Genomic DNA, 57,671 nt, shown 5'->3' on the forward strand with positions numbered 1-57,671 from the left:
GCTGCGTTGCACGGTGACCCGGGCAGCTGCGCGGTGAATGCAAGGGGCCGAGCAGCACAGCGGCTCGGGGCAGCACGCGCAGCGTGCCTCAACGACTGACTTGGCACGCCCTGTCTGAGCGCATCGAACGAAGTGAGAGAAGCGAGTTGCTTGCCGCCCCGAGTTGCGAGCAGCGCAGGGGAGTCGGCCTGCAAGGCCGGCCCCCTTGCCTGAGCCGTGCGGCTGCCCGGGTTGCCGTGCAACGCTCTCCCGACGTGGCTTCGCGAGTGGCTGCAACGTGCCGAGAACAGTCGCGCACTTCACGACAACAAAAAGGCCCGCCGAAGCGGGCCTTCCTGTACCTACGTACTCAGCGCAATCAGCTGCGGCTCATCGTCGCCCGCAATGCCTCGCTCAGGCTGCTCAAGCTCTCAGCCAGGTGAGCACGACTCTCAACCGACAAGCCGCCCTTGGCCGAAGCTGCACGCAGCTCGCCCTGCAGTTGCGTGGCATGCAGGCGCATCAGGCTCAGCGCGTCCGGCGGCAGCGTGGCCGAGCCGCGCGTCAGCAGCGCTTGCACGCGCTTCAGATGCTCGCGTTGCAGGTTGCGGCGCATGCGGTCGATCTCGGCGCCGCTCTTCAGTTCCGACCAGATCGAGTTCTGCAGCGTCAGGTAGACCTCGCTCAGCGAGATCAGGCCGCGGCGCTTGGCTTCGGGCAGGTAGCTGGGCATGTCCAGCAGGCGCGTGGCCGTGTTGGTGGCCAGCAGGCGGTCCATCGCGCCGGTCTGGATGCGGGCCACGGCAGCCGGAATGTTCAGCGGCACGCCACGATCACCCTCGTTGTAGTCCAGGGTCAGCGAGGACAGGAACTCGGGGCGGAACTTGAACGAATCGACACTGAACAAGCCGGTCGACAGGAACTGCAGGGCCTCGCGCTGCTTGGCCGGATCCACCGGCGTGAAGCTGGCCCGGCCGGTTGAGCCCGGCAGGTCGCGCACGGCATGCATGCCGCCGACGTACTTGCCCACCAGCTCGGCTGCACGGCCCAGCTGCGAGAAGCCGGCCATCAGCGAACGGCGCTGGCGCAGCGGATCATCACCCGCCTGCGGCTTGCGGTCCTGCACGCGGGCCCACAGCTCTTGCGAGAGCTTGAAGCGCTTCTTGTAGTAAGCCAGCGGATCGTCGCCCAGGTCAAAGCGGTTGGCCATCGGGTCCATGCCGTCGTAAGCGCCGAAACCACCGGCGTCCTGGTCGTCGGCATAGGCCAGTTGCGGCTCGGTGCTGCGCGCTGCGATCTTGGCCAGCTCGGCCGCCTCTTGCGCCTTGGCTATGGGCTTGTAGGCGTACTCGATGGCCCAGTAGTCGTAGGGGCCCAGCGTGTGCGGGTTGTAGGCGGCCTGTGCCTCGCCCTTCAAGGCCAGGTTGACGGCGTTGTAGTCCATCACCGAACCCGAGATCGGGTTCGCGTCGGTCCAGGCCTTGTCCTTCAATTGCGCCTGCGTGACCGTGGTCGAGGCCTTGAAGTTGTGCTTCAGGCCCAGGGTGTGACCGACCTCGTGCATGATCGTGTCCTTGATGACCGACTGCACATAGGCTTCGGCCTCAGGGCTGTCCGGCGCGATGTCGCCACGGGCTTCCAGCACGTCCAGCGCGAAGCTCATGTCGGCAGCCGCTTCATGCGCATAGTTGCAGAACGCAGCTTCATCGTGGCTGTGACCGATGCGGGCCAAGGGTGCATCAGCGCTCTTGCCGATGTCTTCGGCAATCAGGCGGCGCGAGCCGCGCGAGAACACATCGCTCATGCCGATGTCGGCATCGAGGATTTCGCCGGTGCGCGGGTCGGTGTTGCTGGGGCCGATGGCAAAGCCGACGTCGGCGCCGACGAACCAGCGAATCGAGGCGTGCCCCGCATCCATATTGTCCCAATCGGCGTCGTCAGGCTGCTGCTTGGCGAGCACGGCATTCTTGAAGCCGATCTTCTCGAAGGCCTTGTTCCATTCCGTGATGCCGGCCTCGACCGAGGCGCGGTACTTGGCCGGAATGTTCTTGTCCATCCAGTAGACGATGGGCTTGACCGGCTCGGACAAGGCCGCCGCCGGGTCCTTCTTCTCCAGGCGCCAGCGGTGGATGTAGTGCACGCGGTTGGCGGCCTTCATGTCGCCGCCGAGGTCGGTGAAGCTCTCCGAGAAATGCCCCAGGCGCGGGTCGGCCGCGCGGGTGCTCATCAGTTGCTCGGGCAGGGCCGCGAAGCTGTAGACGAAGCTGACGAACATGCTGCGCGGATCGGGCGTGGCGCGCGGCGGTGTGGGCGCCGGGACTGGCGACGGCATCAAGGGCGGTGCGGGGATGCGTGCAGTGGCGAAGTGCATGCGCGCCGTCAGCGTGGTCAGCTCCTTCTCGGCACGAGTGGAGTCGAACGAGGAATTGGCGCGGTCCAGCGCGAACGGCAGCCGGTAGGCCATCTCGAGGTTGGTCGAGTAGCCGGCGATGTCGGCAAACAGGAAGCCGGCATCGATCAGCACCGACTTGCGCGTCGGATGCTCGGCGCTGGCCACGGCTGCCGAAGCGATCAGGCTGGGCGAGAAAGCCTGCTCGATGGCGCGGGCCGAGCCCTGGTCGGAGACGGCGCGGAACTTGGTGTTCGGTGCGATCAGCTGGATCTGGTTGCCCACCCGGCGGAACTCGATCATCCAGTCGCCGGCCATCTGGCTGGCGTAGAGGCCACGCTCGCCCACGGCATTGGCAACATTGACGGTGAACAGCACCGGTTTGCCGAGCATGGCCTTGGGCACTTCGAGCCAGACCTTCTCGTCCTTGCGCCAGATCGGGAACAGGCCGTCCTGCTGCTTGGCTTCCTTGATCACGTCAGCGAAGGGCTTCGGTGCCGTCGGATCAGCTGGCGGGCGCGGCATCGCGGCAGCGGGCGCGGCACCCGAAGCGGCCGGTGCGGCGGCAGTGGCCACAGCCGGCGCCACAGCGGGCGTTGCGGCTGCGGTCGGTGCAGTGGTCGGCGCCGTGGTGGCACAGGCGCTCAGCAGGGCCACGGCTGCAGCGACGGCAGACAGGCTCAGGGGCGAGGCAGACGAAAGCTTCATTCGATCAATCCTTCGGTTCAAGACTGGAAATCCGGCGGGCATGCAAGGCCCGGGCGAAAACCCGCAACTCTCGCTGCGCCGCCGCCTGCCGTCAATCGAGGACAACGTGGCCCGCACCCGGAAATCCTTGCTTCGTCGCATAGACTCGACCGCCATGCGCGCCACCCACCTGCTCTACCTGCACGGCTTTCGCTCTTCCCCGGCTTCGGCCAAGGCGCTGCGCATGGCGGCCTGGGTGGCCGAGCACCGTCCTGAGCTCAAGTTCGCCTGCCCGCAGCTGCCACCCTCGCCCCGCGAAGCCATGGCACTGGCAGCGGAGCTGACCGGGCATTGGCCCGCCGAGTCCATGGCCGTGATGGGCAGCTCGCTCGGCGGCTTCTATGCCACGGCGGTGGCCCAGGCGCGTGGCTGCCGTGCGGTGCTCCTGAATCCGGCGGTGGACCCCGCCCGCGACCTGGCTGCCTACATTGGTGAGCAGACCTGCTGGCAGAACCCCGACGAGCGCTTCTTCTTCCGGCCGGAATTCGTCGCTGAACTGCGCGCACTGGCAGTAGGCGAGCTGGCCCATCCCGAGCGCCTGATGGCCGTGATCGCCAAGGGCGACGAGGTGCTGGACTGGCGCGAGATGCACGCCCGCTATTCAGATTGCCGCATCAAGCTGCTGGAAGGCAGCGACCATGGGCTGGCAGACTTCGACGACTACCTCCACGAACTGACGGAGTTTCTTCAGCTATGAGACTCAAGAACAAGGTCTGCATCATCACCGGCGCGGCGCAAGGCATAGGCCTGGCGACCGCCTTGAAATTCGCCCAGGAAGGCGCGACGGTTGTCGTTTGCGACCTGAAGCCCGAGGGCGTGGAAGCGGCCGTGATGGCCTGCCAGAAGCTGGGCGCCACCGCCCGCGGCCACACGGTCGACGTGACCGACCGCGTGTCGGTTGATTTGATGGTGGCCGCCGTGCTGGAGGACTTCGGCCGCATCGACGTGCTGGTCAACAACGCCGGCATCACCAAGGACGCAAGGCTGCAGAAGATGACGCTGGCCCAGTTCGACGCGGTGATCGACGTCAATCTGCGCGGCGTCTTCCATTGCGCCCAGGCCGTGGCCGACACCATGGTGGCACAAGGCGCAGGCGTGATCCTGAACGCCAGCTCGGTCGTCGGCATCTACGGCAATTTCGGCCAGACCAACTATGCCGCCGCCAAGTTCGGCGTGATCGGCTTCACCAAGACCTGGAGCCGCGAACTCGGGCCCAAGGGCGTGCGAGTCAATGCGGTGGCGCCGGGCTTCATCGAGACGCCCATCCTCGGCACGATTCCGCAGAAGGTCATCGATGAGATGCAGGCCCATGTGCCGCTGCGCCGCCTGGGCAAGCCTGAAGAGATCGCCAATGTCTACGCGTTCCTGGCCAGCGACGAGGCCAGCTACGTCAATGGCGCGGTGCTGGAGGTGTCGGGCGGGATGACGGTCTGAGCGCCGTCGGCGCCGGGCAGACCTCCTCATAAGTCGTTGCCTCACCGGGGCGAAACACGGTCAGCGGCCTCGCCTGCTCCTTGAAACCGGTGGAGGCAAGGCTGCGGCCGGCCGTTCGTCCAACCCAGTCAATGCCCGCGATCTCCAGCGTCGTCGCGAACAGGTCGCGATGGCTGACCGGCTTCTCGGCATTGCTCCTCAGTGCTGCCACGATTTCGCCTCGCTGCTCGCGGTAGGCAGGGTTGGCCCAGACGATCAGGGGCACTTCCAGGTCTGGGCAACTCGCCTTCTGCCGTCCGTGCATGAACAGCTTGCCGCCCTCTTCGAAGAGGCTCTCGCCATGGTCGGAGGTGTAGATCAGCACGGCCGGCGCCGGAAGCAAGCCGAGTGTTTCGATCACCCGGCTGAGGAAAAGGTCCAGGGCCACGATGGTGTTGTCGTAGGAGTTGATCGTCGCCTCGCGGTGCTCATACCCGGGCTGCCCTGACACGCCGACATCGGTCAGCGTCGGACGGAAGCGGCGCGCATCAGCGGCATAGCGATCTTCATACGGAAAGTGGCTGCCCATCATATGCAGCACGACGAAGCGCCGCTCGCCACCCTGGCGAACAAAGGATTGGAAGGGCAGCAGCAGGCTCGCGTCCTTGCGGAAATGGAGTTCGGCGGCACTGGTCGAATGGTCCAGCACATCAGCGCCGCGACCGAGTTGGGATACCTCCTGGTTCGACAACCAGGCTGTCGTGAAGCCCGCCTCACGGAAAGTCTGCACCAGCGAGGCCCGGCCAGCCGGGCCATCCCAGCCCACGATCCGCGGGACCGCCCCTGCCGTCCATTGGGCAGTGGACACTGCATCGCTGAACGAGATCAGTTCATGCCGAAGCTGGTCCAGGCGCGGCGTGGTCTCTCTCGCATAGCCGTTGAGGCTCAGGTGATCGCGCCGGACGCTTTCGCCGATCACCAGGACGACGAGCATGGGCCCCGCCCGCTCACTTCGCCCTTGCACCGTGACCGTGGCCCGGTCGCTCTCGTCGCGCTCGATGCTGCGCTGCATAGACAAGGCCAGATTGACCGGGAAGGCAAGGCCCGCCGCCTGGGCGTCGAACAGGGGCGGCAGCTTGACGTGATGGGCCAGGTCCTGACGACCCAGCATACCCACCATGGCATAGAGCAGCACGCCAGCCAGCGTGGCCCGGCGCCAGCGCCAGCGGACGTCGTCACCAAGGCGGATGAGCAGGAGCAGATACAGGGCGAGGCAGACTGGTACCCAGAGCAGCTTCCATCCAAACGAACTCACCATGATCCAGGAATCGCGCAGGCTGCTATGCAGCGCAGCCGACACCAACACATCGCCCGGCACGCTGCGGTAGTAGGCGCAGAGGTAGACGTAGACGGGGATCATGGGCACGACCGGCAGCCACAGCAGGAAGTAGGCGCGCAGCCGCTGCATCAGGCACAGCGGCGCCATCAGTACGACCAGGCTCAAGAGCAGCGCGGCCAGCGACTCGCCAGCGTCCAGCCCCTGCGCAAGCAAGGGAGTCAGCAGGCCAGGAGACCAAAGTAGAAGGCCCAGCAGCAAGACCTTGAGTCGATCAGTGGACCGCATCGATCGTTTGAGAGAGAGGGAAGTGGTGATGGGCGCCCGCATGATAGCCAGTGGCTAGGCAGCCGGCACAAGCCCTGACCCGGCGCTGCCCGAACCGGGCACGCGCATCGGCGACAATGCCCGCCATATGTTCGCCCTGTTCGATGAAGCCGGAAAATTCCTCGCCGGCCGCGTGATGTCCGAAGCCGACAGCTCCATGCAAGTGGAGCTGGACTCGGGCAAGCGCGTCAAAGTAAAGGCAGCCAATGTGCTGCTCAAGTTCGACAAGCCCGCCCCCGCCGAGCTGATCGCCGAGGGTCAGCGCCTGGCCCAGGAGATCGACCTGGACCTGGCCTGGGAATTCGCGCCCGAGACCGAGTTCGGCTTTGCCGAGCTGGCACGCGACTATTTCGATGCCAAGGCTGGTATCGCGCACCAGGCGGCCGCCCTCTTCCGCCTGTTTGAGGCGCCGCACTACTTCCGCCGCGCCGGCAAGGGCCAGTTCAAGAAGGCCCCGGAAGAGATCGTCAAGGCCGCCTTGCTCGGCATCGAGCGCAAGAAACAGCAGGCCTTGCAGATCGAGGCCTGGGCTACCGAGCTCGCGGCCGGCAACTGCCCGGCGGCCATCAAGGATCAGATCTACAAGATTCTCTTCAAGCCCGACAAGAACGGCCCCGAGTACAAGGCCGTGGTCGAGGCCACCAAGCTGGCGCACAAGGCACCGTTGGACCTGCTGAAAGACGCGGGTGCGATCACCAGCGCCTACCAGTTCCACTGGAAGCGCTTCCTGTTCGACAACTTCCCCAAGGGCACCGGCTTCCCGGCGCTCACTGCGCCCGAGATCAAGGACGAGCTACCGCTGGCCCCGGTCGCCGCCTTCTCGGTCGACGATTCGGCCACAACCGAGATCGACGATGCGCTGTCGGTGCAGGGCCTGGGCACCGGTACCGTGATCTTCGGCGTGCACATCGCCGCGCCTGGCCTGGCAATCCAGCCGGACTCAGCTGTCGACAAGGTGGCGCGAGACCGCTACTCCACCGTCTACATGCCCGGCTGGAAGCTGACCATGCTGCCGGACGAGGTGGTGCAGGTCTACACGCTGACCGAAGGGCGCGACTGCCCGGCCGTGTCGCTCTACGTCACGATGGACGAGGCCACGCTCGCGGTGAAGGCCAGCGAGACCAAGCTCGAGCGCGTGCCGATCAAGAGCAATCTGCGCCACGACAAGCTGGACGACGTGATCACCGAGGCCACGCTCAGCGGCGCCGAGCCGGCCACGTATGAATTCGCGCCGGAGCTGGCCTTTGCCTTCCGGCTTGCCAAGCATCTGAAGGCAGAGCGCGAAGTCGTGCGCGGCAAGCCCGAAACCTTCAACCGGCCGGACTACAACTTCCGCCTGAGCTCGGGCGGTGAGCGTGAGCCTGATGGCACGGAAGAAGTCAGCATCAGCACGCGCGCCCGCGGCACGGCGCTGGACCTGATCGTGGCCGAGGCCATGATCCTCGCGAACTCGACCTGGGGCGGCTGGCTCAACGAACTGGGCCTGCCCGGCATCTACCGCAGCCAGGCCAGCCTCGCGCCCGGCATCAAGGTGCGCATGGGTACCAAGGCCCTGCCGCACGCCGGCATGGGCGTGGCACAGTACACCTGGGCCACGTCGCCGCTGCGCCGCTATGTAGACCTGGTCAACCAGTGGCAGATCATTGCCTGCGCCAGGCATGGCCGCACCGCCGCCTTGGTGGCGCCATTCAAGCCCAAGGATGCGCAGCTCTTCTCCATCATTTCGGGCTTCGATGCAGCGTACAGCGCCTACAACGGCTTCCAGTCGGCCATCGAGCGCTACTGGACGCTGCGCCACCTTGCGCAGGCCGGCATCACCGAATTGTCAGCCGCCGTGATGAAGGACGGCCTGGTGCGCGCCGACGATCTGCCCCTCGTCTTCAAGGCCCTGGGCTGCGAGCCGCTGCCGCGCGGCACGCACGTCAAGGTGCGCATCACCGGCGTCGATGAGATGACGCTGGACGTGCATGCCAACCTGGTCGAGCGTCTGGATGAAGCACCTGCCGCCGCCAGCGCCGAGGAAGCAGAAGCCGAGGACGACGAGGTCGAAGCCAGCGGCCCGCTGACGCTGGCCATCGATGTCAACGCCGACGAGGCACCCGCCGAGGGCAGCACCGCCTGACGATGACGGCCAAGAAGAAGCTCTCGACCCTGCATCTCGCCTTGCTGGTGTCCCTGGGGGCCCACGCGGGTCTGCTGACGCTGCGCATCGTCGATCCCGAGAGCTTCAACCGCATCTTCCAGGACACGCCGCTCGAGGTGGTGCTGGTCAACACCAAGGCCAACGAGGCCTCGGAGAAGCCGCAGGTGCTGGCGCAGGCCAATCTGGCAGGCGGCGGCAATACCGATGTCGGCCGAGCCACATCGCCGCTGCCGCCGTCCAAGGTCCTGGAGATTGGCGAGGCCAGCGAAGTGCAGCATGCACGCATCGATACGCTGCGCCATCAGCAGGAGCAGTTGCTGGCCCAGCTGCGCCGCGACATTGCCCTGCTGCCCGCGCCCGACCCGCAGCGCGACAAGGGCTCCCAGGAAGCGCGCGAGCAGGCCGAGCGCCGCCGCCAGCTGGTGCAGATCCTGGCCACGATAGAGAAGCGGGTGAATGAAGAGAACGCGCGCCCGCGCAAGCGCTACATCAGCCCGGCCACCCGCGAGGTGGTGTACGCCCAGTATTACGACGCGCTGCGCCGCCGGATCGAAGACCGCGGTACGCGCGACTTCCCTGAGTTCCGCGGCCAAAAGCTGTATGGCGAGCTGACCATGAACATCCACGTGGACCAGCGGGGCCGCGTGATCGAGACCGACATCGTGGCCTCCTCAGGCAATGCCAATCTGGACCGTCGGGCCGAGGCCATCGTCAGCGCGGCCGCGCCCTTCGGCAATTTCACCAATGCGATGCGGCGTGGCGCCGAAGTGCTGGTGATCACCTCGCGCTTCAAGTTCACCCGCGACGATGGTCTCGAGACCTCACTCAGCGGGCGCTGACAGGAATTGATTGCAATGGATCGCTATGCCGTCGCCGGCAATCCGGTTGAACACAGCCAGTCGCCGTGGATTCATGCGGCCTTCGCCGAGCAGACCGGCCAGCAGCTGGACTATGGGCGCCTGCTCTGCCCGCTCGACGGCTTCACCGCCACGCTGAAGCAGTTCGCCAATGAAGGCGGCCGTGGCTGCAGCGTGACCGTGCCATTCAAGTTCGAGGCTTTCGAACTGGCAGCGCGGCGCAGCGAACGCGCCCTGCTCGCCGGCGCTGCCAACACCCTGCGCTTCGATGACGAGGGCTGGTTCGCCGACAACACCGATGGCGTCGGCCTTCTGCGCGATATCGAGCGCAATGCCGGCCGGCCGCTGGCCGGTCAGCGAATCCTGCTGATTGGCGCCGGCGGCGCTTCGGCCGGCGTGCTGGGGCCGCTGCTGGCTGCGCGCCCCGCTGAGCTGGTGCTGGCCAATCGCAGCGTGGACAAGGCGCACGCCCTGGTGGCATCGCATGCCGCATGGGCTGCTCAATATGAAGTGAACTTGCGCGCCGCGGCGCTCGATGCTTGCGGCCGAGGCTTCGACGTCGTCGTCAACGCCACCGCTGCCAGCCTGGCTGGTGCTGGCATACCGGTGCCTGCCGAAGTACTGGCGCCTGGCGCGCTGGCGCTGGACATGATGTACGGCCCCAAGGCCCAGCCCTTCCTGGACTGGGCCGCCGCCCATGGCGCCGAGGGTCGCGACGGCCTGGGCATGCTGGTCGAGCAGGCCGGCGAGGCCTTCCAAGTCTGGCGGGGCGTCAGGCCGCAAACCGCCACGGTGCTGGCGGCGCTGCGCGCGCGGCTCGGGGTCTGATCATGCTCAAGCAACTCTGGCGACTGCTGGCGCTCGTGCTGTTGGGCGTGATCGCGCTGCAGCTCTACTTTGCCGGCCGTATCGCCTTGATGAACCTGCTTGCGCCGCAGTCCACGAGCTTCCAGCGTTCGGAGATGCTGCGCATCACGACCGAGAAGCATCAGCTGCTGTGGAGCCAGGACTGGGTCGATAGAGATCAGATCTCGGCCAATCTGCGCCGCGCGGTGATCGCCAGCGAGGACGCCGGCTTTGCCGACCATGGCGGCGTCGATTGGGATGCGCTGGAAAAGGCCTGGGACAAGAACCAGCGCGAGCAGGCCAAGGTCGACAAGCGCCTGGCCCGTAACCCGGCCGCCCCCACCAAACCGGTGGCCAAGGTAGTGGGCGGCTCGACGATCACCCAGCAACTGGCCAAGAACCTGTTCCTGAGCAGCGAGCGCAACCTGGCACGCAAGGGTCAGGAGTTCCTGATCACCTTCATGCTGGAGGGCCTCTTGAGCAAGCGGCGCATCCTCGAGATCTATCTGAACAATGTGGAATGGGGCGAAGGCGTGTTTGGCGCCCAGGCCGCCGCGCGCCACTATTTCCATGTCGATGCCAGGATTCTTGGCGCCAACCAGGCAGCCCGGCTGGCCGTGATGCTGCCGGCGCCCAAGCGCTTCGAGAAACGGCCCGCCTCGCCCTATGTGCTTGCGCGCGCCGGGACGGTGGAAGCAAGAATGAGTGCGGTCGAACTGCCATGAGTGACATCAAGCAAGAGATTGCCGCCACCGCCGCGCGGATGGTTGTTGAAGAAGGCCTGGAGTACGGCCCGGCCAAGCAGCGCGCCGTCAAGCAGCTCGGCCTGAACCGCCGCACCGAGCTGCCAGACAACGACGAGCTGGAAGACCAGGTGCGCGAGTACCTGGCCCTGTTCTGTGCCGACACCCAGCCGACCGAGCTGGCCGCCTTGCGCGCGCTGGCCGCCCAGTGGATGGAGCGGCTGGCCGAGTTCCGGCCCCACCTCGGCGGCGCCGTCTGGCGTGGCACGGCCACCCGGCTTTCCAATATCCACCTGCAGCTGTTCTGCGACGACAGCAAGTCCACCGAGATCGCGCTGATCAACCAGGGTCTGGACTATGAGGTTGGCAGCAGCACGGCGCATGGCCGCGAGGTGGACGTGCTGGCGCTGTCGGTGAACTGTCGGGAGCTGAACGAGCAGGTGCTGGTTCTGCTGACCATCTTGGACTTTGACGATTTGCGCGGCGCCCTGAAGCCCGACACCCGCGGCCGCAGCGAGCGCGGCGACCTGGCCGCCTTGCGCCAGCTGATTGAAAAGGAAACAGCCCAGCCATGACGAACAGCACCCCTGACAAGCAAAAGCGCCGCCTGCTGGTGGGCGGCGTGGCCGTGGCAGCGGCTGCAGCCGGCCTCACGCTGGCCCTGCGCCGGCAAGCCAGGGAGGAATCCAGGCAGGCAGCCGCCACGGAGTCGCTCGGCGGCCTGTGGGCTGCCGCGTTCGACAAGCCTGCCGGCGGCCAACTGCAGATGGCCGGCCTGCGAGGCCAGCCCTTGCTCGTCAATTTCTGGGCGACCTGGTGCCCGCCCTGCGTCAAGGAGTTGCCCGAGCTGAACGAATTCCAGCGCGAGTTTGCGGCCCGGGGCTGGAGGGTCGTCGGCCTGGCCATCGACAAGGCGGACGCGGTTCAGGCCTTTCTGAAGAAGGTGCCGGTCGAATTCGACCTGGGCCTGGCCGGATTGACCGGCACGGATCTGGCGCGCAAACTCGGCAACCCGCAAGGCGGCCTGCCCTTCACCGTGGCTTTCAACGCCCAGGGCCAGGCCTTCTGGAACAAGCTCGGCCCCACCAGCCTGCCCGAGTTGCGCCAGTTGGCGAACTCAATCGCCTGAAGTGGTCAAGCGATATATTTCTGGCTAGTTGGCTGGATTGGGGCCTAAAAAGCGTAAAGTCCAGCCTTTCTCGCTTCTAGTGTCTGCGCTCTAATGGGCCAGGACGCGCCACTGATGCAAATTCTGCTACTTCACGGACCCAATCTCAATCTCCTTGGCAGCAGGGAGCCTCAGATCTATGGTTCGCGAACTTTGGCTGAAATCAATGCTGATCTCGTAGAGATGGCAGAGAAAGCTGGGGCCAAGCTTGAATGCTTCCAGAGCAACCACGAAGGTGAGCTGGTGGATCGCATTCAGGCGGCGAGCCGGGAGGGATGCCAGTTCGTCATCATCAATCCGGCCGCCTATACCCATACCAGCGTGGCGATCCGCGACGCGCTGGCGGGTGTCGGTCTGCCTTTTGTTGAAGTGCATCTGTCCAATATCCACAAGCGCGAGCCCTTCCGGCAGCACAGCTATTTCTCGGACCTGGCCGACGGAGTGATCTGCGGCTTAGGCCCGACGGGCTACCGGCTGGCCTTGCAGTACGCGCTTGAGAAGCTCGCCCGCCCGAGCTAGGCCACAAGCCGAAACGGGTGCGCCCGGCACTGGAAAACCAAGATACAACCTATTCCGTTGGAGAAGACCTCATGGATCTGCGCAAGCTGAAGACCCTGATCGACCTGGTGTCCGAGTCGAATATTTCCGAGCTCGAAATCACCGAAGCCGATGGCAAGGTGCGCATCGTGAAACAGGACGGCTCGGCGATGGTGCCGATGGCTCAGGTCATGCAGGCCCCGATGGCCGCACCTGCCGTGGCGCCCCCGCCCGCCGCACCGGCTGCCCCCGTGGCTGCCGCGCCGGCTGCCGAAACCGGCCACACGGTCAAGTCCCCCATGGTCGGCACCTTCTACCGCTCCAGCAGCCCCAATGCCAAGGCCTTTGTCGAAGTCGGCCAGTCCATCAAGGAAGGCGAACCGATCTGCATCATCGAAGCCATGAAGATCATGAACGAGATCGAGGCCGACAAGACCGGCACGGTCACCAAGATCCTGGTCGAGAACGGCCAGCCGGTGGAGTTCGGCCAAGCGCTGTTCATCATCGAGTAAGCGCAACGGACGCTCGATCATGTTCAAGAAAATTCTCATCGCCAACCGAGGCGAAATCGCGCTGCGGATTCAGCGCGCCTGCCGCGAGCTGGGCGTCAAGTCTGTCGTCGTCTATTCCGAGGCCGACCGCGATGCCAAGTATGTGAAGCTGGCCGACGAGGCCGTCTGCATCGGCCCTGCACCTTCCGCGCAGAGCTATCTCAGCATGCCGGCCATCATCGCCACGGCCGAGGTCACCGACGCTGAAGCCATTCACCCCGGCTACGGATTCCTGAGCGAGAACGCTGACTTTGCCGAGCGCGTCGAGCGCAGCGGCTTCACCTTCATCGGCCCCACATCGGAAAACATCCGCATGATGGGCGACAAGGTCTCGGCCAAGCAGGCCATGATCCGCGCCGGCGTTCCCTGCGTGCCAGGCTCGGAAGGCGCCCTGCCGGAAGACCCGAAGGAGATCATCAAAATCGCCCGCGCTGTCGGCTACCCCGTCATCATCAAGGCGGCAGGCGGCGGCGGCGGCCGCGGCATGCGCGTGGTCCACACCGAAGCAGCCCTGGTCAATGCGGTGCAGATGACCCGCGCCGAAGCGGGTGCGGCTTTCGGCAATCCACAGGTCTATATGGAGAAGTTCCTGGAGAACCCACGCCACGTGGAAATCCAGATCCTCGCCGACAGCCACAAGAACGCCGTCTGGCTCGGCGAGCGCGACTGCTCGATGCAGCGCCGCCACCAGAAGATCATCGAGGAGGCACCAGCACCCGGCATTCCGCGCCGCTCGATCGAGAAGGTGGGCGACCGCTGCGCCGCCGCCTGCAAGAAGATGAGCTACCGCGGCGCCGGCACGTTCGAGTTCCTGTACGAGAACGGCGAGTTCTATTTCATCGAGATGAACACGCGCGTGCAGGTCGAGCATCCGGTCACCGAAATGGTCACAGGCATCGACATCGTGCAGCAGCAAATCAAGATTGCAGCCGGCGAGAAGCTGCCATTTACGCAGCGCAATATCGAGATGCGCGGCCATGCGATCGAGTGCCGCATCAATGCGGAAGACCCGGTCAAGTTCGTGCCCTCGCCCGGCCGCATCACGACCTGGCACGCCCCCGGCGGCCCGGGCGTGCGCGTGGACTCGCATGCCTACACGAACTACTTCGTGCCGCCCAACTACGACTCGATGATCGGCAAGATCATCTGCCACGGCGACACCCGCGAGCAGGCCATGGCCCGCATGCGCATCGCCCTGTCGGAAACGGTGGTCGAGGGCATCCAGACCAACATCCCGCTGCACCGTGAACTGATGGCCGACGCCAAGTTCATGGAAGGCGGCACCAGCATCCACTATCTGGAAAGCTGGATGAGCGAACACAAGCGTTGACCATGAGTGACCCGACCCTGCACGAACTGGTGCTGATCTGCGGCGAAGATGATGTCGAGACCGTCAGCGATGCGCTGATGGAACTCGACGCGCTGGCCGTCTCGGTAGAAGACGCAGACGCGGACACTGATGCCGAGAAGGCCCTCTTTGGCGAACCCGGCATGCCGGCCCCAAAGGGCGGCTGGCAGCGCTCCGCCGTGCGCGCGCTGTTTCCCAGCGAAGCCGACGCCACCGAGTGCGCCACCTTGATACTGGCGCAGGACTGGGCCACGAACGTGCATGTGCAGACGGTCCAGCAAGTCCCCGAGCAGGACTGGGTGCGCCTGACGCAGTCGCAGTTCGCGCCGGTCGAGATCACGCCCGAGTTCTGGATCGTGCCGTCCTGGCATGAAGCCCCGGCCCAGGCAAAAAAGGTGATGCGACTGGACCCGGGCCTGGCCTTCGGCACCGGCACGCATCCGACCACGCGCATGTGCCTGCGCTGGATTGCCAAGCATGCGGACCTGGCCCCGGGCTGGGATCGCGTGCTCGACTATGGCTGCGGCTCCGGCATCCTCGCCATCGGCGCGGCCCTGCATGGAGCGCGCGCCATCGACGCGGTAGACATCGATCCGGCCGCGGTGATCTCTACCGAAGCCAATGCCAGCGCCAACAAGGTGCCATCCATCATCAAGGCAGCCCTGCCCGACGCAGCCCAGGGTGAGTACCCGCTGGTGCTGGCCAATATCCTGGCCACGCCGCTGCGACTGCTTGCGCCGCTGCTTTGCGCCCATGTGGCGGCGGGCGGCCATCTGGTGCTGGCTGGCATCCTGGAGCGTCAGGCCGATGAGCTGAAGGAAGCTTACGCGCCATGGTTGAAGCTTGAAGTCAGCGACAGCGAAGAAGGCTGGATCCTGATGACTGCGCATCGCGCCGCCTGATGCACCGCCTGGCTGTCGAGGGTCGCCCTGGGGTCTGGTCTTGCCAGGCCCATGGCATGATTCGCCCATGAGCCTGGCCACCCGCTGCACCGCCTGCGGCACCATCTTCCGCGTGGTGCAGGACCAGTTGCGCGTGTCTGACGGCTGGGTGCGCTGCGGCCGCTGTGCCGAGGTCTTCGACGCCCGCGAGCAGCTCTTCGACATGGACCGCGAGCCGCCGCCCGCATGGCCAGCCCAGGGTGCGGCAGCCGTGCCTGAAGAAGCGGTGGCGATCGAGCCTGAGCCTTTTGACATGACGGCGCAGGCGCCGGAGCCGGAGCCCGGCATCGAGGAAGGTATCGAGTCCTGGGAAGAAGAGCCCGAAGCACTGCCGCCTGCCGCGCCACCTCCCGAGCCGCCAGCTCATCAGATCGATCCCCACTTCGACGAGCCTGGCGATGCACTGCCGTCGGCAGCGTCGCATGAGCGTGTCGATCCCGGATTCAGCGCTGTCGATGACCAGCCCGATGTCGTGCTGACGCCGCGGCTGGCCGAACTTGCCGCCGACCCAGCCGATGCACCGAGCCCGGCATCAATTGCAGACAAGGGTGCTGAGAAGAAGGCAGCAACGCCCGAGTTCGTCCGCCGCGCACAGGCTCAGCAGCGCTGGCAACGGCCCGGCGTGCGCGTGGCATTGGGCCTGGCTTGCGTGTTGCTCCTGGCGTTGCTGGCCGCCCAGTTTGCCTGGCAGTTCCGCGACGCACTGGCCGCGCAATACCCAGCCGCCGCGCCAAGCCTGCGCACCGCCTGCGAGACCCTGGGCTGCCAGATCCAGCCCTGGCGCCACATCGAGGCGATCTCGGTGGAGCAGACTGCACTGAGCCAGGCTGGCTCGGGCAACAACTACAAGCTGTCGCTGACGCTGCGCAACAAGTCGTCGCATGAGCTCGCCTTGCCCTGGGTCGACCTGAGCCTCACGGATGCGAGTGGTCAGCTGGTGGCGCGTCGCATGCTGTCGCCGGCCGACTTCAACTTGAAGACAGATCGATTGAGCGCCAATGCCGAGCAGCCCTTGCAATTGGTTTTTGGCAGCGGCACCCAGCGCGTGACCGGCTACACGGTCGAGATCTTCCACCCCTGATCTGCCAAGACGCGCAATCCGCGCCTCTTCCAACAAACCCAAGACCTGCGTTCGATCTGCAGGCGAAAAAAAACCCGGCCGGAGCCGGGTTTTGATCGCCTAGTGGCGCTTCACTCAGGGCTTGTTGCCCGTCGGGAAGGGCCATGCAGCTTGCGGGCTCAGTGCCGTCTTGGCAGCGGGCGCGGGTGCAGCAGCGGCAGGCTTGGCAGCCGGGGCGGCCTTCTTTGCAGGAGGCTTGGCGGCAGGCTTGGCAGCAGCAGGCTTCGCAGCGGCAGGCTTGGCAGCGGCCTTGGGGGCAGCAGCCTTCTTGGGAGCAGCGGCCTTCTTGGCAGCAGGCTTCTTGGCAGCAGCGGCCTTCTTGGGAGCAGCAGCCTTCTTGGCCGGTGCAGCCTTCTTGGCAGCGGGCTTCTTGGCAGCAGCAGCCTTCTTGGGAGCTGCGGCCTTCTTTGCCGGAGCAGCCTTCTTAGGAGCAGCAGCCTTCTTTGCCGGAGCAGCCTTCTTGGGAGCTGCGGCCTTCTTTGCCGGAGCAGCCTTCTTAGGAGCAGCAGCCTTCTTTGCCGGTGCAGCCTTCTTAGGAGCAGCAGCCTTCTTTGCCGGTGCAGCCTTCTTGGGAGCAGCAGCCTTCTTGGCCGGAGCGGCCTTCTTGGGAGCAGCGGCCTTCTTTGCCGGTGCAGCCTTCTTGGCCGGAGCGGCCTTCTTCGCGGGAGCGGCCTTCTTGGCCGGCGCCTTCTTTGCAGTTGCCATTACAGTTCTCCTTGATCAAGGTAAGAAGCACTGCCCAACTCACGGCGACGCCGCTCGTTGAACAGTTATTCACCACCCGAAGTCGCCCAGGAGGAGCGCCCCGGTGCGGTGAATTGGTTTGCGCTTTTGCCCGCCTTGGCTTCATCAAGTGGCCAAGGTCGCTGCTCAAGCGCCAATCTTTCAAACTCTCTCGCGTTGAACGGTCAGGCAACAGCACACGCCTTGCCAAACCCGCTCACTCAATCCCAGCTGAGCGCGCCACCCGATTGGTATTCGATGACACGCGTCTCGAAGAAGTTGCGTTCCTTCTTCAGGTCAATCATTTCGCTCATCCAGGGGAACGGGTTTTCCTCGTTCGGGAAGAGCTCCTCGAGGCCGATCTGCACCGCGCGACGATTCGCGATGAAGCGCAGATAACCCTTGAACATCGAAGCATTGAGGCCCAGCACGCCACGCGGCATGGTGTCCTCGGCATAGCGGTACTCGAGCTCGACGGCTTGCAGGAACAGGGCCTTGATCTCGGCCTTGAACTCTGCCGTCCAGAGCATCGGGTTCTCAAGCTTGATCTGGTTGATCAGGTCGATACCGAAATTGCAGTGCATCGACTCGTCACGCAGGATGTACTGGTACTGCTCTGCCGCACCCGTCATCTTGTTCTGGCGACCCATGGCCAGGATCTGCGTGAAGCCGACGTAGAAGAACAAACCTTCCATCAGGCAGGCGAAGACGATCAAGCTCTTCAAGAGCGTCTGGTCGTTCGCCGTAGTGCCGGTGACGAAGTTCGGGTTCATGATCGCTTCGATGAAGGGGATCAGGAACTCGTCCTTGTCGCGGATCGACTTGACTTCGTTGTAGGCGTTGAATATCTCGCTCTCATCGAGGCCGAGGGACTCGACGATGTATTGATATGCGTGCGTGTGAATCGCTTCTTCGAAGGCCTGGCGCAGCAGGAACTGGCGGGCCTCGGGTGCCGTGATGTGGCGGTAGGTGCCCAGCACGATGTTGTTGGCGGCCAGCGAATCGGCGGTCACGAAGAAGCCGAGATTGCGCTTGATGATGCGGCGCTCGTCTTCGGTCAGACCGTTCGGGTCCTTCCACAAGGCGATGTCGCGCGACATGTTCACTTCCTGCGGCATCCAGTGGTTGGCGCAGGTGGCAAGGTACTTTTCCCAGGCCCACTTGTACTTGAACGGCACCAGCTGATTGACGTCGGTCTGGCCGTTGATGATGCGCTTGTCGGCGGCCTTCACGCGGCGCTCGGTGGCGGCGGGAACGGCTGCGGCAGCGGGGGCGGAATGCGAGGGGGAGACTGAAGCGCTCGCGACCTGAGCAAGACTCGGTGCGATGTTCGGAGTGACTCGTTGAGCGGGCTTCAGTTCTTCTTCCCAATCAAGCATGGTGGGCTTCCTATCGAGGCGAATTATCGGAGTGTTGTGTTCAAACACCAAGGACTTCTTGACAGCAAATGCACTTCGCTGTTGCTCGACTGCATCGACTTTTCTCACGCACAGGGCGCTTCGATGTCGAGGCAATCAAGTGTTCATCGATGCAGTCACGCACAGGTCGCAAAAAATGCCGTCGGCGTTTTGCATCGATGAACACTGGGTTCTCTCGCGATGAGCAGAAAACGTGGCCGCGATCGCGGCCACGTTTGCACACATCGAATTACTGGCAGGCCTCGCAGCCTGGGTCGTCGATCGCGCAGAACTTGATGTCGGTGGCGGGTGTGGTGTCTTCAACAACAACGGTGGTCTCGACAACCACCGGCGCTGCGTAGACAGCACCACCTGAGTTCGACACGGCGTTCAGCTGACCCGACTTCGTGACCGTGCTCTTCTCTGCTGACGAGGCGCTGATCGTGCGCAGGTAGTAGGTCGTCTTCAAGCCGCGCAACCAGGCGAGCTTGTAGGTTTCATCGAGCTTCTTGCCCGATGCGCCGGCCATGTAGATGTTCAGGCTCTGCGCCTGGTCGATCCACTTCTGACGGCGGGCCGCAGCCTCGACCAGCCACTCGGTCTCGACTTCGAAGGCCGTTGCATACAGGCTCTTGAGCTCATCCGGCACGCGGTCGATGCGGCGCAGCGAACCGTCGAAGTGCTTCAGGTCCATCACCATCACGTCGTCCCACAGGCCCAGACGCTTCAGGTCACGCACCAGAGATTCATTGATGACGGTGAACTCACCCGACAGGTTGGACTTGACCGAGAGGTTGCCGAAGCAGGGCTCGATCGATGCATCCACGCCGATGATGTTGGAGATGGTCGCGGTCGGGGCGATGGCCACGCAGTTGCTGTTGCGCATGCCGTGCTGGGCGATGCGGGCGCGCAGCGCATCCCAGTCCATCGTCGAGCTGCGGTCCACTTCCACATAGCCACCACGGGCTTCGGCCAGCAGATCGAGCGAGTCGATCGGCAAGATGCCGCGGTCCCACAGCGAGCCGCGATAGCTCGAGTAGCGGCCGCGCTCTTCGGCGAGCTGGGTCGAAGCCAGGTAGGCGTAGTAGCAGACGGCTTCCATCGAGCGGTCGGCAAACTCGACAGCAGCTTGCGAGGCGTACGGGGTACGCAGCGCATACAGCGCGTCCTGGAAGCCCATGATGCCCAGGCCCACCGGGCGGTGACGCAGGTTCGAATCACGTGCCTTCTTGACGGCGTAGTAATTGATGTCGATGACGTTGTCGAGCATGCGCATCGCCGTGGCGACGGTCTTCTGCAGCTTGGCGTGATCAATTTCCTTGCCGTTCTCGCCGTCCTTCAAGTGCTGCTTCAGGTTCACCGAGCCCAGGTTGCAGACCGCGATTTCGCTGTCGTTGGTGTTCAGCGTGATCTCGGTGCACAGGTTGGACGAGTGCACCACGCCAACGTGCTGCTGCGGCGAGCGCACGTTGCAGGCGTCCTTGAACGTGATCCAGGGATGGCCGGTCTCGAACAGCATCGAGAGCATCTTGCGCCACAGGTCCTTGGCGGGCATGCGCTTGAACAGCTTGATCTCGCCGCGGTCGGCCTTCTGCTCGTAGGCGACATAGGCCGTCTCAAAGGCCTTGCCGAACAAGTCGTGCAGGTCCGGGCAGGTGGACGGACTGAACAGTGTCCAGTCGCCACCGTCCATCACGCGGCGCATGAACAGGTCGGGGATCCAGTTCGCCGTGTTCATGTCGTGCGTGCGGCGGCGGTCGTCGCCGGTGTTCTTGCGCAGTTCCAGGAACTCTTCGATGTCCAGGTGCCACGATTCCAGATAGGCGCAGACGGCGCCCTTGCGCTTGCCGCCCTGGTTCACGGCCACGGCCGTGTCGTTGACCACCTTGAGGAAGGGGACGACGCCTTGCGACTTGCCGTTCGTGCCCTTGATGTGCGAACCGAGGGCCCGCACCGGCGTCCAGTCGTTGCCCAGACCACCGGCGAACTTGGACAGCAACGCGTTCTCTTTCAGCGCCTCATAGATGCCATCCAGGTCGTCGGCCACCGTCGTCAGGTAGCAGCTCGAGAGCTGCGAGCGGCGGGTACCCGAGTTGAACAGCGTCGGCGTGCTGGACATGAAGTCGAAGCTCGACAGCACTTCGTAGAACTCGATGGCGCGCGCTTCGCGGTTGATCTCGTTCAGCGCCAGGCCCATGGCCACGCGCATGAAGAAGGCCTGAGGCATCTCGATCCGCTTGCCTTCTGTGTGCAGGAAGTAGCGGTCGAACAGGGTCTGCAGACCCAGGTAGTCGAACTGGAAGTCGCGATCAGCCTTCAGTGCGGCGCCCAGCTTGGCCAGGTCGTACTGCTGCAGCCTCTCGTCCAGCAGCTCGGCCTGCACACCCTTCTTGATGAATTGCGGGAAGTACTCGGCATAGCGCTGGTGCATCTCGGCCTGGGTGACTTCCTCACCGAGGATTTCCTTGCGGATGGTGTGCATCAGCAGGCGCGCCGTGGCCTGGCTGTAGCTCGGGTCCTTCTCGATCAGCGTGCGGGCGGCCAGGATGGAGGCCTTGTAGACCTCGTCGATCGGCACGCCGTCGTACAGATTGCGCTTGGTCTCAGCCAGGATGGGCTCGGCTTTCACGTCGGCGCCCAGGCCTTCGCAGCTGGAGACGATCAGCGCCTGCAGGCTGGCCAGGTCCAATGGCACGCGCTGGCCGCCATCGATCACATGGATGCTGGCTTCCGCAGCCTTGGGGGCAGCGCCCTCGCCCTGGCGCAGGCGCTCTTGCGCACGACGCTCGCGGTACAGCACGTAGGCGCGGGCCACTTCATGGTGACCACCGCGCATCAGACCCAGCTCGACGTGGTCCTGCACGTCTTCAATATGGAACGTACCGCCACTGGGACGCGAGCGCAGCAGGGCGCGCACCACGTTTTCGGTCAGGCCGTCCACCGTCTCGCGCACGCTGGCCGAAGCCGCGCCACTGGTGCCATGCACTGCCAGGAAGGCCTTCATCAAGGCCACAGCAATCTTGCTGGGCTCGAAGGACACGACCGCACCATTGCGGCGAATGATCTGGTAGGCCAGGTATGCCGACGACTGCGGCGCCGCTGCGCTGTCGGTGGCAGGCACGCGGCTCGCGCCTTCGGCGACGACGGGCTGGGCGAGATGGGTTTGCATGGTGGGTCTACTTCCTTGTCTTTTCGTTCGAATCGGAATGGCAAAGCCGCGGCGGCATGTGCGGCTGCAGCCGTGGCTTTACTTGGGTCTTTGTTTGGGCTCGGTTAGCTCGCTGGCACTCGGCTGGCCATTCACCGATGCCTGAGCCCAGACACCACTGACTGCGAATGCAGCGTGGCCTTGAGGGTCTCCGGGAACAGCTTTTGAGACAGGCATTGCGGTGTGAAACCGAGTCAGGAGAATAGCACGAAAGGACACTATATCTGGGGGTCAACACCCCTTCAAGCACTACCAATAGCGTACGAACACTGTTGACCTAGGGGGGCGAATTGGCTAGCGAAGCAGTCTGGCGCGAGGCTTTCGGGTCAGGTCTTGCCCGCTCTATCGCGGGCTCACTGCGTGCCGGCCGATGGGTGCCGACGGCGGGCCGCATCAATGCTGGCTTGCAGCAAGAAATCGCTCGCCAGGCCGCGCCAATTGGTGCTTTGCACTTGCGCCGGCGACGGTCGGCGGCAGCGCTTCAGGACGGTTCGCGGCGGGCCGACGCGAGCACCGCTGTAACAGTTCGCAAGCCACCACTAGGGATAGTCTGGGGCCCTCGCAAACCCTGCTCTTCAGCTGTCGCTACCACCCTCGCCCACCGTGATGCCCAGGCGTGCCATGCGGTAGCGGATCTGGCGCAAGGACAGGCCCAGTGCCGCGCCAGCCGCCGTGCGGTTGTAGCGATGGCGCTCGAGCGCTCGCACCAGGATGTTGCGCTCGACATCGTCCAGGTGCAGGGCCAGGTCGTGAGGCAGCTCGGCCTCGTCGTCCGACACACGCCCTGGCGATGCCGGCACCAGACTGGCCAGCGGGTCGTCCAGAGCAGCGAACTGTGAATCGTCCAAGGCGGCGTCCGGCAAGTCCAGGTCCTCGGCGTCGATTGATTCACTGCCGGACAGCGCCAGCGCCCGGTGCAGCAGGTTCTCGAGCTCGCGCACATTGCCCGGGAAGGCATAGCGCGCCAGCTGTGCCAGCGCAGCACTGGTGAGGCGCGGTGGCGGCGAGACGCCGGCGTCGTGCGCAATGCGCTGCAGCACTCTCTCGCTGATCGCCGCCAGGTCTTCGATGCGCTCACGCAGTGGCGGCACCCGGATCTGGATCACGTTGAGACGGTAGAACAAATCCTGCCGGAAGCGGCCTGCTGCGACTTCGGCGCCGAGGTCCTTGTGTGTGGCACTGAGGATGCGCACATTCACCGGCGACTCCGCCACCGCACCCACCGGCCTCACCGAGCGCTCCTGGATCGCGCGCAAGAGCTTGCTCTGCATGGCCAGTGGCAGGTCGCCGATTTCGTCCAGGAACAGCGTGCCGCCGTGTGCGGCCTTGAAGAAGCCGTCGCGGTCTTCATTCGCGCCGGTGAATGCGCCCTTGCGATAGCCGAAGAACTCAGCCTCCAGCAATTGCTCGGGAATCGCACCGCAGTTAACGGCGACGAAGGGTGCCGAAGCACGCGCACCGGCATCATGCACCGCATGCGCCACAAGCTCCTTGCCGGTGCCGGACTCACCTTGCAGAAGCACCGGCGCCATGCTGCGGGCCACCTTGCCGATCAGGGAACGCACCTGGCGCATCGCCGATGAATCGCCGGCCAGCCGGTGCAAGGCCGCACTGAGCGCAGCGTCGGTGCTCGATTCAAGCGAGGCGGCGGCCGGCGCTGGCGCCGCGGACGGCCCGGGCGCGGACGCAGACTTGCTGCTGGCTTTTGCCACCGTCGCCGGCGCCTGCTCGACCCGCGGGCTACGGCCCAGCGCCGACGCCACGACCATGCGGAACTGGCGCAGGTCGACTGGCTTGGTCAGGTAGTCGTACGCACCCGCCTTCAAGGCCTCGACTGCGTTCTCGGGCGAGCCAAAGGCGGTGATGACCAGCGTCTTCTCGCGGCGGCCGGCGCGCTCCAGCCAAATGAGCACATCGAGCCCGCTGCCATCGGGCAGCTTCATGTCGGTGATGACGGCGCTGAACTCGCGCCTTTGCAGGCGCTCAAGTGCCGCCTCGACCGTGCCGGCAGTCTCCAGCTCATAGCCTTCGCGCAGCAGCGTCAGCTCGTACAGCGTGAGCAGGTCGGGCTCGTCGTCAATGACCAGCAGGCTTTGATTGGCGCTCATCCGATGGCGTGTGAAGTGCCGGCCGCGGCGCTGCGGCAAAGGCTCAGAATGAATTCATTGCCCGCCTGGGCCGCACCCTCGTGGCGGCGATAGTCGATGCGCGCGCCGTAGCGCTCGCACAGTTCGCGGCAAATATACAGGCCAAGGCCGCTGCCTCGGCTGCGGGTCGAGAAGAAGGGCTCGAACAGATGCCGCTCGACTTCGGGCGTGATCGGCGCACCGAGGTTGAAGACCGACAGCAGGATCTCCTCTGCCTGCCCCGGCAGCACGCGCACATGCAGGGCGCCGGGCTGGCGCGGCGAATGGCGCAGGGCGTTGTCGAGCAGGTTGATCACCACACGACGCAGATGCTCGGGCTCGAACTGCGCCAGCCAGCTGCCAGGCGGAAGGCTCAGGCGCAGAGGGCTGGCGGCGCCCAGCGACAGGTCGTTCGTTCGCGCCCAGTCGGAGCAGATTTCAGGCAGCAGGCGCGCCAGATCAATCGGCACCGCCTGCGGCGGCCGGCCCGGCGCCAGTTCCATCACGTCGTCGACGATGCGCTTCAGGCGCTCCACGTTGGCCGCCACCATGCCGGTCAACTGGCGCTGCTGGGCGTCGTCCGCGTCTTCTGCCATCAGGGCGTTGGCTTGCGCAATGGCCGCGAGCGGGTTGCGGATTTCGTGCGCAATGCCGGCCGAGACGCGCCCCATCGCCGCCAGCTTTTCCTGCCGGCTGCGCGCGAGCACATTGCGGTGGTCTTCGATGAACAGCACACAGAGGTCTTCGCTGGCCTGGCTGTCGCGCGAGCGGGTGAAGCGCATGCGCAGGCGCAAGCCGCGTTGTGCGTCCGGGCTGAAGCGCAGAATGACGTCGCGCCCTTCCTCCGGCCAGCGGCCTTCAATGAAGGCCTGCTCCACCGCGCGCACCAGGGCCTCCCAGGCGGCCACGCCGCGCAACTGGAACGGCGCCGTGCGCACCGCCTGGCGCTCACCGAGCAGTGCGCGCGCCGAAGGGTTGGCGGCCCGAACGCGGCCGCGCCGGTCCACCACCAGCACGCCCTCCTGCATCTCGTCGATCACGAGGCGATTCAACTGCGCCTGCTGACGCGCCAGCTCCATGCTGCCGCGCGCCGCCCGCTCTTCGCGCGCCAGCCGACTGGCCAGCTCGTTGGCCAGCAGCCCGATCACGAAGAGGCCGATTCCGGTCATGCCGGCCTGGGTCAGGCGCAGGTCGAGCTCCAGGCCGAACACATAGGCCCAGGTTGCCGTACCCAGCATCAAGAGCGCGGCCATCGCGGCGGTAGCCAAGGTCAGGAGGCGCGAGGTCAGCACGCCCGCCATCAGCACCGGCAGCACGAACAAGGCGCCGTAGTTGACGCTGGCATTGCGGTCGGTGGCATGAAGAAGACCGAACAGCACGAGGTCGAAGCCGATGCTGGCCAGCCATTGCGGGCTGCTCAATCGAGACAGTGCTTGCACCGAGGCGCTGCGCTGCAGGCGTGGCAAGAGCCAGAGGACGGTGGCCTCCAGCGCATAGAGCCCGCAGACCAGCAAGGTCCAGCGTGGCGTGCTGCCACCAAGGCTGGCGGCGAGCAGCAGCGTGGCGATCAGAGCAAGGCCAAGCGCCATGCGCGCGCCAAGAAAGGCGCGGTAGAGACGCTGGAAGGCGCTGCCTCCGGCGTTGATCAGCCGGCGAGGCTGCGGAACGAAGAACTGCGAATCGCCATTGGACGACGGCACTTGGGGCGCCTCGTCGAAAGCGGCTGCTTCGCTGTCTCCCAGGCCGGGGCCGAACCAGGAGGGCGGCGAATCGTCGCCGCTGCTGTGGTGGGTCGAGGCCGCGGCCATTCAGTCAGTCGCCCGCATTCGCGGCCTCGTAGGCCTGGCGATGGGCGACACTGCAGAACACCCCGCCGCGCCCCGGCAAGGCATCGCCGCGCGGCAGATGCAGGCCGCATTGCGCGCAGGAAACCATGGACTGCGGCTGGGGCGGTGCCGCGGGCGCCGGCGGAGTTGCCGGCGGCGGGTCGCGCCGGGCCCGGCTCTTGGCACCCAGAACCCAGAACACCAGGGCCACCAAACCGACGAAGAAAATGATCTTGAACATGGAACCTCAGACACCGGCCGGGCGCTGCAGCAGCACCTCGATCACAAAGCGCGAACCCGCATAGGCCAGCAGCAGCAGCGCGGCCCCGAAATACAACCAGCGTGTGGCCCGGCGCCCACGCCAGCCCAGCACTTGCCGGCCGGTCAGCAGGCCGGTCAGCACCAGCCAGCCGAGCACCGAGAGCAGCGTCTTGTGGTCCCAGCGCCAATGCGGCGTGAACCACCAACCCAGCAGGATGGCCAGCGACAGAACGGTCACACCCGCGCCCACGAATTGAAAAGTCAGGCGCTCCAGGCGCAGCAGCGGCATGCCCGCGGTGCCCACGGCCGCCACCCTCTTCTTGTCGCGCATCTGGTGCTCGGCCCGGTTCAGCATCGCGGCATGAAGGACAGCGACGCCAAACAACCCGTACGACGCCAGGCCCAGCACCCAATGCAATGGCGCCCAGGGCGACGCCGCTTGCGGGCGGCTCTCGCCCGGGAAGGACCAGGCCAGCAGGCAGGCCAGCACGGCCAGCACGGCCAGCACACGGCGCGCGCCCGGCAGCGGCAGGAAGCGGCTCTCTACAAGATAGACGGCCAGCACCAGCCAGCAGGTCATGGAGAGCGCCGGCGCGAAACCGAAACGGGCGCCGGCCGTCGCACTGCCCAGGCCGGCGATATCGAGCAGGAGGGCCAAGGCATGGGCCATCCAGCCCAGCGGCAGGGCCCAGGGCATGCGCTGTTTGCCCGCCTCGTCGGTCCAGGCAGAAAGCGCGTAGGCCAGCATGGCCGCAAGGCTGCTGCCGGCCAAGGCCAGAGTCGCTGGAGAGGCGGACGATAAAATCATCGCCACAGTGTACTTTTGAGCGACCACCTTCCCGGCTGGCGCTAACCCCCGATGGCCTCCACTTTGACCGACCGCCTGAGCCTGCTCGTGAAAACGATGCGCGGCCAGGCCCGCATCACCGAATCGAATGTGCAGGACATGCTGCGCGAAGTGCGCATGGCCCTGCTCGAGGCCGACGTGGCCCTGCCGGTGGTGCGCGACTTCATCGCCCGCGTGAAAGAGAAGGCGATGGGCCAGGAGGTTGTCGGCTCGCTGAATCCTGGCCAGGTGCTGGTCTCGGTGGTGCACAAGGAACTCGCTGCCACGATGGGGGAAGGCGTCTCGGACATCAACCTCGCCGCCCAGCCGCCCGCCGTGATCCTGATGGCCGGCCTGCAAGGCGCCGGCAAGACCACGACCACGGCCAAGCTGGCCAAGCACCTGATCGAGAAGCGCAAGAAGAAGGTGCTGACGGTTTCGGCCGACGTCTACCGACCGGCCGCCATCGAACAATTGAAGACGGTGACGGCTCAGGCCGGCGCCGAATGGTTCCCGTCTGCGCCGGACCAGAAGCCGCACGACATCGCGCTCGCCGCCATCGACTACGCCAAGCGCCATTACTTTGATGTGCTGCTGGTCGACACTGCCGGCCGCCTGGCCATCGATGAAGCCTTGATGGCCGAGATCCGCGACCTGCACGCCACGCTGAAGCCGGTCGAGACGCTGTTCGTCGTCGACGCAATGCAGGGCCAGGACGCGATCAATACCGCCAAGGCCTTCAAGGAAGCACTGCCGTTGACCGGCATCGTGCTGACCAAGCTGGATGGTGATTCACGCGGCGGTGCGGCGCTGTCGGTGCGCAGCATCACCGGCGCGCCGATCAAGTTTGCCGGCGTGTCCGAGAAGATCGACGGCCTGGAGGTGTTTGACGGCGAGCGCCATGCCGGCCGCGTGCTGGGCATGGGCGACATCGTGGCCCTGGTCGAGGAAGTGACCAAGGGCGTCGACATGGCGGCCGCCGAGAAGCTGGCCGGCAAGCTCAAGTCGGGCGACGGCTTCGACCTCAACGACTTCCTCTCGCAGATCTCGTCGATGAAGAAGATGGGCGGCCTCTCCAGCCTGATAGACAAGCTGCCCACGCAGATGGCCGCCAAGGCTGGCGCCGCCGACATGGACAAGGCCGAGCGCGACATGCGCCGCATGGAAGGCATCCTGAACGCGATGACCGCCAAGGAGCGGGCCAAGCCCGCGCTGCTGCTGGACGGCAAGAGCAAGGCCAGCCGCAAGCGTCGCATCGCCCAAGGCGCCGGCGTGCAGATCCAGGACGTCAACCGCCTCTTGAATCAGTTCGACCAGATGCAGTCGATGATGAAGAAGATGAGCGGCGGCGGCATGATGAAGATGATGAAGCGCATGGGTGGCATGAAGAAGCTCATGGGTGGCGGAATGTGAGCTCCCGGCTCGCGGATACGCGAGCCACCCTCCGAGAGGGCAAAGAAATGGCCGGGTTCGACCCGGCCATTTGCTTTGTGGGCGCCCGCCTTGGGGCGGCCCGGCGCCGGGCGCAGAGCAAATACCGGCGCTTACTCCAGCAGCGCCTGCGCGAACTCACGCGCATCAAAGGTCTGCAGGTCTTCAAGCTTCTCGCCCACGCCGATGAAGTAGACCGGGATGGCACGTTCACGCGCGATGGCAGCGAGCACGCCGCCCTTGGCCGTGCCATCGAGCTTGGTGATGATCAGGCCGGTCAGGCCCAGCGCATCGTCGAAGGACTTGACCTGGTTCAGCGCGTTCTGGCCGGTGTTGCCATCGACGACCAGCAGCACCTCGTGAGGCGCAGATGCTTCGGCCTTGCCGATCACGCGCTTGATCTTCTTCAGCTCTTCCATCAGGTGAAGCTGGGTCGGCAGGCGGCCTGCCGTGTCGGCAATCACCACATCGCAATTGCGCGCGCGGCCAGCAACCACGGCATCAAAGGTCACTGCCGAAGGGTCGCCGCCCTCCTGGCTGACGATCTCGACTTGCGCGCGATCGGCCCAGACGGCCAACTGCTCGCGCGCTGCGGCGCGGAAGGTATCTGCCGCAGCCAGCAGCACCTTGGCGTTCGCCTCGGCGAGATGGCGGGTCAGCTTGCCGATGCTGGTCGTCTTGCCAGCGCCGTTGACGCCCACCACCATCATCACAGTTGGTTGCGAAGCGCCAATCGCCAGCGACTTCTGCAGCGGCTTCAACAACTCGGCCAGTGCATCAATCAAGAGACCACGCACTGCAGCCGGCTCGGTAGCCTTGCCTTCCTTGACACGGCGCTTCAGGTCTTCGAGCAGGAACTCGGTGGCCTTGACGCCGGTGTCGGCCATCAGCAGTGCAGCCTCGAGCTCTTCATAAAGTGCGTCGTCGATCTGAGTGCCGGTGAAGACTTGCGCAATGCTGGAACCGGTCTTGCGCAGGCCTTGGCGCAGCTTGTCGAGCCAACTCTTGCGAGGCGCTGGTACTTCTTCCTTGGATGCGGCCAGTGCCGGGCTCGCACTTTCGACAACAGCGGGTGCCGCAGCATCCGACTGCGGAGGCACTGACACCACCGGCTCCGCCGCAGGCGCACCTTCAGCAGATGAACCGCCGCCAAACTTCTTCTTGAAGAAACTGAACATCGAGATGCGCTTTTTTTGCAGAGGCCGCGAAAGAGGCTTGCATTGTCTTCCAAAACTTGGCTAGAATGGCGGGCTTGAGGCGCTTTAGCTCAGCCGGTTAGAGCGACGGAATCATAATCCGCAGGTCCGGGGTTCGAATCCCTGAAGCGCCACCAAATTATGTCCTTGTGCATCAAGCACTTAGACAAAGAAGCCACCCTAGCGGTGGCTTTTTGCTTTCTGGCTACATCAGCTCATGTAGCCCCCATGTAGCCACTTTGCGGAGCATCAACTGAGTACTCACCGCGTCGCTTGATGCCTCATGTCGCACGTGGCCAAGCCGGAATTTTGTGGAAGCCCCCTCCTGTAACGAGCCAGTGCACAGTTGCCGCGACCGTGGCGCATGGTCGGCTCAAGGCTGGTCAGAGTCATTCGCCGCGCACGGTCCGAGCGACCATTGCGTTCAACATCCGACATCCAACTGGCAGCAGACTGTGCGACCCCTATGCAGCTGAGACAGGGCACTCCGACCGCAGATCTGGATGACCGGTCCGTCCGCTGGCGAACTTGGCACTACCAACCCTTGGAGGCCTTCAATTCGTTCAACGGCCAAGTCGGTAGTCCGTTGCTTGCTGAGGAACGGCGTGCCGGGTGACGGCTGCGACCGCGGCCGCATTGCCTAGGGAGTGGTGAGGAGATCCTCGCTATCCTGGCTCATGTGGGTGAACGGAGAGGACGAGATTGTCGGCAGGCGCAAAGCCAATCGCCAAGAAGGCTCGCAATGCGCTTTAGGCAATTGGACAGATCCAATGCGCATGAGCGCTGCACCGTCGCTATTACAGGTGTGTGAGATTGCCGGCGCCAATCGGAAGCAGTCGCGCTTCAAGCGCATCCTGTAGAGCGGCGGCCTGCGCCTTGGCCTCCTGCCGCACCAGAAAGGCGCTTTGCTCCTTGACAGCATGCTCCACCCTTTGGAGGCGCTGAAGTCGCGACTCCAGCTCAGGCTTCGACTGAGGGCTCGGCAATCGATGGTACTCGCCCAAGAGGTGTCGGTTTTCCATGCGTGCCTCCACTATTCCTTCGTACGGTTCAGGTATCGGAGGTTCAATTCAGGCTCGAAAAAGTGTTTTCTTTTCAACCAGACCAGCCCTTCAGCCTTCGTCACGACCGCGACGTCGATCGGACCCCCGACAGACTCTGAGGGGGATGTGACGCGCTCCCTCAGTGCTTCCAGCACGAGTAATGATTCTGCCAGATGCCCCATCTCGGGGACGCTGAGGCTGTTCAAGACCCTTCGCAATGGGTAAAAGTTCTCGTTGTAGTTCCGTCGCGTGAAGTCGTCGAGGAACTCTTTATTTCGGGTGGTCTTGATGGCCTGTGCTTGAGCTGCAGGTACAACGATGCCCGCAGTGTTCAGGTCGTCAAAGACATGGTCTATCAGCTTGCCGCTACACAAGCGATTGATGTCTGACAGTGTCGAATCAAACCCGTCAGTGAACCGTTCGATCATTGAGGACTGCGCGAATGGCTGGATCCACGCTTCGTTGTCATGAGTGATCGCATAACTGTTCGCTGACTTCCAAAACAGTGTTCCCGCGATGTGGCCAAACACTCGAATGTGCGTGAAACTTGGGAAGATTTCGTCCTTGCCGTAGCCGGCTAAGACAACTCCCGTCGACTGCAAAAAATCTGCCGGCACCTTCATTAGAGCTTCACAGGCCAACGGCGCCAGCACTGCAGCGTTCGCGAATATCCACTTCTCTTCGGCGGCCAATTCGGCAGCAAGATCCACTTGCATCGCGGCGGCAGCCTGTTGGGCCGCGTTCTGGTCGGCTGCAGTCAGCGGAGCCGCAACTACCATTGCCGCCAAATCTGCACTAATCACTGCGCTGGCTGCTGCCCAAGCCGCTTGCCGGTCGGCGGCGATCGCATTTATGTCTGCGAAGACCGGTTCCAGCCGTTCTACCTCGCTTAGTACGTGTACGGCGGCGGCATACAGCCGTTTTGTAAGCAGTGCATCCCGAACCGTCTGTGGGAAGACCGCCGTGTTGGTTTCCAGGAATGCGATCAACGCGGGTTGATAGTCGACTAGCTTTGGGCGTTGGGGGGTTGAGGAGTCGTGCGCCCGAAAAAGTTTGGCCACCAACTCCCAAGGCACCCGATCAACGTCAGCCGAACCATAGATCGTTAAGGCTACGTTGCCATGAGTGCTGACGTCGAAAATCTTATTGGCAGCCTTTGAATATCGTGGGTGAGGCGCTCTGCCAGTAGTCACTGCACTGTCTGCAGCCACGACTACTGCGTCCTTATTGAGCATCAAGACTTCACTTGTCACCTTGGTCCTCCCGCCCTTGTTGCGCACTGAGCTTGTTGCAGAGTTTAGCTGGCTGGTAGGTTGCCTATATCACGTGACAGCCGCTGGCGTTGATCGCAATGCGGCTTTCGCAAACAACAACTCGGCCAGTCAAGTCGGGTTTCGAATGTTGAGTAGGCGGCGGGTCCTGCCATGACGCAACTGGTCTTTGGGTTGGCACTTTGACCCGAGGCGTCGAGGTTTCCGTGGTTGTCAGCAGTGCACGCCCTTCCGGCCATTAGCGTGTTGGATGCACGCGTCCGGTGGATGGCCGCTCAGAAGCTGAATCCGCGCGCCGAAGTGAGAGCGCGCGACGGACCGCAGCCGCTGCGGAACGGGCGTTCGCAGCCGAGGGCATGTTGCCGAACTTGACGCGCGCCATCACCGACTTGCACAACTAGCGCGCTATCCTCGCCGCCGAGCCGTTCTGACATTCGAGGACTCACAGCATGACCATCTCGCCCCCAAGCCGCCATAACAGTGCTGGACGTATTGAGAGCCTTGTTCTTCGTGGAGACGCACTTCCCAACCTATCGGCCACCGATGCCTGGGCAGAAGTTTTTGACGTACCCAAGGAGATCGCGGGTCTGGAACGGCACCATGAAGCAGCGAAGCTTCTATTGGCCTTGGCGCAAGAGATCCGCTTGATGGAACGCCAACTCCAGACTGCCGATGTTCCAGAAGATCTCTACAGGCCATTTGTTGAGCAATTGGCTCATGCTGCCTCGGTAAGCAACCTGAACAACCAATGGCACAACATCAGGGGCAATCACTTCGGAGCAGAGGTTCGATTGTCATTGCGCTGGTTCAAGCACATCCTGCCAGAAGATTCGTTGACTGCGACGGCGGAAGACCTCAGCGAGCTCGAGCGATTGCTAGATGAACTAGAGGACAGGATCTCCGCCGAAGGATTCCCTGCAACGCTGTTCATCTTCATCGGCAAGCAAATATCGGCCATTCGAAGTGCGCTGCGCCAATTTCCAATCGGCGGTCCAGTCGCACTGAGGCAAGCCACGCGGGCGTTTATGGCAGACGTTCATCTGGACGAAGATGAGATTCGAGAGTCGGCCCAGAGAGGCGACCGAGCTGTTGTCGCTGAAGCAAGCTCCACTTTGAAGAAGCTCTGGAACAAAGCAGTTACGCTTGCTGGCGATCTTGAAAAAGTTGGAAAGTCAGGCCAGGCCCTCATTGAATTTGGGACCACCATTGCAAAGATGCTTTCGCCGCCGCAATGACAAGCCTGCCCCAGCAACCCATTCAATGTCGGTTGGCTAACCCAGTGGGTGCTCTGCGCGTGTGCCGCGAAAGCTGTGAGCGACCCAGAGTTGTATTCAGGATCTGTGCGAACTCTGTTGCTGCGATCGACAGGCCACTACCCGCAGCGATCATTAGTGAATCAATGCGCTGAACGACGGCAAGGTGGCGGTCGCCGGAAGTTGGAACCTCCTGTGCCAAGGACGGCTATCGCTGCCAAGCTGCCCTCGCTTCTGACTGGCATCGTTCACCCGGGCGTTAGCGACGCTAGGGCACATCGCCACGAATCGCCCCTGTCGCCGCGTCGCCGAGCTCCTGCTCGCGGCTGGCCAGGCGAGCCTGCACCCTTCGATGCTCGCTTACGTCGAAGACGATGCCAGCCATCTGACGTACCTGGCCATTGGCATCCCATTGAGCCTGTCCGCTGGCTAGTAGCCAGTGTTCCGAGCCGTCCCGACCGCGCATCCGGAACTCAAGCTCCAGAGGCGTGCGATCGCTGAGATGCCTCCGCAAAGCCTCAAGCAGCGCACCTCTGTCCTGCGCGTGCACTTCAGGCAGCCAGAGCCCCGGCTGGCTGCCCATTTCCTCATCGGAGAAACCAAGCAGGTCGAGCAAGGCGGTGGGAGCCTTGAGACCGCTGTCTGGCCGCCACGCCCAGACATGCCCAGTGGAAGCTGCCAACTCGAAGCGGGCCAGGCTCTCACGCAGCGCGAGTTCGGTGCGCTTTCTGAGCGTCATGTCTGCGCTGAGCGTCAGCAATGCGGGCTGACCGTCGAACTCGATTTGCTCAGCATTGATCTGCACATCATGAACGCGACCATCTCGCAGCCGGAATGGGGCCTCGAACTGACGCAGCCTGCCATGCTGCTCGCGCAGGCGCTGCTGTAGGCGTTGATTGTCGGCCTGGCTGATGCCCATTCCTAGCTCCGGCAAGGTACGGCCGAGCAACTGCTCACGCTTCATGCCCAAGGCTTCGACGAAGGCCTGATTGGCGTCCAGCAAATGGCCCTCTGGTTGAGCAAGTACCGCGGCCGGAAGGGGCGCAGCCTGAAACAGGCGTTGAAATCGCTCGCGACTGTGGACCAGTTGGGCCTCCGCGTTCGCGCGGGCGGCATCTCGCTCCAGGATGTCGAAGCCAAGCGCAAGATCGTCTGCCAACTCAGCCAGGAGCCGCATCAGCGGGGGGTCGAACCAGTTTTCCTCTGCTACATGCAACACCAGCACGGCCTCCACGTGCCCATGGCGTTTCAGCGGCACGACAGCCACGCCACGTACGCTATGCAGGCGCGCCATTGCATGCCAGCGGCTGGTACGAGGATCGGTCAGGTAGTCGTTGGCCACGACCGCCTGCCCGGTGCGCACCGCTTCGCCCGTTGGCGTCTGGGCAACCTCAAGGTCCTGCAAGTCCACCATGTTGTCGAGGCCCCCGTACATGTCCAAAACCGGGCCTGCCGATGCGAACATCTGCAGTCGATCCGGGTCGGTGCGAAGCCACACGGAAGCCAGCAAGGCATGACCTGCATCGACGCAGGCCGCGCAGACTTCGCGACAGAGATCGAGCTTGTTGTTGCCTCGTATCAGTGCACGATTGGTCCGCGACAGCGCTTCGTAGAGTCCTTGCAGCCGCTCAGCCCGGCGTTCAGCAATGCGCAGACTGTCGAGCATGCGGTTGAACTCGATGGCCACGCTGCGGAATTCACTGGGGCCGGATTCGCTGGCATGCGAGTCACGCCGGCCATCGGCCACGGCACTGGCACTGCGTTGCAGTTGGTGCAGCGGCGCTGACAGGTAGCGGGCCAGCCACACAGCCAGCAACATTGCCATCCCGAGTGCGCCTGCGGCCCAGTAGAGCGTCAGGCGCAGGCGATCCCGCGAGGGTGCGAATACGTGATCGACCGGCAGCCCCGCCAGCGCCGTCCAACCCGTCTGGCTCACGGAAACCGCACTGTAGATGCGACGGACGCCGTCAGGCCCAGTGAACTCTCCTGCGCCGGTGGGCCGCTTTCGGCGGAACGCCGCCAGGTGCCCTGACAGGTCTTGCCCGATCCAGCGCTCGGCCTGCTGACTGCGAGCGACGACGAGGCCATGTTCGTCCAACAAGGTCAGGTCGCCGCCGGGCGCTGGCTCAAACTCCGCCCAGTGCCTGGACAAGGCCAACAGATCGAGTGAGACGACGAGCCAGGCCTTCGGGTGCCTGGCCTCGTCGCGCAGCACCTGAACCAGACCCAATACGGGCTTGTGCAAGAGCGGGCTGAACTGCGGTGCCGGGATGACGGCCTCGTGCCTGGCAAGTGCCTCGTTCCACCAGGGGCTGCTATCGAGCAAGACCCGCTGACCGGGCGGCAGCTTGACCGCGCTGCAGACGATTCGCTTGTCCAGTCCCAGAACGCCAACGTTGGCCAACACGGGATCGAGCGTCAACTGGCCACGCAGCATGGCGTTGCAGCGTTCACTGTCTAGCGCCCGGACCTCGGGTAGCTCCTCCATGAAGGCCAGCAGGCGGCGCGCACGGGCCAACTCACGTTGAGCGCCTGCAGCGACCTCCATGGCCAGACGCTGCACATGCGCTTCGGCATCCTGGCGGTCGCGGTCCAGGTCGCGCCAGAGCTTGTAGGAGCTGAAGCACAACAGCGGCAGCAGTACCAAGGCACCGAAGCCCAGCAGGCGCGCCGTGAAGGGTATCGACGCACCTGTGGTGGCAACGGGAGGCGGCGGGTTCATGGGTGGCGAATGCGGCTGTTGAGCTTCAGTATCTCCGCTCCTCGGCGTTGGGTGCTCAACGCCAGGGCGGGGCCGCCGCGCTGGCACTGACATGGTCACGCATCGGGCCCCAAGGCAGACCGCAGTACGGACAAATCCTGTGCAGGAGACGCCAGCATCACGACGCGGCTGCCTGGCGCCATGCGACGCCAGTTCGACAGCAGAGCGGCGCCACGTTGCGCCAACAAGTGGGGATCCAGTATCAACAACTCCACGCGGTCTGGTGCCATGGTGAAGACCGAGGCGGAGTCGAGAGGGTCGCCGCCATGGGCTTCATGGCCCGCGCTGCGACATGCAACACGCAAGCGCTCGCGCCGGAAGGGGTCCGCAATCAGCAGCAGTATCCGCATGATCTCGCCCAGCAGGGCCGCTCAGAAGTTGCTCCATTCACCACCGCCGGTGGCGGCAACCGGTCTGGCGGCTGTCACCTGTGTTGTGGCAGCGGCCGGTCGCTGGGCCGGTCGCGGCGCTGCGGCAGGCCTGGGCGCGGGTGCGGCAGGAAGCCCACTCTGCCCGTGGCTGAGCTTGAAGAAGGCCACTGCCTGCACCAGCTGCGTGGCCTGCACTTTCAGACTCTCTGCGGCTGCCGCGCTTTCCTCGACGAGGGCAGCGTTCTGCTGGGTGACCTGGTCCATCTGCGTGACCGCCTCACCGATCTGCGCGACGCCGCTCGACTGCTCGGTGCTCGCCGCGCTGATCTCGCCGACGATGTCGCTGACGCGTCGGATCGACGCCACGATGTCCTGCATCTTCGCGCCGGCTTCGTCTACCAGCTGGGTGCCGGCGCTGACGCGCTCGACGCTGGTGGAGATCAGGCTCTTGATCTCCTTGGCCGCGTCGGCGCTGCGCTTGGCCAGGCTGCGAACCTCGCTGGCCACCACCGCAAAGCCGCGGCCTTGCTCGCCGGCACGTGCCGCCTCTACGGCGGCGTTCAGCGCCAGGATGTTGGTCTGGAATGCAATGCCGTCAATCACGCCGATGATGTCCGAGATCCGCTGCGAGCTCTCATTGATGCCCTTCATCGTCTCGACCACGCGGCCCACCACCTGGCCGCCTTCGACCGCAGTGGTCGAGGCGCTCATCGCGAGCTGATTGGCCTGTTGGGCGTTGTCGGCGTTCTGGCGCACGGTGCTGCCCAGTTGCTCCATTGATGCGGCGGTTTCCTCGAGCGCGCTGGCCTGCTCTTCGGTGCGCTGCGAAAGGTCCTGGTTGCCCTGGGCGATCTGGGCGCTCGCGGTGGCCACGCTCTCCGAGCCCATGCGCACCTCGCTGACCACGCTGTTGAGCTTCTGCTGCATCGTGGCCAGTGCGCGCAACAGCTGCGCGGTCTCGTTCTTTCCCTCGACTCGCATGTCGCGGGAGAGGTCGCCATCGGCCACGGCGCGTGCCACCTCGACCGCATGGTTCACCGGCCCGGTGATGGCGCGGATGATCCACAGTGCCAGCGCGACGGCGGCCAGCAGGGCAATCACAGCGGCAACCAGCAGCACGGTCTTGACTGCACTGAGGTTGCTGTTGGCCCGCTCGCCCGACTGCTTCATCAACTCGGTCTGGAAGTCCATGCCTTGCTCGATGCTGGTCATGTAGGCGGTCTGCAGCGGACTGAGTTGGGTGGTCAGCAAGGTCCGTGCCTCGTCGATCTTGCCGGCATCCACGAGCTCAAGAAACTTGCTCTGCCCGCCGATGTAGGCGTTGCGCGCATCCTGGATCGCCTTCAGGCCGGCACGGCCTTTCTCGGAGCTGATTGATTTGTCGAGCTGATCCAGTGAATCGCCGATGATCTTGCGCGCAGCGTCGATGATGGTGCGCTGCTTCTGCAGTGCGGCCTTGTCTTCGAGCAGCAGCATGTCGCGCATGCCACGGGCGATGTCATTGGTGCGGTCGATCATGGCCGAGAGTGTCAGCACCTTGGGCATGCGGTCCTCTAGCACCAGGTCGAAGTCCTCGTCGACTTGGTCCATGCGCACGAACGCGATCGCGCTGATGAGCGCAATGATGGCGGTCAGCAGGCCGAAACCCAGGGTGAGACGGGTCGATATCTTCATGTCGCTCATGTTCATGGGGACTCCTTCGAAACAGGGGGCGCGAGAGGGTGGGGTTAGGCCTCGAACAGGCCGAGATCGGTGCCTGCCAGCAGGCGGTTGATGTCGAGCAGGATCAGCAGGCGCTCGATGTCGCCCTGCGTGACGTGACCCAGGCCGGTGATGTGGCCGGCATCAACGGATTGGTTGAAGCTCGGGGCGGGCTGGATCTCGCTGCTCTTGAGTTCCTGCACGTCGACGACCGAGTCGACGACGACGCCCACCGTGTGTGAGGCAATGCTCAGCACCACGGTGACCGTCAGGCTGTTGAACTCTGCCGGCACGCCAAACTTGAGACGCAAGTCGATGATGGGAACGATGACGCCGCGCAGATTGAGCACGCCGCGCACGAAGTCCGGCGCGCCGGCGATGCGCGTGGCGGCTTCGTAGCTGCGGATTTCCTGCACTTGCAGGATGTCGATGCCGTATTCCTCCTGGCCGAGCCGGAAGCTCAGGTACTCGCCGCCGCCGGCCTGAGCCGAGCTCTGCAGAGGGGCACTTACAACCATGTCCATGACTTGCCTTCCGTGAGTGACCGCATTCCCGAGGCGGACTGTGGTCACGCGCCTCTGGGCCTGGTCCCCACTCTAGGCAGCCCCTGCTCGCGGGTCTGTAGGGAATTCTTGATGCGCGCCGTGGGGCGACATCTCTGGCGCAGCCCTTGGGCGAGCGCGCCTGCGCCTGCGCTCAGTTGCCGTCGGCGTCGATCAGCTCTGCCCGGATCGCGAAGCGCACCAGGGCCGGCAGATCGGCGACACCGAGCTTGCCCATCAGGCGGCTGCGGTAGGTATCGACCGTCTTGGGCGAGAGATGCAGCTGTTCGCCAATCGTGGCACTGGAAAGTCCCTTGACCACGAGGGTGACGATCTGGCGTTCCCGCGGAGACAGCTCGGCGAGCAGGTCGGGTTCGGTGCCTGCCGTCAGGCCTTGCAGGGCGAGCTCGGCCACCTCGGGGCTGAGATGGCGTCGACCGGTCATCACTGCCGCAATCGCCTCCAGCAGTTCATTGCGAGAGGCCCCCTTCAGCACATAGCCGGCTGCGCCGAGCCGCAAGGCCTCGGCCACATGGCGGGGCTGGGCTGACATGCTGAGCACGATGCAGCGGCAGCGCAGACGGCGGCGCTGCAGTTCCTCCAGCATCTCGAAGCCGGACCGGTTGCCCAGGCTGAGGTCCAGCAGCAGGAGATCGGGCTGCTGCGCACTCACCCCTGCCAGGCCAGCTGTCGGATCTGCCGCCTCCCCAGTCACCGCGTGTCCGGCGGCCTCCAGCAGCGCGCGCAGGCCATCGCGCACGATGGCATGGTCATCGACCAGGTAGATACGGTAGTTCATGCCTGCGTCTCCTCCCAATGCAGCGTGATCACGGTGCCGCCGCCCGGCACAGAACCGACTTCGAACTGCCCGCCTATGGCGATCGAACGCTCGCGCATGCCCACCAGCCCAAGATGGCCAGGGCGTGTCGCGCTGGCATCGCCGCGCAGCCCCACGCCGTCATCGGCGACCTCCAGCCGCAGCCAGCGGGCGCCGCCTTCCAGCCGCACGCAGACCTCGCTGCCGCCTGCATGCAGGAGGGCATTGGCGACTGCCTCGCGGGCTACCATGAAGACCGCATACTCGACATCGCTACTCCAGCGTCGTCCAGCCAGAGCTGGCGCCGATTCCAGCCGCAGACGCACGTGCCCGGCCTGCTGGCGCCGGCTGCGCAGCTCGTTGTCGAGCGCGTCTACCAGCCCTTGTTCGGCCAGCAGCGTGGGACGCAGCTCGACCAGCACCTGGCGGATTTCCCGGATGGCCTGGTTGATCAGCTGGTCGACTCGCGCATGGCGATCCGCTTCCACCTGCGTGGCCAGTTGCGCCTCGCTGACGAAATCGATGCGCATCGCGGTGAGCGTCTGGCCCAGCTGGTCGTGCAGTATTTGAGCGAGGCGGGTGTTGCTGGCCTTTTCCTGCGCGATCAGCTGATGGGTCAGTTCGGTCAGCTCGGTCTGATAGCGCAGCAGCGAGCGTTCGGTGCGCACTCGCTCGGTCACATCGCGCAGGATGGCGGTAAGGACCTGAGTCTTGTTCACTGTGACCTGGGAGATCGATGCTTCGAGTTCCAGTTCACTGCCATCGGCGCGCAGGCCTTGGACGCGTCCGGGACCCATGCTGCGGCTGGACACGCCCGCTGCGGCAAAGCGCGTCATGTCCTGCCGATGGTGCGCCTGGGCTCGCGCCGGGAGCAGGCGGTCCAGGCCCTGGCCCAGCATGGCCTCGGCCTTGTGGCCGAAGATACGTTCGGCGGCCGGGTTGAACAGGCGCACGCGGCCTTCGGCATCGCAGCTGACGATGGCGTCACTGGCGGAGTTGATCACTGCCGCGAGCAAGGCTTCTTGCTCGCGCAGTTGCAGCATGGCCATGCGGCTGTCCGTGACATCGGTCTGCACGCCATCCCAGCACATGCGGTCGCCGACCAGCCAGCGCGGCATGGAAGCCAGATGCATCCAGCGCTCCACGCCGTCGGTGCGCCGCATGCGGACGGTGACATCGAAGCGTTGCAGTCTGGCGGCCGACTCCTGCTCGGCCGCGCGGACCATGATCTGGTCGGCGGGATGGATGCGGCCATAGAGTGCTGCCGGATCCGCCAGCGCGGCGGCAGCGGTCACCCCGGTTACCCGTTCGATCGCAGCACTGACATGGGTGAATCGCGTGCTGCCGTCGCGCTCTCGCACCAGTTGGTAGACCACGGTGTCCGGCAGGTTGTCAGCGACGGCGCGCATGCGCTGCTCGTTGTCGTGGCTGCGCTGTTCGGCCTGCTGGAGTGCCTCGAAGGGCGCGCGCAGGCTGCCGATGTAGGTGGCCCAGTAGAGCAGGGCATAGCCGACCAGCTTGTAGCCGTGGCCGACGATATTCTGCAGGTCCGACGGGCGCACATAGTTGCTGAACGACAGCTCGCCAATGCCGATCACCCAGGCCGAGCAGGCCAGCAGCAGAAAGCGCTGCTCTCCGTCGCTGCGCCAGCGTCGCCACAGCATGCCTGCAATCCCGAGATTGAGCAGGCACAGCGCCCATTCGTAGCCGATCTTGAACGGTGTGACGCCCTGCCCGGGCACGAAGGTGGTCGGGAAGCCGGCCATGCCCGAACTGCCCCAGGTCACCAGGGCCAGGGCCAGCAGCAGGCCGGCCAGCAGCGAGCCGTTGCGCGAGAGCCTGGACATCCATCCCAGGGCGATCATGGCCAGCGTCAGCGCCTCGACCGTGCGGCCCATGAGCCAGAAGAAGATGGCGCGCGAGGTGCTCGTCGACCCCAGCAATGCCGGCATGCCGTCGTAAGTCAGGGCGTGCACCACGTCGCAGATGCCGACCACGACAAAGCCCCCGATCAGCAGCGGCAAGTGCCTGTCGGTCTGGCTGCCGAAGGTGTGCCAGGACACCGTGGCAATCAGCGCGGCGATCACGAAGGCGAACATTTCCAGCAGCAGGTGCAGGCTCAGCATGCTGGTGTGGGCCGGCAGGTGCATGGGCGCCGGTGGCAGGCTCAACAGCAGGCCCTGCGTCAGCAGCGCCGAGACAGCGATGAACAGGCAGAGACGGCCGGTGGCGGTGGTGGGCAGGCGCATGCGGGCTGATGTTAAGCGCCGTGCCGAGCTCGCTGCTGCTCGCTGGGTCGGATTTGCAACTGACCTGCAAGCCGCCGGCCTGCTAGTCACGGTGCTCGGGCCGGTCCCTCAGGCGTGCGATCTGCGACCACCAGCGGTCGCTCAGCTGTCGGGTCGCGGGTCCCATCGTTCTGGCGGCCGCCGCATAGAAGTCCTGCCGTGTCAGCGCTACCGGCATGACCACCAGGGCCCCGGCGTGGCCGTCCGCGAGTGCAAGCTCGATCTCCTCCTGCAAACCGAGCACCACGTCGAAGCGGCCGGAGGCCAGCATGCGCAGCACGCGCGGCACGGTCAGGCCGCTCTGATCCACCGAGAAGCCCAGCGCAGAGGCCGCGCTGACGTTGGCCAGTTGATTGGCACGCACGCCGACCAGCAGCTCTCGGCCAGCGGGGAGGTCGCCGACCATGTGCTGGCCATCCCAGTCCAGCCGCGTCGTGGCGCGCCGGACCCAGACCAGGGCAGTCCGGGCCACCCGCCGCTCGACATCCACCTGGCCCGCGCGCATCGGGAAATCGAGCCGGTCCAGCAGTTCAGGGATGGGCGCGGCGAGCAGCAGGTCGGCCTGACCGGCCTGGGTCATCTGGCGGCAGCGCCCCGGCGGAAAGCGCAGCAGGACGACGGCGATGTCGATCTGCCGGCCCGCCTCGATCATCAGGCGCTCGGCCCGCCCAGGCTTGGCCGGGTCGTGGGTGAGGTAAGGCGGAATCGGCTGGTCACCGATGCAGACGCGCAGCGTCGCCTCTTGTTCGGGCCTGGGCTCGGCTGCCGCTGCGGCCGCATGAAGCAGCAGCGCCAGAAGCCAGGGACCATGTGCGTGCCACCGCATGCCGCTCGCCCTAGAACTCCAGCAGGTCGCGCCCAGCGATCACCGCGCCGCCGAAGTGCTTGCGCACGCCGGCCGTGTAGCGGCTGGCGTCGGTCTCGCCGTCGAGGCCAGGTGAGATGTGGGTCAGCACCACGGTGCGCACGCCGGCCCGGGCGGCCAGCTCGCCGATCTGCTCGGGCGTGATGTGCTGGCGCTCCATGTGCAGGCGCACGGCCTGCAGCGCCGGCGGCGGCAGGCGCGAGCCGGCGGCGAACTCCTGCATTGCGGCCTCCAGTTCGTTGACCTCGCACACCAGCACTTCGGCGCCCTTGGCCAGGCGCAGCAGCGCCTCGCTGGGGCCGGTGTCGCCGCAGAACACGATGGAGCGGTCGGCGGTGTCGAAGCGGTACGAGTACGACTTGTCGCCGCCCTTGGGGGCGCCGCCGGCGCCGTGGTAGTGGCTGTTCTCGACCACGGTGACCACCAGGCGGTCGTCGCGGAAGATCACGCCATCGCCGGCCACGTCATGGCCCTCGAAGCGACCGGCCACCGGCAGCATTGGCACGCCGGCGCTGAAGATGCGCTCCGACACGGCCAGGAAGTCCTGCGCCGCGCGCACCAGCTCCGCCGTGGCCGGCGGGCCGTAGAAGCGCACCGGCGGCGCCTGGCGGTCGCGGCGCTTGTTGTCCTCCAGCCAGGCGAAGGACATCAACGCGCCGATGTCGGCGTTGTGGTCGATGTGGTGGTGGGTGATGAAGACGTTGCGCACATCGGCCGGCACGAAGCCGGCCTGCACCAGCTGGCGCGCCACGCCGTTGCCGGCATCGATCAGGTAGGGCCGGCCGCCGACCACCAGTAGGTTGGCAGGCTGAGAGCGCTCCTTGCGCGGGATCGGGCCGGACCCCGTGCCCAGCAGCACCAGGCGCGTGGGCGTGGCCTGGGCGGCGGGCGCAGCCGTGGGCGCGGCCACCGGCTGTGCGGCGGCCGGGCCGGCCAGCGCGAGCAGGGCGATACAGCAGGCCGCGATCAGCGGGAGCGGGCGGTGCAGGGTCATGGGGTTCCTTGGGGGTTGGAGGCGCCGGCAAAGCGCGAATCGGGCAGCAGGAAGTGCGACAGGGCCGGGATCAGCACCAGCGCACCGACCATGTTCCACAGGAACATGAAGGTCAGCAGGATGCCCATGTCGGCCTGGAACTTGATCGGCGAGAAGGCCCAGGTGATGACGCCGGCGGCCAGCGTCACACCCACCAGGGCCACGACGCGGCCGGTGAACAGCACGGCGTCGCCATAGGCCTCGGCCAGCGTCAGGCCGCGACGCTGGCCGGCCAGCTGCACCGAGAGCAGGTACAGCGCATAGTCCACACCGATGCCCACGCCCAGCGCGATCACCGGCAGCGTGGCCACCTTGACGCCGATGCCCAGCCAGACCATGAGCGCCTCGCACAGGATGGAGGTGAGCACCAGCGGCAGCACCGCCACCACGGTGGCGCGCCAGCTGCGGAAGGTGATCAGGCACAGCGCGATCACGGCCGCGTAGACGTAGAGCAGCATGGTCGTGTTGGCCTGCTTCACCACGCTGTTGGTGGCGGCCTCGATGCCGGCGCCACCGGCTGCGGGCAGCAGCTGCAGTCGCGCGGGGTCGGTCTGATTCGCTGCGATGAAGCGCTCGGTCGTGGCCAGCACCTGGCTCAGGGTCTCGGCCTTGTGGTCGGCCAAATAGGCCACCAGAGGCATCACCGAGCAGTCGGTGTTGAACATGTCCGGGTTGTTCACCGAGGCCTGCTGCGCGCCGTAGTTCAAGACATCCTGGTTGCGGCTGATCGTCAGCCACTTGGGGTTGCCTTCGAAGCTTCCGGCCGTGATCTGGCGCACCACGTCATGCAGGCCCGTGGTCATGCGCACCTGGGGCAACTGCTGGAGCTCCCAGGCGAGGCGGTCGACCGTCTCCAGCGTCTCGTACTTCAGGCAGCCTTCGGCCGGCGTCTTGACGATCACCGCGAACACGTCGCTGGAGAGCGCGTAGTGGCCGGTGATGTAGGCGTTGTCGAGGTTGTAGCGCGAGTCCGGCCGCAGCTCGGGTGCGCCGGGGTCGAGGTCGCCGACCTGCAAGCGCAGGCTGACGACGAAGCCGCCCAGGCCCATGGCCAGTGCCACGATCACGGCCGTGGCCGCCCAGCGGCGGCGCGCGGCGAAATGGTCCAGCCAGACCCACAGGCCGCGCTGGCCCGCCAACTGGCGCTGCTCGGTCTCCAGCGCCCGGCGCGCCGCCCGCGGGCTCACACCTACGAAGCTCAAAAGCACCGGCAGCAGCAGCAGGTTGGTGAACACCAGCACGGCCACGCCGATGCTGGCCGTCATCGCCAGTTCGCGGATCACCGGGATCGGAATCAGCACCAGCACTGCGAAGCCCACCGCATCGGCGAGCAGCGCGGTCACGCCGGCAAGGAACAGCCTGCGGAAGGTGTAGCGCGCGGCCACCAGGCGGTGCGTGCCGCGCGCGATGTCCTGCATGATGCCGTTCATCTTCTGCGCGCCGTGGCTCACGCCGATGGCGAACACCAGGAAGGGCACCAGCATCGAGTACGGGTCAAGCTCGAGCCTGAACACGGCCAGCAGCCCGATCTGCCAGACCACGGCCACCAGCGAGCAGGCCAGCACCAGCAGCGTCGAGCGCAGGCAGCGCGTGTAGCCGTACAGCAGCAGGCCGGCGATCACCAGCGCCACCGCGAAATAGGCCGCCACCTGCACCAGGCCGGCGAGCAGGTCGCCAACGATCTTGGCGAAGCCGATGATGCGCACCTTCAGGCCCTCGGCCTCGTATTTGGCGCGCAGGGCCTCGAGTTCTCGCGACAGCTGCCAGTAGTCCAGCCGCGCGCCGTCGCTCTGCTTGTCCAGCAGCGGCAGCACGATGGCGCTGCTCTTCAGGTCGTTGGCGATCAGGCTGCCGACCAGGTTGGCGCGGCCCACGTTGAGTCGCAGCCGCTCGATGCTCGCTGGCGAGCCGTCGAAGGTGTCGGGCATCACCGGGCCGCCGTTGAAGCCTTCCTCGGTCACCTCGGTCCAGCGCACCGACGGCAGCCAGATGGACTTGACCCAGGCACGGTCCACGCCGGGCGTCAGGAACAGCTCGTCATTGAGCCGCTTGAGCTTGTCGAGGTAGGCCGCGTCGAACACGGTGCCGTTTCCGAGACCCGGGTTCTCGACCACGATGCGCAGCGAGTTGCCCATGCCGCGCAGGTCCTGGCGGTGCATGAGAAAGTTCTGGATGTAGGGGTGATCCGTGGGGATCATCTTCTCGAAGCTGGCGTTGAGCGCCACCTTCGAGCACAGGAAGGCCAGCACCAGCGTGGCCAGCGCGCACAGCAGCAGCACGGTGCGGCGGCTGTTGAACACAGCGCGCTCGAGCCAGTTGCCGGAGTCGCGCGGAAAGTCGGCCAGGTCGCGCACGACCGGCATTTCGGTGGAAGTGGTAGCGATGGCCATTTCAGTTGCTCGGCAGAGGGATGCTGCGCAGGCCGCGGGGACCGCCCAGCACCAGGCGAGCGGACGTGGCGGCGATGGCGGCAACGGGCAGGGTCTCCTTCAGAGGCACGCGATGGAAGCTGGCGCCGCCGTCGCGGCTGCGCGCCAGCGCGCCGCTCTGGTCGGCCAGCCACAGCGTGCCGTCGGCGCTCCGGGCCGCGGTGGTGATGCTGGCCGCCAGACCCGTGCTGACGATGTGCCATTGCCGGCCACCATCGCGGCTCAGCCGTGCATTGCCGCGCATGCCATGAGCCAGCAGGGCATCGCCGGTGTCGAGCAGGCCGAAGAAGCTGCCCTTGTAGCCGGTGTCTAGGGCCACGAAGCGCTGCGCCTTCGCGTCCAGCCGCATCAGCAGGCCGGACTCGCCCGCGATGTAGAGCGTGCCGCCCTGCGGGCGGATCGCATAGAGGTTGAGCAGGCGTGGGTTGTCGGTGCGCTCGAACCAGGGGGTCCAGGTCTTGCCACCGTCGCGGGTCTGGAAGATCAGGTTGTAGGCGCCGACGACGAAGCCCTCGTCGGCGCTCGTGAAGTGCAAGTCCAGGAAGGGCTTGTCGGGGCCGGCCGCGAGATTGCGCTCAGCCTCGCCGAGCAGGGCCTCGCGTGTGGCCGAGGCGGGCAGGGCCTTCAGGTGCTCGAGCAGCAACAGGTTGGCGCGGCGCCCGTCCAGCAGCGGCTGCCAGGTAGCACCACCATCGTTGGAGCCCACCACCACGCCGTCATGGCCTACGGCATAGCCGCGCCGGCCGTCGACGAATTGCACGGCCGTCAGGTCCGACGACAGCGGCACGTTCGCCTGCGTCCAGTGCTGGCCGGCGTCGTCGCTCCAGGCGATATGGCCGCGCTGGCCGGCCGCGACCAGGCGCTCTGGGCCCGCTGCGGCGATGCCGGTGATCAGCCGCTGCTTCAGCAGGGCCGTGGCGCGCGCGGGGCGCTCCAGCGGATCGGCGGCACTGCCAAGGCTGATTGAGAGCATGCAGCAGGCGATGAACTGGTGTGGCTTCATGGGCATGGGGTGGGGCGTGACCCGGACGAGAGAGAGGAGAGAGACAGCAAGAGACCGGGCCACGCCCCGAAACGGGACAGGGTGGGGAGGACGCGCCGGCCCTCCCCGCGAGCGTCAGCGGATGCCCTGACCGGCCAACTGCTCGGCCGACCAGAAGGTGTCCGGCGGCAGCTCGCTAAGGTAGCGGATGCCGCCGTACTCGCCGACCAGGCCGGGCACCGAATAGACGCCGGCGTTGAAGTCATAGAAGCCTTGGGTGTCGACCCACTGGGCCGGTACGTCGTAGCTGAACGAGGAGAACGAGAAGCCGGCGCGGTAGAGCTGGCCACGGGCGTCGTACTCGTCCGAGGCCACGGCCACCCAGCTGTCCTCATCGATGTAGAAGACGCGCTTGCTGTACACATGGCGCTTGCCCGGCTTGAGCGTGGCCTCGACCACCCAGACCCGGTGCTGCTCCCAGCGCACCACGTCGGGGTTGATGTGATTGGGCGTGGCCACCTCGGCGGGCTTGGCCCAGTAGGTCATCTTGTAGTTGCCGTAGGGCACGATCATCTCCTTCTTGCCCACGAGCTTGAAGTCGAAGCGGTCCATCGCGCCGTTGAACACCGAGGCGTCGTCGTAGGTGCTGGCGCCGGCCGTGCCGGGGTTGGGCGTGTCGTAGGCGATGTCGGGTGCCAGGCGCACGCGGCGCTGCCCCGGCAGGTACAGCCAGGCGCGGCGCCCCTGCTTCAGCGGGTTGGCCGAGTCCCACACGATCATGGCCTCGCCCTTGCGGCGCGCCGGGGCGGCGTAGTTGAACTTGAGCAGCCAGAAGGGTTCGGTGTCGTTGATGACGCCGCTGCGCTTCGCGTCGGTGGTCGGCCAGGCGTAGGTGGCTTCGCCGGTGGTGGCCAGCGAGGCGCGGCCCGAGGCGTCGACATTCCAAGTGTCGAACTTGGTGTTGAAGCCCAGGCCCCGGTAGTTCAGCAGGTGGTTCCACATCACCTCGTTGCCGTTCTTGGGGATGGGGAAGGGATAGCCGGCCAGCATGTTCTCGGTGCCCAGACCTTCGGCCGTGAGGCGGGTGCCGGTGGCGTTCTTGCGCGTGTTCTCGGCAATGTGCTTGGGCACATACACCGGCCGGTGCGTGGGGTATACGTCGACCCGCATGGTGGCATGGCGCTTGAGCAGCTCCTTGGTGCCCTCGGTCAGCTTGTCGGCATGCGCGCCCATGTCCTTGCCGGTGATCACCAGGCGCGGCTTCTCGTCGGCATAGGGGTCGACACGCTTGTTGCTGCCAGGCTGGAACTTGGCCGGCGGCATGGTCATGCCGCCTGTCCACTCGGGAATGGTGCCGTCCTTGTTGCCGGCCTTCTCGGCGCCGGTCGGGGTCAGCGTGGTGCCGAGCTGGCGGGCCTCTTCGGGCGAGACGGCTGCGAAGGCCGCGCCGGCCTGCAGCAGGGTGATGGCCAGGGCCATCGTGGTTTTCATCTTGAGCATGGCGGGGTTCCTTAGAAGCTGGCCTTGAGCGTGAGCGAGATCCAGCCGCGGTCGCTGATGGACGCGCTGGAGCCGTTGAAGACCGTGGCGGCGCCATTGGCCGGGTTGGTCGAGTAGTCGCCGTAGTAGCGCAGGTAGGACAGGTTGGCCGTGTAGGCCTGCTGCAGCGTGGCCGCCAGGCCCAGGCTCCAGCTGCCCGCACCACGGTTGCCGCCGAAGGTGGTGGCCGCATTGCCGCCAATGCCCTGGTTCCAGGAGATCGGGGCGCTCAGGTCCACGCCTGGCAGCACCTGGTACCAGGTGGGCGAGAAGTTGATCGCCAGGCCCCAGTAGCGCTTGCTCGGCTTGTCGATGGCCGTGTAGGCGTCGCGGCCCTTGTAGACCGCGGCGTTCTGCGTCACCTCGCTGACCTGCATCCAGGTCAGCTCGGCGGCGATCGAGGCGGTGTCGAACAGCGGTGTGCTCGGCACGACATAGGTGCCGTTGACGAGGCCATGCCAGGTCGTGCCGCGCGCGCCCGGCGCGTCGCCGTTGGCCGGGATCGCGGTGGTGGCAATGGCGCCCGCGGTGCTGGCGGTCAGCGCGGCTGGGAGCACGGTCACCGCATCGCTGACCAGGGGCATGTTGCGTCGCTGCGAGAGTTCCGCGCCCACCGAGACGCCCGCGATGTTCTTCGAGAGGCTGACGGCCAGCATCTGGATGTCCTTGCCGTAGGACGTGCGGTAGAGGCCCGCCTTGCCGTACTTCTGCAGGTCGGCCACCGTGGTGGCCGCGGTGTTGACGAGGCAGGTGGTCGGCGCCAGCGCGGTGCCGCCCAGGGCAGTGCAGGTGGCTGCGGGCACCGTGGCCACGCCCGGCATCAGCATCAGCTGCGGCAGCACGTCGGTGCTGTTGCGGAAGTAGAGGCCTGCGGTTCCGTCCAGCCATGCCGGATTCCACCGCGCCGAAACGCCGTAGTCATGGCGGTTGCCATAGCTCGAGGGCTTGATCGCCTGCGCATTCCACATGCGCAGCGCGGCCGGCGCGCCGGGGATCAGGGCGGCGAACGGGTTGGGGCCGGTGATCAGCGAGTCGCCGCCGAACACAAGCATGTCGGTGCCTGACAGATAACTGCCGGACTCGGGCGAGCGCACAGCCTGCCAGTTGTAGAACCACTGCGCGGCCAGTGACAGGTCCTGCGTCGGCTGCATCTGCAGGCTCAGCGCGCCGCGTGGGCGGATGAACTCCTTGGCCTCGGCGCCCGGTGTGGCCTGCAGCTTCCAGGCGTCCACCGAATTCTGGCCATAGGCAATGCCATGCAGCAGGCCGCCCAGCAGCAGGCCTTCGCCCCAGTAGGCCGTGTGCTGGCCCAGGCGGACGTTCAACGGCATGTCGCCGGCCTTGAGGTTCGCGAACAAGAACCAGTCCAGCATCTCGCCCGAGAAGCCCTTGCCGAAGCGCTGCGTGTAGGTGCTCAGCTGGCCGGCCACCGGCAGCCCGCCCTGCAGGGTGTTGGCACTGGCGGTGCTGGTGTTGTCCAGGCTTCGATAGGCCGCGTCGTACCAGCCGGCGGCGCTCAGGCGCAAGCCGGCCCTGCGCTTCCAGGTCACGTCGAATTCGGACAGCACGTCGATCCGGTTGGTGACGATCGAGCCCTTGGCGAAATTGCGGTCACCGTCGTCGGCATTCGCATTGCCGAGGATGGCCGCATCGGCCTTCTGCAGGCGCTGGCCGAGGTTGTAGCGCAGCGTGTGGTCCCAGTTGATCGTGAGATCGGCATTGCCGGTTTCGATGCTGGCGGCCTGCGCAAGCGTGGCGCCGCAGCACAGGGCCGCAGCCGCGAGGCCGGGCAGGGACCGCCGGAGGCGGCGGTGCGAGGGTGTGGTTTGTCTCTGGCCCATATTCTTTTCCTCGTTGACGAGGTCCTTGTCGATGGTGGCGTTTGCATGCACGACCGCACGCCCATGGGCTGTTGGTACGATCCGGGACAGCATCAAGGTCTGCCTGGATTGCGCCAACGGCCGCACCGGCGGCAACGTGGCGCGAGTCTCGGTTCGTGGCTGGTGCAGCGTCTATCGGAAATCCGCAAAGCCCAACGTCGTGACTCCCATCGCTCCCCAGCCCCCCAGCGCCGTGATCGTTCAGGAATTCACGGACCCGACCGATGCGAACTCGGGCGTGGAGCTGCTGGCCGTCGATGCGGTGCAGCTGCAGCTGAGCCCCTTGCGCGCGCGACGCGTCGTCGTGCAGTTGGGCGGCTCCACCGTGGTCTTCCATGCCAGCAATCTGCGCATGCGCACGCGCACGGCGGTGCACCGCGGCCACCTGGCCTACGTCTGTTTCGGCGAGGACACGCAAGGCTCGGTCAACGGCGTGGCGGTGCGGCCCGATCGGCTGCTGGCGGTGGCGCCCGAGACCGAGGTCGGCTTCGTCGCCGATGCCGGCTGGCAGAGCATCGCGGTGCTGCTGGCGCCCGAGAGCATCGAGACGCACCTGCGCGCGCGTCAACGTATGGACGAGTACCGGCTGCCGCGCCAGGTCGAGACGCTGCAGGCCGATGCGCTCGCGCTGCGCCAGCTGTTCGACTGGGGCATGCGGCTGGTCGAGACGGCCCAGGCCGATCCCGAGCTGTTCAACGGCAGCCAGGATGAACGCGATGCGGCCCATGCCGAGCTGATCGAGCTGCTGCTGACCGCGCTGCGCAGCTCGATCGACAGCGAGCCGGCGCGCACCGAGTTGACTCGCCAGGCTCAGAGCCGTGCGGTCAAGCTGGCGGAGGACCACGCCATGGCAAACATCGGCGAGCGGGTCTATGTGTCGGACCTGTGCAAGGTCGCCCATGTCAGCGAGCGTGCGCTGGAATATGCGTTCAAGCAGGTGATGGGGCTGACCCCGGTGGCCTACCTGGCGCGGCTGCGCCTGCACCGGGTGCGTGATGCCCTGTTGAATGCGCCGCCGGGCAGCGCCACGGTCTCCGAGATCGCGTTGCTGTGGGGCTTCTGGCATTTTGGCGAGTTCGCCAAGGCCTACAAAGACGTGTTCGACGAGCTGCCCTCGGACACGCTGCGCCGCCGCGGTGCCTGATTCCTGACCGCGCTGCGGGGTTCTCCGCAGCTTGCGGAAATCCGATAGACCTCGGCCGGTCCGCGCCGGGACACTGCGTCGCCATACCCATGGGACCCCTCGGTTCCTGCAGCGACAAAGGACGCCCGATGACACGCCTGATCGACCTCACCGCGACCTTGGACCCCGACAACCGGACCAAGCTTCCACCCCACCTCGCGGCTGCGGCCGGCGTGGTGGCGCCGGCGATCGAGTACATGCATCCGGCCGAGGCCAAAGGGCGCGACGAGTTCTGCCGCTACCTCGGTTGCCGCCATGAGGACATGCCTTACGGCGAGGGCTGGGGCGCCGAGATGCTCAGCGACATGTCCTCGCATTGCGGCACCCACGTTGATGCGCCCTTGCACAGCGGCTCCGCCAGCGGCGGCGCGCCGGCGCGCACCATCACTGACATCGGCCTGGAAGAGCTGTTCCGGCCCGGCCTGGTGCTGGACGTGCGCCCGTGGGCCCGGCCGGCGCTGGAGATCACCGTCGAGATGCTGGAGTCGGCCATGCAGGCCGCCGGGCGGCGCGTTCAGCCGGGTGACGCGGTGCTGATCCGCACCGGCCAGGAGCGCTATACGCTGAGCGATCCGGAGTTCTTCCTGCAGCCCGGCATGAGCCGCGCCTCCACGCTTCACCTGACCCAGCTGGGCGCGACCATCCTCGGCACCGATGCCGTGGGCTGGGACCTGCCGTTCGGCGTGATGGCCCGCCGCTTCAAGGAGGGCGGCGACCCCACCGTGCTGTGGGATGGCCACAAGGCCATCGTCGAGCGCGAGGCCTTCATCGTCCAGCAATTGACCAACCTCGGCGCCCTGCCAGCCAGCGGCTTCATGGTCGGTTTCTTCCCGATCAAGCTGGCGCGCTGCAGTGCCGCACCGGCCCGCGTGGTCGCCTTCGTCGACTGAGCCGCCGTTCTCCACCCCCAAAGCTTCAGACACCATGGCCATCATCGACTTCTTCGACCGCGGCTGGCGCATCAACCCGCAGGGCGCCGCCTACATTCAGGACGACCGCGTCTACAGCTTCGACGAGGTCGGCACACTGAGCTGCCGCATCGCCCATGCGCTGCTCGCGGCCGGCCTGAAAAAGGAAACCAAGGGCGCCGTCTGGGCGCTCAACGACACCACGGCCTGGGCATGCGCGCTGGGCCTGTGGCGCGCCAACCTGTGCTGGCTGCCCGTGGGCGCTCGCAACAGTGCCGAAGAGAACCAGTACGTGCTGGACCGCTTCGACTGCGAGGTGCTGTTCTTCCAGCACTACTTCTCGCCCACGGTCGCCGCGCTACAGCCCTTGCTGCCCAAGGTACGTCACTGGATCTGCATTGACGGCGAGGCGCCCGAGGTGGCCGGCGCCGTGTCGCTCCACGCATGGACCGCCAAGCAGCCGAGCAGCAAGCCGCATGTGGCCGTGGATCTGGACGACGTGGTGGCGCTGTCGCCCACCGGCGGCACGACCGGCGTGCCCAAGGGCGTGATGAATACGCACCGCAGCCTGCAGACGCTGGTGGCGCAGTACATGATGGCCTGCCCCTACGACGACGCGCAGCGGCCGGTGAACCTGGCGGCTGCGCCGATGACGCACACCTCGGGCGTGTTGTCGCTGCCCACCACGGCGCGTGGCGGCAGCGTGGTGATCCTCTCCAAGCCGGACCCGGCGTTAATGCTGGCGGCTATCCCGAGGCATCGCGTCACCGAGATCTTCCTGCCGCCCACCGTGATCTACCGGCTGCTGGACATCCCCGACCTAGCCAAGAAGATCGACTTCTCCTCCCTTCGCTACTTCTCGTACGGCGCGGCACCGATGTCCGTCGAGAAGCTGAAGCAGGCGATCAAGGTGTTCGGCCCGGTGATGATGGGCGGCTACGGCCAGACCGAAGCACCGGGTTCGATCTCCTACCTGCCACCGTCCGAGCATCTGGTCGATGGCCAGCTGGCGCCGGACCAGCGCCTTGCCTCCGTGGGCCGGCCCAACCCGCTGATCCAGGTCGAGATCCTGGACGATGAGGGGCGAATCCTCGAGCGCGGCGAGACCGGAGAGATCTGCGTGCGCGGCGACCTGGTGATGAAGGGCTACTACAAGGAGCCCGAGAAGACCGCCGAGACCATCGTCGACGGCTGGCTGCACACGGGCGACGTGGGCAGCATCGACGACGAGGGCTACCTGCACATCACCGACCGCAAGAAGGACATGATCATCTCGGGCGGCTTCAACGTCTATCCGAGCCAGGTCGAACAGGTGATCTGGTCTCACCCGGCGGTGCGCGACTGCGCAGTGGTCGGCGTGCCCGATGCGCAATGGGGCGAGGCGGTCAAGGCGGTGGTGGAGCTGAACGAGGGCCACAGCGTCGGTGCCGAGGAGCTGATCGAGCTGTGCAAGCGCAAGCTCGGCAGCGTGATGGCTCCGAAGAGCGTTGACATCGTCGAGGCGCTGCCTCGCAGCCCAGTCGGCAAGGTGCTGAAGAAGGACCTGCGCGCGACGTACTGGAAAGACCAGGACCGCAAGATCTGAAGCGGCCCGCGGCGACCTCCCCACACCCTGACAAGAGAACTCCCATGAGCAACATCTACATCGCCGGCATCGCCATGACCGTGTTCGGCCGCCACCCCGAGCGCAGCCTGGAAGACCTGGCCGCCGAGGCCCTGCGGGGCGCGCTGAAGGACGCCGGCTGCAGCATTGAGCAGCTGGACACCGCTTACTACGCGGGCATCACGAACGGCCCGCTGCAGGGTCAGTTCGCCATCCCCGGCCAGGTCGTGATGAGCAAGATCGGCATCTCCCAGATCCCGATCTTCAACATCGACAACGGCTGCGCCGCCGGCAGCTCGGCCGTGCACCTGGCGATCCAGTCGCTGAAGGCCGGCAGCGCCGACGTGGCCCTGGCCCTGGGCTGCGAGAAGATGAACATCCCCGACAAGCTGCGCGCCCTGACCGTCATGGAAGCCGGCTGGGACGTGGCCCGCGCCGAGCAGAACTACGAGACGCTGATCAAGATGGGCGAGGGCATCGAGGTGCCCGAAGGCTCGGAGTCCGACAAGCCCTACAGCAAGTTCATGGCCATCTACGCCGCCATGTGCCGCCTGCACATGAAGACCTTCGGCACCACGCAGCGCCAGATCGCCGCCGTAGCGGCCAAGAACCATGCGCACTCGGTGCTCAACCCTTTCTCGCAGTTCCGCAAGAGCTTCAGCATTGAGCAGATCCTGGCGGCGCCGCCGATCACCTACCCGCTGACGCTGCCGATGTGTGCGCCGCTGTCGGACGGCTCGGCCGCCGTCATCCTGTGCACCGAGGCCGGCCTCAAGCGCATCGGCGCCGACCGCTCGCGCTGCATCAAGGTCGCGGCCAGCGTGGTGCGCAGCTTCAGCAACCGCAGCCACACACAACCCGAGCTGCACATCGGCCGCCTGGCCGCCCGGCAGGCCTATGAAATCGCCGGCCTCGGCCCGCAGGACATGCAGGTGGCCGAGGTGCACGACGCCGCGGCCATGGGCGAAATCATCCAGGCCGAGAACCTCGGCTTCGTGCCGCTGGGCGAAGGCGGTCCGGCGGCCGAGCGAGGCGACTTCACGCTCGGCGGGCGCATCCCGATCAATGTGTCCGGCGGCCTGGAGTCCAAGGGTCATCCACTGGGCGCCACCGGCATCGGCCAGCTGTTTGAGTTGGTGACCCAGCTGCGCGGCGAGGCCGGCGAGCGCCAGGTGCATGGCGCTCGCCATGCGATCCAGGAGAACGGCGGCGGCATGGTCGGTGTGGAAGAAGCCGCCGTCGCCATCCACATCCTCAGCAAATGAGCGGCGCGGCGATCCGGACCCTGGTCGGGATTGGCCAGGGCCTGCACTTTGCGGAGAGCCCGCGCTGGCATGAAGGCCGCCTCTGGTTCCTCGACATCCATGGCCAGGCCATCAGGCATGTGGACCTGTCGGGGCGCCTGGAAACGGCACTCGAGCTGCCGTTCAAGCCCAACGGCTTCGGCTTTCGCCGTGACGGCAGCATCCTGGTGGGCGCTGCGTTGCAGCGCCAGGTCTACCGCTGGGACGGCCAGTTCCTGCAGCAGCTGGCCGACATCGGCGCGCTGACCTGCTTCTGTCTGAGCGACGGCATCGTTGATGAACACGACCGTCTCTACGTCGGCGATATCGGCTACAACTTCTGGAACCCGGAGCTCCAGCCTGTCGACACCTGCGTGATCGCCTGCGTGGCGGGCGACGGGCAGGTGCGGCTGGCAGCCGGCGGCCTGCATTTCCCCAACGGCATGGCGATCACGCCGGACGGGCGGACCCTGATCGTTGCGGAGTGCATGGGCCACCGCCTGACTGCCTTCGATATCGATGACGAAGGAGCGCTCTCGAATCGCCGCCTCTATGCGCCGCTGCCTGCCGACGTGCATCCGGACGGCATCGCCCTGGATGCCGAAGGCGCGGTCTGGCTGGCCAACCCCGAGGGTCGCGACGCGGTACTGCGGGTGCGGCCGGGCGGCGAGATCGTCGAGCGCATTGCCCTGGACTCGCAGGCCTACGCCGTGGCGCTCGGCGGGCCCGAGGGCCGGCATCTGTTCATCTGCGCCTCGGACTCGCACGATCCGGCGCAGGTCATGCAGGCGCCCAGCGCGACGGTGCGGATGATGGAAGTGCCGGTGGGCGCAGCACGAGCGCGCTGAGCCGGCTCTCGAATGGGCTGGCGTCGCGCAAGCTGGCCCTACCCGGCGCGTCAAGAATCCCCTACAGCCGGCGGCTGTCCTGCTTTCTACAGTGGCTTCATCCGCTGGCTCCGATCCGGCGCGCTGCCCCGCCGAACCATGAACAAGCCTGCTCTCACCGCTCCTGCCTTCGATGCCAACCAGGCGGCCTGGCACCAGGCCCGGTGGATCTGCGGGGCTGCGGCTGCCTTGATGGTCGGCGCGTTGGCGCTGCCACGCATCAGCCTGTTCGCACAGCGGCCGGCTGATCATGCCTCGGTCCACCTGCTGCTTGAGATGTTCGCCGTCGTGGTCTCGGTGATGGTGGCATCAATGGCCTGGCATGCCGCAGGTCGGCAGGGTGCCGGGAAGCCAAAGCTGCTGCTGTATGGATTCACCGTGGTCGCCGGTGTAGACCTCTTCCACGCCATCAGCTTTGATGGCATGCCATCGCTGCTGAGCGATGCCGGTACGGCCAAGGCGATCTTCTTCTGGCTGTGTGGGAGGACCATCGAGGTCGTGACCGTGCTGCTCGTGGCAGCGCGGCTCGAACCTCCGGGCCGGCGCGGCGTCTGGCTGGCACTCGCCGTGCTCACCATTGCAGTGCTGTTCTTGGTCGGGACGTTTCGGCTGGACGCGCTGCCCACGATCTTCGTGGTCGGGACCGGTGTGACGCCCTTCAAGGCACGGCTTGAATACGTCTTGCTTGCGGCAAACCTGGCTGCCGGGGCGTGGCTTTTCTTGCGCAGCCGCAGCGAGGAGCAGCCCCGGCTGATCTGGCTCGCCACGGCCTGCGTGGTGACCGGCATCGGCGAGCTGGCCTTCACCACCTATGTGGCGACCTCGGACTTCCTGAATCTCTTCGGACACTTGTACAAGCTGCTGTCCTACAGCCTCATCTACCGGGCTGTTTTCTACAGCAGCGTGCAGGAACCCTATGCGCTGCTGGAGCGCGCCGAGCAGTTGCTGCAAAAGCGCAATCAGGAGCTCGACGCCATCCTCAAGAACGTGCCGGTGACCATCGTGCAGCTCGACCGAGAACTGCGCCTGAGCTATGCCAACCCGGCCTACGCCAGCCAGGTCGGCCTTGGCGTCGTGGTCTGCGAGGGACGCTCGCTGTTCGAGTCCATGCGTCCGGAGTGGATTCCGCACGTCAAGCCCTTCATCGAACAGGCCATGGCCGGCCGCCGAGCCGAGTTCGATTTCGAGGTGATCTCGGCGGCAGGCCACCCGGAGAACATCTGGGCCACCATCGTGCCCGAGCACAGCCAGGGGCCAGAGGTTGACGGCGTGCTGGCGATCTTCAAGGACAACACCGAACGTGACCGTGCGCGCCGCTTGCTCGCCGAATCGATGCACGAGATCAGCGAGCTCAAGGCCGCGCTGGATGCGCATGCCATCGTGGCTGTGACCGATGCCCGCGGCGTGATCACGCGCGTCAACGACAAGTTCTGCACCATCTCCAAGTATCCGCGTGGCGAGCTTGTCGGCAGCACGCACCGGCTGATCAATTCCGGCCACCATCCCAAGAGCTTCTTCGTCGACCTCTGGAAGACGATCTCGTCGGGCCAGGTTTGGAATGGCGAGATCTGCAACCGGGCCAAGGACGGCTCT

43 protein-coding genes and 1 tRNA gene (1 of these 44 running past the window's edge) are annotated in these 57,671 nt (G+C 65.7%); 22 read left to right on the forward strand and 22 right to left on the reverse strand.

The genetic code is table 11. The annotated features are described in order from the left end of the window. Positions 1 to 358: 358 nt before the first annotated feature. On the reverse strand, positions 359 to 3,076 hold the full coding sequence (locus V3596_RS11970; protein WP_334277985.1) for a zinc-dependent metalloprotease: 2,718 nt from the start codon (positions 3,074 to 3,076) through the stop codon (positions 359 to 361). Between the two features lie 154 nt (positions 3,077 to 3,230). On the opposite strand from V3596_RS11970, the gene V3596_RS11975 reads away from it, so the two are divergent. Together V3596_RS11975 and fabG are read left to right on the forward strand one after the other, a co-directional pair. Continuing rightward, positions 3,231 to 3,812 (forward strand): YqiA/YcfP family alpha/beta fold hydrolase, encoded by a 582-nt coding sequence (locus V3596_RS11975; RefSeq protein WP_334277986.1) that lies wholly within the window; start codon positions 3,231 to 3,233, stop codon positions 3,810 to 3,812. Continuing rightward, positions 3,809 to 4,549 (forward strand): 3-oxoacyl-ACP reductase FabG, encoded by a 741-nt coding sequence (fabG, locus tag V3596_RS11980; RefSeq protein ID WP_334277987.1) that lies wholly within the window; start codon positions 3,809 to 3,811, stop codon positions 4,547 to 4,549. Before V3596_RS11975 ends, fabG begins: the two co-directional genes overlap by 4 nt. Here fabG and V3596_RS11985 read toward each other — a convergent pair. Then, positions 4,506 to 6,152, reverse strand: a complete 1,647-nt coding sequence (locus tag V3596_RS11985) for a phosphoethanolamine transferase (RefSeq protein WP_334277988.1) — start codon at positions 6,150 to 6,152, stop codon at positions 4,506 to 4,508. The genes fabG and V3596_RS11985 overlap by 44 nt on opposite strands. 127 nt (positions 6,153 to 6,279) lie before the next feature. On the opposite strand from V3596_RS11985, the gene V3596_RS11990 reads away from it, so the two are divergent. The 11 genes from V3596_RS11990 (at position 6,280) to V3596_RS12040 (ending at position 16,406) form a co-directional block, all read left to right on the forward strand. Beyond that, positions 6,280 to 8,313, forward strand: coding sequence for a ribonuclease catalytic domain-containing protein (locus V3596_RS11990; RefSeq protein ID WP_334277989.1), 2,034 nt, complete (start codon positions 6,280 to 6,282; stop codon positions 8,311 to 8,313). Positions 8,314 to 8,315: 2 nt separating this feature from the next. Next, positions 8,316 to 9,173, forward strand: a complete 858-nt coding sequence (locus tag V3596_RS11995) for an energy transducer TonB (RefSeq protein ID WP_334277990.1) — start codon at positions 8,316 to 8,318, stop codon at positions 9,171 to 9,173. A gap of 15 nt (positions 9,174 to 9,188) precedes the next feature. After that, positions 9,189 to 10,019, forward strand: a complete 831-nt coding sequence (aroE, locus tag V3596_RS12000; RefSeq protein ID WP_334277991.1) for a shikimate dehydrogenase — start codon at positions 9,189 to 9,191, stop codon at positions 10,017 to 10,019. A 2-nt stretch (positions 10,020 to 10,021) separates the two neighbouring features. Beyond that, a complete protein-coding gene (locus tag V3596_RS12005) occupies positions 10,022 to 10,762 on the forward strand; it encodes a transglycosylase domain-containing protein (protein ID WP_334277992.1) in 741 nt (246 codons plus the stop codon). Next, positions 10,759 to 11,355, forward strand: a complete 597-nt coding sequence (locus tag V3596_RS12010) for a hypothetical protein (protein WP_334277993.1) — start codon at positions 10,759 to 10,761, stop codon at positions 11,353 to 11,355. The genes V3596_RS12005 and V3596_RS12010 overlap by 4 nt, the downstream gene beginning before the upstream one ends. Further along, a complete protein-coding gene (locus tag V3596_RS12015) occupies positions 11,352 to 11,909 on the forward strand; it encodes a TlpA disulfide reductase family protein (RefSeq protein ID WP_334277994.1) in 558 nt (185 codons plus the stop codon). Before V3596_RS12010 ends, V3596_RS12015 begins: the two co-directional genes overlap by 4 nt. Before the next feature lie 114 nt (positions 11,910 to 12,023). After that, entirely contained in the window at positions 12,024 to 12,467 is a 444-nt protein-coding gene (gene aroQ, locus V3596_RS12020) for a type II 3-dehydroquinate dehydratase (protein WP_395385476.1), read from the forward strand. A gap of 71 nt (positions 12,468 to 12,538) precedes the next feature. After that, positions 12,539 to 12,997 (forward strand): acetyl-CoA carboxylase biotin carboxyl carrier protein, encoded by a 459-nt coding sequence (accB, locus tag V3596_RS12025; protein WP_334277995.1) that lies wholly within the window; start codon positions 12,539 to 12,541, stop codon positions 12,995 to 12,997. Positions 12,998 to 13,016: 19 nt separating this feature from the next. Continuing rightward, a complete protein-coding gene (gene accC / locus V3596_RS12030) occupies positions 13,017 to 14,366 on the forward strand; it encodes an acetyl-CoA carboxylase biotin carboxylase subunit (protein ID WP_334277996.1) in 1,350 nt (449 codons plus the stop codon). Positions 14,367 to 14,383: 17 nt separating this feature from the next. Beyond that, a complete protein-coding gene (gene prmA, locus V3596_RS12035; RefSeq protein ID WP_334278451.1) occupies positions 14,384 to 15,286 on the forward strand; it encodes a 50S ribosomal protein L11 methyltransferase in 903 nt (300 codons plus the stop codon). 67 nt (positions 15,287 to 15,353) lie between these two features. After that, complete coding sequence (locus tag V3596_RS12040; RefSeq protein ID WP_334277997.1) at positions 15,354 to 16,406, forward strand: zinc-ribbon and DUF3426 domain-containing protein; 1,053 nt, start codon at positions 15,354 to 15,356, stop codon at positions 16,404 to 16,406. Between the two features lie 114 nt (positions 16,407 to 16,520). On the opposite strand, the gene V3596_RS12045 is transcribed toward V3596_RS12040, so the two are convergent. From V3596_RS12045 to V3596_RS12075, 7 genes are all read right to left on the reverse strand, one after another. Continuing rightward, complete coding sequence (locus V3596_RS12045) at positions 16,521 to 17,150, reverse strand: histone (protein WP_334277998.1); 630 nt, start codon at positions 17,148 to 17,150, stop codon at positions 16,521 to 16,523. A 239-nt stretch (positions 17,151 to 17,389) separates the two neighbouring features. Beyond that, positions 17,390 to 18,547 (reverse strand): ribonucleotide-diphosphate reductase subunit beta, encoded by a 1,158-nt coding sequence (locus V3596_RS12050; RefSeq protein ID WP_334277999.1) that lies wholly within the window; start codon positions 18,545 to 18,547, stop codon positions 17,390 to 17,392. Between the two features lie 268 nt (positions 18,548 to 18,815). Continuing rightward, positions 18,816 to 21,734: a ribonucleoside-diphosphate reductase subunit alpha gene (locus V3596_RS12055; RefSeq protein ID WP_334278000.1), complete on the reverse strand. Its 2,919-nt coding sequence runs from the start codon at positions 21,732 to 21,734 to the stop codon at positions 18,816 to 18,818. 614 nt (positions 21,735 to 22,348) lie between these two features. Next, positions 22,349 to 23,881, reverse strand: coding sequence for a sigma-54-dependent transcriptional regulator (locus V3596_RS12060; protein WP_334278001.1), 1,533 nt, complete (start codon positions 23,879 to 23,881; stop codon positions 22,349 to 22,351). Further along, positions 23,878 to 25,707 (reverse strand): sensor histidine kinase, encoded by a 1,830-nt coding sequence (locus V3596_RS12065; RefSeq protein WP_334278002.1) that lies wholly within the window; start codon positions 25,705 to 25,707, stop codon positions 23,878 to 23,880. Before V3596_RS12065 ends, V3596_RS12060 begins: the two co-directional genes overlap by 4 nt. A gap of 4 nt (positions 25,708 to 25,711) precedes the next feature. Beyond that, positions 25,712 to 25,966, reverse strand: a complete 255-nt coding sequence (locus V3596_RS12070; RefSeq protein ID WP_334278003.1) for a PP0621 family protein — start codon at positions 25,964 to 25,966, stop codon at positions 25,712 to 25,714. A 6-nt stretch (positions 25,967 to 25,972) separates the two neighbouring features. Then, a complete protein-coding gene (locus tag V3596_RS12075; protein WP_334278004.1) occupies positions 25,973 to 26,794 on the reverse strand; it encodes a cytochrome C assembly family protein in 822 nt (273 codons plus the stop codon). A 51-nt stretch (positions 26,795 to 26,845) separates the two neighbouring features. Here V3596_RS12075 and ffh point away from each other — a divergent pair, with 51 nt between their 5' ends. Continuing rightward, a complete protein-coding gene (gene ffh / locus V3596_RS12080; protein WP_334278005.1) occupies positions 26,846 to 28,225 on the forward strand; it encodes a signal recognition particle protein in 1,380 nt (459 codons plus the stop codon). 131 nt (positions 28,226 to 28,356) lie between these two features. Here ffh and ftsY read toward each other — a convergent pair whose 3' ends face one another. Then, positions 28,357 to 29,421: a signal recognition particle-docking protein FtsY gene (ftsY, locus tag V3596_RS12085; protein ID WP_334278006.1), complete on the reverse strand. Its 1,065-nt coding sequence runs from the start codon at positions 29,419 to 29,421 to the stop codon at positions 28,357 to 28,359. 78 nt (positions 29,422 to 29,499) lie between these two features. Here ftsY and V3596_RS12090 point away from each other — a divergent pair. Then, positions 29,500 to 29,576 (forward strand) — tRNA-Met (locus V3596_RS12090). Between the two features lie 896 nt (positions 29,577 to 30,472). Here V3596_RS12090 and V3596_RS12095 read toward each other — a convergent pair. Further along, on the reverse strand, positions 30,473 to 31,471 hold the full coding sequence (locus V3596_RS12095; RefSeq protein ID WP_334278007.1) for a hypothetical protein: 999 nt from the start codon (positions 31,469 to 31,471) through the stop codon (positions 30,473 to 30,475). Between the two features lie 731 nt (positions 31,472 to 32,202). Between V3596_RS12095 and V3596_RS12100 the strand changes: the two genes are divergently transcribed. Beyond that, positions 32,203 to 32,988, forward strand: coding sequence for a hypothetical protein (locus tag V3596_RS12100; RefSeq protein ID WP_334278008.1), 786 nt, complete (start codon positions 32,203 to 32,205; stop codon positions 32,986 to 32,988). Between the two features lie 286 nt (positions 32,989 to 33,274). Here V3596_RS12100 and V3596_RS12105 read toward each other — a convergent pair whose 3' ends face one another. The 11 genes from V3596_RS12105 to V3596_RS12155 form a co-directional block, all read right to left on the reverse strand. Further along, on the reverse strand, positions 33,275 to 35,728 hold the full coding sequence (locus V3596_RS12105) for a PAS domain S-box protein (RefSeq protein WP_334278009.1): 2,454 nt from the start codon (positions 35,726 to 35,728) through the stop codon (positions 33,275 to 33,277). A 410-nt stretch (positions 35,729 to 36,138) separates the two neighbouring features. After that, positions 36,139 to 37,827 carry a methyl-accepting chemotaxis protein gene (locus tag V3596_RS12110; RefSeq protein WP_334278010.1) on the reverse strand — a complete coding sequence of 563 codons (1,689 nt, stop codon included), beginning with the start codon at positions 37,825 to 37,827 and terminating at the stop codon, positions 36,139 to 36,141. Between the two features lie 38 nt (positions 37,828 to 37,865). Then, positions 37,866 to 38,363 carry a chemotaxis protein CheW gene (locus tag V3596_RS12115; protein WP_334278011.1) on the reverse strand — a complete coding sequence of 166 codons (498 nt, stop codon included), beginning with the start codon at positions 38,361 to 38,363 and terminating at the stop codon, positions 37,866 to 37,868. A 172-nt stretch (positions 38,364 to 38,535) separates the two neighbouring features. Further along, positions 38,536 to 39,180: a response regulator transcription factor gene (locus V3596_RS12120; RefSeq protein WP_334278012.1), complete on the reverse strand. Its 645-nt coding sequence runs from the start codon at positions 39,178 to 39,180 to the stop codon at positions 38,536 to 38,538. Continuing rightward, positions 39,177 to 41,447: an MASE3 domain-containing protein gene (locus V3596_RS12125; RefSeq protein ID WP_334278013.1), complete on the reverse strand. Its 2,271-nt coding sequence runs from the start codon at positions 41,445 to 41,447 to the stop codon at positions 39,177 to 39,179. Before V3596_RS12125 ends, V3596_RS12120 begins: the two co-directional genes overlap by 4 nt. A gap of 82 nt (positions 41,448 to 41,529) precedes the next feature. Then, a complete protein-coding gene (locus V3596_RS12130) occupies positions 41,530 to 42,312 on the reverse strand; it encodes a hypothetical protein (protein ID WP_334278014.1) in 783 nt (260 codons plus the stop codon). 10 nt (positions 42,313 to 42,322) lie between these two features. Continuing rightward, on the reverse strand, positions 42,323 to 43,345 hold the full coding sequence (locus V3596_RS12135; RefSeq protein ID WP_334278015.1) for an MBL fold metallo-hydrolase: 1,023 nt from the start codon (positions 43,343 to 43,345) through the stop codon (positions 42,323 to 42,325). Next, positions 43,342 to 45,774, reverse strand: coding sequence for an efflux RND transporter permease subunit (locus tag V3596_RS12140; protein WP_334278016.1), 2,433 nt, complete (start codon positions 45,772 to 45,774; stop codon positions 43,342 to 43,344). The genes V3596_RS12135 and V3596_RS12140 overlap by 4 nt, the downstream gene beginning before the upstream one ends. 1 nt (position 45,775) lies before the next feature. Continuing rightward, the gene (locus tag V3596_RS12145; RefSeq protein WP_334278017.1) at positions 45,776 to 46,822 is read right to left on the reverse strand and encodes a YCF48-related protein; all 1,047 of its coding nucleotides are present in this window, start codon (positions 46,820 to 46,822) and stop codon (positions 45,776 to 45,778) included. A gap of 108 nt (positions 46,823 to 46,930) precedes the next feature. After that, complete coding sequence (locus V3596_RS12150) at positions 46,931 to 48,295, reverse strand: DUF1329 domain-containing protein (protein ID WP_334278018.1); 1,365 nt, start codon at positions 48,293 to 48,295, stop codon at positions 46,931 to 46,933. Between the two features lie 11 nt (positions 48,296 to 48,306). Next, positions 48,307 to 50,268: a DUF1302 domain-containing protein gene (locus V3596_RS12155; protein WP_334278019.1), complete on the reverse strand. Its 1,962-nt coding sequence runs from the start codon at positions 50,266 to 50,268 to the stop codon at positions 48,307 to 48,309. Positions 50,269 to 50,374: 106 nt separating this feature from the next. Here V3596_RS12155 and V3596_RS12160 point away from each other — a divergent pair, with 106 nt between their 5' ends. The 6 genes from V3596_RS12160 to V3596_RS12185 all read left to right on the forward strand — a co-directional run. After that, positions 50,375 to 51,358 carry a helix-turn-helix domain-containing protein gene (locus V3596_RS12160; RefSeq protein WP_334278020.1) on the forward strand — a complete coding sequence of 328 codons (984 nt, stop codon included), beginning with the start codon at positions 50,375 to 50,377 and terminating at the stop codon, positions 51,356 to 51,358. Between the two features lie 128 nt (positions 51,359 to 51,486). After that, complete coding sequence (locus V3596_RS12165; protein ID WP_334278021.1) at positions 51,487 to 52,287, forward strand: cyclase family protein; 801 nt, start codon at positions 51,487 to 51,489, stop codon at positions 52,285 to 52,287. Positions 52,288 to 52,321: 34 nt separating this feature from the next. Then, the gene (locus V3596_RS12170) at positions 52,322 to 53,890 is read left to right on the forward strand and encodes an AMP-binding protein (RefSeq protein WP_334278022.1); all 1,569 of its coding nucleotides are present in this window, start codon (positions 52,322 to 52,324) and stop codon (positions 53,888 to 53,890) included. A gap of 44 nt (positions 53,891 to 53,934) precedes the next feature. Continuing rightward, positions 53,935 to 55,173 (forward strand): thiolase family protein, encoded by a 1,239-nt coding sequence (locus V3596_RS12175; RefSeq protein ID WP_334278023.1) that lies wholly within the window; start codon positions 53,935 to 53,937, stop codon positions 55,171 to 55,173. Further along, entirely contained in the window at positions 55,170 to 56,039 is an 870-nt protein-coding gene (locus tag V3596_RS12180; RefSeq protein ID WP_334278024.1) for an SMP-30/gluconolactonase/LRE family protein, read from the forward strand. Before V3596_RS12175 ends, V3596_RS12180 begins: the two co-directional genes overlap by 4 nt. Positions 56,040 to 56,177: 138 nt before the next feature. Beyond that, positions 56,178 to 57,671 carry the 5' portion of a bifunctional diguanylate cyclase/phosphodiesterase gene (locus V3596_RS12185; protein ID WP_334278025.1) on the forward strand. It continues 1,416 nt past the right edge of the window, so 1,494 of the gene's 2,910 nt are visible here — the first part of the coding sequence; it begins with the start codon at positions 56,178 to 56,180; its stop codon lies beyond the right edge, outside the window.

The organism is Roseateles microcysteis, from assembly GCF_036880965.1.
GTDB lineage: Bacteria > Pseudomonadota > Gammaproteobacteria > Burkholderiales > Burkholderiaceae_C > JAUASW01.

Bases quoted from the DNA above. Each gene is read 5' to 3' on its own strand.
- V3596_RS11970 (WP_334277985.1), bottom strand. From the start codon at position 3,076: ATGAAGCTTTCGTCTGCCTCGCCCCTGAGCCTGTCTGCCGTCGCTGCA.
- V3596_RS11975 (WP_334277986.1), top strand. From the start codon at position 3,231: ATGCGCGCCACCCACCTGCTCTACCTGCACGGCTTTCGCTCTTCCCCG.
- fabG (WP_334277987.1), top strand. From the start codon at position 3,809: ATGAGACTCAAGAACAAGGTCTGCATCATCACCGGCGCGGCGCAAGGC.
- V3596_RS11985 (WP_334277988.1), bottom strand. From the start codon at position 6,152: ATGCGGTCCACTGATCGACTCAAGGTCTTGCTGCTGGGCCTTCTACTT.
- V3596_RS11990 (WP_334277989.1), top strand. From the start codon at position 6,280: ATGTTCGCCCTGTTCGATGAAGCCGGAAAATTCCTCGCCGGCCGCGTG.
- V3596_RS11995 (WP_334277990.1), top strand. From the start codon at position 8,316: ATGACGGCCAAGAAGAAGCTCTCGACCCTGCATCTCGCCTTGCTGGTG.
- aroE (WP_334277991.1), top strand. From the start codon at position 9,189: ATGGATCGCTATGCCGTCGCCGGCAATCCGGTTGAACACAGCCAGTCG.
- V3596_RS12005 (WP_334277992.1), top strand. From the start codon at position 10,022: ATGCTCAAGCAACTCTGGCGACTGCTGGCGCTCGTGCTGTTGGGCGTG.
- V3596_RS12010 (WP_334277993.1), top strand. From the start codon at position 10,759: ATGAGTGACATCAAGCAAGAGATTGCCGCCACCGCCGCGCGGATGGTT.
- V3596_RS12015 (WP_334277994.1), top strand. From the start codon at position 11,352: ATGACGAACAGCACCCCTGACAAGCAAAAGCGCCGCCTGCTGGTGGGC.
- aroQ (WP_395385476.1), top strand. From the start codon at position 12,024: ATGCAAATTCTGCTACTTCACGGACCCAATCTCAATCTCCTTGGCAGC.
- accB (WP_334277995.1), top strand. From the start codon at position 12,539: ATGGATCTGCGCAAGCTGAAGACCCTGATCGACCTGGTGTCCGAGTCG.
- accC (WP_334277996.1), top strand. From the start codon at position 13,017: ATGTTCAAGAAAATTCTCATCGCCAACCGAGGCGAAATCGCGCTGCGG.
- V3596_RS12040 (WP_334277997.1), top strand. From the start codon at position 15,354: ATGAGCCTGGCCACCCGCTGCACCGCCTGCGGCACCATCTTCCGCGTG.
- V3596_RS12045 (WP_334277998.1), bottom strand. From the start codon at position 17,150: ATGGCAACTGCAAAGAAGGCGCCGGCCAAGAAGGCCGCTCCCGCGAAG.
- V3596_RS12050 (WP_334277999.1), bottom strand. From the start codon at position 18,547: ATGCTTGATTGGGAAGAAGAACTGAAGCCCGCTCAACGAGTCACTCCG.
- V3596_RS12055 (WP_334278000.1), bottom strand. From the start codon at position 21,734: ATGCAAACCCATCTCGCCCAGCCCGTCGTCGCCGAAGGCGCGAGCCGC.
- V3596_RS12060 (WP_334278001.1), bottom strand. From the start codon at position 23,881: ATGAGCGCCAATCAAAGCCTGCTGGTCATTGACGACGAGCCCGACCTG.
- V3596_RS12065 (WP_334278002.1), bottom strand. From the start codon at position 25,707: ATGGCCGCGGCCTCGACCCACCACAGCAGCGGCGACGATTCGCCGCCC.
- V3596_RS12070 (WP_334278003.1), bottom strand. From the start codon at position 25,966: ATGTTCAAGATCATTTTCTTCGTCGGTTTGGTGGCCCTGGTGTTCTGG.
- V3596_RS12075 (WP_334278004.1), bottom strand. From the start codon at position 26,794: ATGATTTTATCGTCCGCCTCTCCAGCGACTCTGGCCTTGGCCGGCAGC.
- ffh (WP_334278005.1), top strand. From the start codon at position 26,846: ATGGCCTCCACTTTGACCGACCGCCTGAGCCTGCTCGTGAAAACGATG.
- ftsY (WP_334278006.1), bottom strand. From the start codon at position 29,421: ATGTTCAGTTTCTTCAAGAAGAAGTTTGGCGGCGGTTCATCTGCTGAA.
- V3596_RS12100 (WP_334278008.1), top strand. From the start codon at position 32,203: ATGACCATCTCGCCCCCAAGCCGCCATAACAGTGCTGGACGTATTGAG.
- V3596_RS12105 (WP_334278009.1), bottom strand. From the start codon at position 35,728: ATGAACCCGCCGCCTCCCGTTGCCACCACAGGTGCGTCGATACCCTTC.
- V3596_RS12110 (WP_334278010.1), bottom strand. From the start codon at position 37,827: ATGAACATGAGCGACATGAAGATATCGACCCGTCTCACCCTGGGTTTC.
- V3596_RS12115 (WP_334278011.1), bottom strand. From the start codon at position 38,363: ATGGACATGGTTGTAAGTGCCCCTCTGCAGAGCTCGGCTCAGGCCGGC.
- V3596_RS12120 (WP_334278012.1), bottom strand. From the start codon at position 39,180: ATGAACTACCGTATCTACCTGGTCGATGACCATGCCATCGTGCGCGAT.
- V3596_RS12125 (WP_334278013.1), bottom strand. From the start codon at position 41,447: ATGCGCCTGCCCACCACCGCCACCGGCCGTCTCTGCCTGTTCATCGCT.
- V3596_RS12130 (WP_334278014.1), bottom strand. From the start codon at position 42,312: ATGCGGTGGCACGCACATGGTCCCTGGCTTCTGGCGCTGCTGCTTCAT.
- V3596_RS12135 (WP_334278015.1), bottom strand. From the start codon at position 43,345: ATGACCCTGCACCGCCCGCTCCCGCTGATCGCGGCCTGCTGTATCGCC.
- V3596_RS12140 (WP_334278016.1), bottom strand. From the start codon at position 45,774: ATGGCCATCGCTACCACTTCCACCGAAATGCCGGTCGTGCGCGACCTG.
- V3596_RS12145 (WP_334278017.1), bottom strand. From the start codon at position 46,822: ATGCCCATGAAGCCACACCAGTTCATCGCCTGCTGCATGCTCTCAATC.
- V3596_RS12150 (WP_334278018.1), bottom strand. From the start codon at position 48,295: ATGCTCAAGATGAAAACCACGATGGCCCTGGCCATCACCCTGCTGCAG.
- V3596_RS12155 (WP_334278019.1), bottom strand. From the start codon at position 50,268: ATGCTGTCCCGGATCGTACCAACAGCCCATGGGCGTGCGGTCGTGCAT.
- V3596_RS12165 (WP_334278021.1), top strand. From the start codon at position 51,487: ATGACACGCCTGATCGACCTCACCGCGACCTTGGACCCCGACAACCGG.
- V3596_RS12170 (WP_334278022.1), top strand. From the start codon at position 52,322: ATGGCCATCATCGACTTCTTCGACCGCGGCTGGCGCATCAACCCGCAG.
- V3596_RS12175 (WP_334278023.1), top strand. From the start codon at position 53,935: ATGAGCAACATCTACATCGCCGGCATCGCCATGACCGTGTTCGGCCGC.
- V3596_RS12180 (WP_334278024.1), top strand. From the start codon at position 55,170: ATGAGCGGCGCGGCGATCCGGACCCTGGTCGGGATTGGCCAGGGCCTG.